Source organism: Candidatus Kinetoplastibacterium sorsogonicusi, from assembly GCF_003072465.1.
GTDB lineage: Bacteria > Pseudomonadota > Gammaproteobacteria > Burkholderiales > Burkholderiaceae_B > Kinetoplastidibacterium > Kinetoplastidibacterium kentomonadis.
Genome location: NZ_CP025628.1, coordinates 652,672 through 710,342, shown reverse-complemented (window position 1 = coordinate 710,342; position 57,671 = coordinate 652,672). Strand labels below are relative to the sequence as shown.

Genomic DNA, 57,671 nt, shown 5'->3' with positions numbered 1-57,671 from the left:
AGAAGGTTATATTGATAATTATAAAGTTAGCAATATAAATTCTAAAAATTATTTAGAATTACAATTAAAATATTATGCAGGTCGTCCAGTTATTGAACGTATAGATCGTGTGTCTCGTCCTGGATTACGTGTGTATAAAAGTAGCGCAAAAATTCCTCAAGTGATGAATGGTTTAGGTGTAGCTATTGTATCAACGTCATTAGGAGTAATGACTGATCGTAAAGCTAGATCTAATAATGTTGGTGGTGAAATTTTGTGTTACGTGTCTTAGGAGAAATTTGAATGTCACGTATCGCTAAATATCCAGTTATCGTGCCTGATGGTGTTACTATAGAATTAAACCAATATCAAATAATTGTTCAGGGAAATAAAGGTTCTTTAAAACAAAATTTGACTAATTTAGTAAATGTAACTTTTGAAAATAATAAAATTTTTGTAAAACCTAAAAATAATTTACAACATGCTATAGCAATGTCTGGTACTTTAAGTGCATTAATTAGTAATATGGTAAAAGGTGTAAGCAAAGGCTTTGAAAGAAAATTATTATTAGTAGGAGTTGGTTTTCGTGCAACTATATTAGGTAATTCTATTAAACTTCAACTTGGTTATTCTCATGATATAAATTATCAACTACCTGTTGGAATAGTTGCTGAATGTCCATCGCAGACAGAAATTATTTTAAAAGGTGCTGATAAACAGGTAGTAGGCCAAGCTGCTGCAAAAATAAGAGCATATCGTCCTCCTGAACAATATAAAGGGAAAGGAGTAAGGTATTCTGATGAACATGTGATTATTAAAGAAACTAAGAAAAAATAAAGAAAATAATGTGATGTTTATTTAGAAGGAAGATTTATGAATAAGAAAGATTCACGTTTACGTCGTTCTGTGCAAACACGTCGCAAGATAGCTGAGCTTAATAATGTTAATCGTTTATCTATATTTCGTTCTAATTTGCACATATATGCAAATATAATTACACCTAAAGGTGATCGTATTTTAGTTAGTGCATCTACTTTAGAATCTAAAGTAAAAGATCAATTAATAGATAAAACTGGTCGAGGTGGTAATAAATATGCTGCTACAATAGTAGGTAAATTAATAGCAGAAAAAGCTATTGCTTTGGGCCTTAGTAGTGTAATATTCGATCGTTCTGGTTTTCGTTATCACGGTCGAATAGAAGCCTTAGCAAATGCAGCTCGTGAAGCTGGTTTAAAGTTTTAAAAGTAAGGAATAAAAAATGGCTAAAATGCAAGGTAAAAATAGTACAGAAAAAGATAACGATGATGGTTTACGTGAAAAAATGATTACTGTAAATCGTGTCAGTAAGGTAGTTAAAGGTGGACGTACTATGAGCTTCGCTGCTTTAACTGTTGTTGGAGATGGAGATGGACGTATTGGCATGGGTAAAGGTAAAGCTAGAGAAGTACCATCTGCAGTTCAGAAAGCAATGGATAAAGCTAGGAGAGATATGTTTAAAGTTTCTTTATTAAATGGTACTTTACATCATACAGTGGTTGGTAAGCATGGTGCATCAAAAGTATTAATTTCTCCTGCTTCTGAAGGTTCAGGAGTAATAGCTGGTGGTCCTATGAGAGCAATTTTTGAAGTTATGGGTATCCGTAATGTTGTAGCTAAAAGTTTAGGTTCTAGTAATCCTTATAATTTAGTCAGAGCTACTTTTAAAGGATTGAAATCATCTATTACTCCAAGCGAAGTAGCTGCTAAACGTGGTAAAAGTATTGAAGATATTTTAGGTTAATGAATATTATGTCTAATGATCAAATTAAAATTAAATTGATACGTTCCCTTATAGGTACAAAAAAATCTCATAGAGAAACTGCTATAAGTTTGGGATTACATCGTTTAAATAGTATTAGTATACTCAAAAATACTCCTGAAACACGTGGTATGATTCGTAAAATTAACTATTTAATTCAAATTTTTTAGATTTATGGATATAATTATATGTCATTATTTAAATTGAATTCTTTATCTCCAGCTTTAGGTAGCAAACATAATAAACGCAGAGTTGGAAGAGGTATTGGTTCTGGTTTAGGAAAAACATCTGGCCGTGGTCATAAAGGACAAACATCTAGGGCTGGTGGATTTCATAAAGTTGGATTTGAAGGTGGACAAATGCCGTTACAAAGAAGATTACCTAAAAGAGGTTTTACTTCTAAAAGTAATAAATTTGTTGATGAAGTTCGTATTTCAGAGTTATTATCTTTAAATAAAGATGAAATAGATATTAATGATTTGAAGCTAGCAGGTATTATTTCTCAAATAATTAAATCTGTTAAAATTATTAATACTGGTGGTAGTACTATAAATCGTAGTTTAAAGATAAAAGGAATGTCTCTTACTGCTGGTGCTCGTGCTTCAATAGAAGCAGCTGGTGGATCGGTAGTTTGAATTTTGGAGTGTAGCTAGTGGTGAAAAAGGCAAAAGCATCTATGGGTAATGGATTATATTCAAATAAAAATAATGATTTAGTTAAAAGAATAATATTTTTACTTTTATCGTTAATTGTTTATAGATTAGGTTCTCATATTCCAGTTCCTGGAATAAATCCTGATGCTTTGGCTAACCTGTTCATAAATAATAGAGATGGCATTCTAGGTTTATTTAATATGTTTTCTGGTGGTGCTTTATCTAGATTTTCTATATTTGCTTTAGGTATTATGCCATATATTTCTGCATCTATTATTGTTCAGCTTATGTCAGTAGTTTTGCCTTCATTGGAAGCTTTAAAAAAAGATGGTGAAATTGGTCGTAAGCAATTAACGCAATACACTAGATATTTTACAGTTATTTTAGCTACTATTCAATCTATAGGTATATCTATAGTGTTAGAATCTCAAAAAGATCTGGTAATAAATCCTGGTTTTCTATTTGAATTAACAACCGTTTTTACATTAGTAGCTGGTACCATGTTTTTAATGTGGCTAGGTGAACAAATAACTGAGAAAGCTATTGGTAATGGAATTTCTGTAATAATATTTGCTGGTATAGTATCTGAATTACCTTCAGCAATAACAGCATTATTAGATATGGTTAGTAGTAGCATGATTTCTATGACTTCATCTTTTTTAATATTATTATTAATTATATCTGTAACTTTATTTGTTGTTTTTGTTGAACTAGCACAAAGAAAAATAAATATAAATTACGCAAAACGTCAAATGGGAAATAAAATTTATGGTGGACAAAGCTCTCATTTGCCTTTAAAGTTAAATATGGCAGGTGTCATACCCCCTATTTTTGCTTCTTCTATAATCTTATTTCCAAGTACAGTGTCCAGTTGGTTTTCTAATGGTAATAATTCAATGTTATCATATTTGGCAACAATATTAGCACCACGTCAACCTATATATCTTTTTCTTTATACTATTGCTATCATATTCTTTTGTTTTTTTTATACTGCTATAGTTTTTAATAGTAAAGAAACTTCTGATAATTTAAAAAAAAGCGGAGCTTTTATCCCTGGTATAAGGCCTGGAGAATATACAGCTAGATATATTGATAAAATTTTAACTAGGCTTACTTTGTCAGGTGCTATTTATATTGCTATAGTATGCTTAATACCAGAATTATTAGTTATGTATTGGCATGTTCCATTCAATTTTAGTGGAACATCATTATTAATTATTGTAGTAGTGACTATGGATTTTATGACTCAAATTCAAACACATATTATGTCAACCCAATATGAATCTTTAATTAAAAAAATAAATAAAGATTCATATTTAACTAAGAAATAATGAAAGTAATATAATGTCTAAAGATGATGTAATACAAATGCAAGGAGAGATTATTGAAAATCTTCCAAATGCGAATTTTCGTGTTAAATTAGAAAATGGCCATATAGTTTTAGGACATATTTCTGGTAAGATGCGTATGCATTATATTAGAATTTTGCCAGGTGATAAGGTTACAGTAGAATTAACACCTTATGATCTTACTAGGGCTCGAATTATATTTAGAGCTAAATAGATAGTATGTTTGGCTATTAATAGGAGTTAATTATGAAAGTTATGGCATCAGTTAAGCGTATATGCCGAAACTGTAAAGTTATTAAACGCAATAGAACTGTACGAATTATTTGTACAGATCCTAGACATAAACAACGTCAAGGTTAATTAGATTATTTATTAAGGAACTAAGGAACAATTATGGCCCGTATTGCAGGCATTAATATTCCGCCACAGCAACATGCTGAGATAGGATTAACATCAATTTTTGGTATAGGTCGAGCACGTGCTCGTCAAATTTGTAATAAAGCAGGTGTATCTTTATCAAAAAAAATACAAGATCTGACTGATATAGAATTAGAAAAAATTCGTGAACAAGTAAATTTATTTACAGTAGAAGGTGATTTACGAAGAGAAGTACAGTTATCAATAAAAAGGTTGATTGATTTAGGTACTTACCGTGGAGTCAGGCATAAACGTGGTTTGCCAGTTCGTGGTCAACGTACACGTACTAATGCTAGAACTCGCAAAGGACCTCGTCGTGCTGCAGCTTCTTTGAAAAAGTAAGCTAAGGAATAAAAAATATGGTTAAAGTTGCTACAAGTGGATCTAAAGTCCGCAAAAAAATAAAAAAAGTTGTATCTGATGGTATAGCGCATATACATGCGTCTTTTAATAATACTATTATTACTATAACAGATAGACAAGGTAATACATTATCATGGGCAACATCAGGTGGTGCAGGATTTAAGGGATCTAGAAAATCTACACCATTTGCAGCTCAAGTTGCTTCTGAATCTGCTGGTCGTATTGCTTTAGAGTTTGGAATGAAAAACCTTGATGTTCGCATAAAAGGACCAGGTCCAGGACGTGAATCTTCAATTAGAGCTCTAAATGCATTAGGTATAAAAATATCTAGTATTTCAGATGTAACTCCAATTCCTCACAATGGTTGTAGGCCACCTAAGCGCCGTCGTATATAAGGAATAATAAAATGGCACGTTATATTGGACCTAAATGTAAATTAGCTAGAAGAGAAGGTACTGATCTTTTTCTTAAAAGCTCTCGTCGTTCTTTTGATTCTAAATGCAAATTAGATTCAAAACCTGGACAACATGGTAGAACATCAGGTACTAGAATTTCAGATTATGGTACACAATTACGAGAAAAACAAAAACTCAAAAGAATGTACGGTATTTTAGAAAAACAGTTTCATAAATACTTTGAAGAATCTGATCGTATCAAAGGTAATACTGGTGAAAATTTAATTAAACTATTAGAATCACGTTTAGATAATGTTGTATATCGAATGGGTTTTGGTTCAACTAGAGCAGAAGCTCGTCAATTAGTAAGCCATAAATCAATAGAATTAAATGGTAAAGTAGTGAATATTGCCTCTATTAATGTGAAACCTGGTGATATAATATCTGTTAGAGAAAAATCTAAAAATCAAACGAGAATAATAGAGTCAATTAATTTATTAAAAAGTATTGGTGTTCCACAATGGATTGATTTGGATATAGATAAACTTAAAGGTATTTTTAAATCTGCACCAGATCGTTCTGATGTTGCACAAGATATTAATGAATCTATGATTGTAGAATTATATTCACGTTAAGTATAAATTAGTTGATTCATTTTAGCCGTATATTTAATATTTACAGCTATATTAAATTAATAAATCATTTAATTTTTTAATATTGAATCTTAATAATAAATTATATAGTGAAATTAAATAGGAATTTTTTACATGTCTAATCATGGATTTTTAAAGCCACGTTTAATAAATATAGAACCCATTGGCTTAAATCATGCAAGAATTATTATGGAACCTTTTGAGCGTGGTTATGGGCATACGTTGGGTAATGTTTTACGTCGTATATTATTATCGTCAATGGATGGTTATGCACCTACCGAAATTCAAATTTCAAATGTTTTACATGAATATTCTACTATCCCAGGAATTAGAGAAGATGTTGTAGATATCATTTTAAATTTAAAAGGTATCGTGTTTAAAATATATAATAAAAATGAAGTTATATTACAAGTTAAAAAAAATAAAATTGGTCCATTATTAGCTAGTGATATAGAATTACCTCATGATGTAGAAATTATTAATCCTAATCATTTAATTTGTAATATAACTCAAAATAATGACTTTAATATGCAAATTAAAGTAGAAAAGGGTAAAGGTTATAAACCTGGTAATATACGTGTATTATCTGAAGATAATAATATTTCTAAAAATGGAATTGGAAAGATATTACTAGATGCTTCTTTTAGTCCAGTACGTCGTGTTAGCTATAAAGTAGAAAGTGCTAGAGTTGAACAACGTACTGACTTAGATAAATTAGTAATGGAAGTAGAAACTAATGGAGCAATATCTCCTGAAGATTGTATACGTAATGCTGCTAGAATTCTTATAGATCAAATTTCTGTTTTTGCAAGTCTACAAGGTACTAATGAAAAAATAGAATCTGAAAATCATATTGGAGCTCCACAAATTGATCCAATTTTATTGCGTCCAGTTGATGATTTAGAATTAACAGTGAGATCAGCTAATTGTCTTAAAACAGAGAATATTCATTATATTGGTGACTTAATACAAAAAACAGATAATGAATTATTAAAAACTCCTAACTTAGGACGTAAATCATTAAATGAAATTAAAGAAGTATTAGCTTCTAGAGGTCTGTCGCTTTCTACAAAATTAGATAATTGGCCTCCTAAAATTATAGATGATTTTTAAATTATTTTATAAAATATATAATATCGGGCCGTGATAATTAATAAATTTATTTATCAATAGAAGATCCGAAACATTCAATAATCTATTTAATAATAGATTAAAGTATAGATTCAAGGAAAGGGATATAATATGCGTCATGGTAAAGGTTTGCGTAAACTAAATCGTACTAGTAGTCATCGTATTGCTATGTTTCGTAATATGGCTGTATCATTAATAACACATGAGATTATAAATACTACATTACCAAAAGCTAAGGAATTGAGGCGCATAATTGAGCCTTTAATTACTTTATCAAAAAATCCTACAGTAGCTAATAAACGATTAGCTTTTGCGAGATTAAGGGATCGTGCAGCAGTATTAAAGCTATTTAATACTATTGGTATTAGATGTTTAAATAGAAGTGGTGGTTATACTAGAGTATTAAAAGCTGGATTTCGTAATGGAGATAATGCTCCAATGGCAATTATTGAGCTAGTGGATAGATAACTTGTAATTAACAATAGTTATATTAATTTTATGTAAAATTAATATAACTAATTAATATAACTTAAAAAAATCAAATTTTATTTAATTTTTTAAGTATAATTTTTTCTAAATATTGATTAGTATTGTCTATACCTATTTTTTTAGTGGAAGAAAACTCTAAAGTATCAAATAAATTTAGTTTTATTAATTGCTGTTTTATATTTTTTATTTTAGAAATTCTTTTTTCATGAGATAATTTATCAATTTTATTTATTAAAACTAATTTAAAACAATTAGAATTATTAATATAATTAATTAATAATTTATCTAAATCTGTTAATCCTCGCCTAATATCTAATATTAATACTATACACAGTATCGAATTTCTATGTATATAACTATTTAATATATTTGTCCAATTTTGTTTTATATTATTTGAAACAGAAGCATAACCATATCCCGGTAAATCTACTAAATAGCATAATGTATAATTTTTTAAATCATTTACTTTAAATAAATTAATTAATCTTGTTCTACCTGGTAATTTACTAGAAAAAGCTAATTTCTTCTTATTAGTTAAAGTATTAATAATAGTTGATTTTCCAACATTAGATCTTCCAACAAAACAAATTTCTGGTAAACAATCTTTTGGTAAATTTTCTATTTTACTTTCTGATTTAAAAAATATAGTATTATTTAATAATGACACTGAAAATGAAACCCATAAAAAAATATTATTTATTCAATAGGGATAAGTAATTCTTTTTGAATTATTTCTTCAATACTTTCACGTTGACGTATTATGTAATATTTATCCTTATCTACAATTATTTCTGCTGCTTTAGGTCTGGAATTATAATTGCTAGCCATAGTCATACAATATGCACCTGCTGACTCTATAGCAATTAAATCACCTTCTTTCAAAGAAGACAATAATCTATTTTTAGCAATCCAATCAGCACTTTCACAGACAGGACCTACTATATCATAGTATTGTTTATTATTATTTTTATTATATACTGGTAAAATACCATGATACGCTTGATACAAAGCAGGTCTCATTATATCATTCATAGCTGCATCAATAATAGCAAAATTTTTTGTTAAAGTAGTTTTAATATACTCTACTTTGCTTAATAATATACCAGAATTACCTACTAATGAACGACCAGGTTCTAATATAATTTGTATATTATGCAAGTTATTTTCTTTGAGCTTAGCAGCAAAAAAAACTAAAAGTTCTTCTATATTAAAAATTTTATCGTTATTATGATATTTAATTCCTAAGCCACCACCCAAATCTATATGTTCAATATTGATATTTATTTTATGTAACTTTTTGGCAAAATTGATTATCTTATTAATTGTATCTATATAAGGAGCTAATTCTGTGATTTGAGATCCAATATGACAGTCTATTCCAACTATTTTAATATTAGGTAATGTACTAGCTAATTTATATAATGCTAAACTTTCTTCTATATCTATACCAAATTTATTTTCTTTTAGACCTGTAGATATATAAGGATGAGTATTAGCATCTACATTTGGATTAATTCTAATAGAAATATTAGCATTTTTATTCAAAATATTTGAAATTTTTGATATTTTTCTAAGTTCACTTTCTGATTCTATATTAAAACATTTAATACCATATTCTAAAGCTATTTTTATTTCCCAAGATTTCTTACCTACACCAGAAAAAACTACTTTATTTGTATTAATTCCAGCAGCTATTACTTTTTTTAATTCACCACCTGATACAATATCAAAACCTGCTCCTAAAAAACCTAGTTCTTTAACTATAGAGATATTAGAATTAGCTTTCATACCATAACATATTAATACATTTTTGTCTTTTATAGCTTTCGCATATTTATTCCAAGATTCCCTAATAGATGCTCTAGAATATACATATAATGGAGTATCTAATTTTTCCGATAATATTTTTAGTGGAATATTTTCTACATATAAGTCTTCATTTATATAATGAAAATGAGGAAATCCAACTGGTGTTATTTTTTGATTTATATTTGTCATAATTAATTGATAAAAATTAGAATGATTGATTTACATTTGAATATTTTTTGTTATACATATAAATTTATTAATAAATCTTTTTTATAACTAAAAAATAGCAAAAAATATAATATAAATATAGATTATATAAATATTCTTCAGCATAACATTATCCATAAAAATAATAGTTAAATAATCTACTTTCCATATATTATCATTATTATAACAATAATAGTTATTCTAATTTTGTAAAATTATCTAAAAAACTACTTAAAATTTCTGTATCATTATTAGATGTAGATTTATCATTAATTTCATTAACTGTAGGTATTTCTGGTAGAAAAAAGTCTCCATCTTCATCTAGTTCTATTCCTTCTGGTACCTCTCTTATATGATCTTCAGGAACTCCTTTCAAAGCTTCTTTCATATAATTAATCCAAATTGGCATAGCAATAGCACCACCAGTTTCCTTATCTCCAAGTGAAACTAAGTTATCAAATCCTACCCAAGTAGTGGCTGATATGCTTTGATTATAACCTGCAAACCATGCATCAAATGAATTATTTGTTGTACCAGTCTTGCCTGCTATATCATGTCTTTTTAATTCAATATTAGTTTTACGAGCTGTACCTTTAGTAGCGACTCCTTTTAACATATCGTCCATTATATAAGCTACTCTTTTATCTATGCTAAGTATATCATTATCTCCAGCTTTTATGGGTTGACATTGCATTAATATATTACCATCATTATCTGTTACTTTATCTATTAAATAAGGAGAAACAAGATACCCTCCATTTGCAAATATAGAAAATGCATTTACTAGCTGCAATGGAGTAACAGAACCAGCACCTAATGCTAACGGTAAAAGAGCAGGATGTTTATTTTTATCAAAACCGAATTTAGCTAAATATTCTTTTGCAAATTCTGGACCTATAAATTCTAATATTCTAATAGATGCCATATTCTTAGACTTATATAAGCTTTGTCGCATTGTAACCTTATCTTCATATTTATTACCATAATTTTTTGGATTCCAAGCTTTAGAACCTGTTTCTTCTGCAGTCATAATAAATGGTTGATCAGATATTCTAGTTGATGGCTTTACACCTTTTTCTAAAGCCGCAGCATAGATAAATGGTTTAATACTCGATCCAGCTTGTCTCCAAGCTTGTGTGACATGATTGAATTTAGATAAATAAAAATCGAAACCACCTACTAATGAAAATATGGCACCATTATTAGGAGACATAGATACTAGAGCTGCTTGTACTTTAGGAAAATTTATAATCTCCCAATTATTTAATATATTTCTATATATATATACTATAGATCCTCTTCTAATACTTTTATTTATTATACAATTTTTAATATAACTTATATTTGATTGATCATTTATATTTATTCTATCTTTCCCATTTTTTGTTAATATAATTTTTTGATCAGATACATATAAAATAATAGCTGGGATAATACCATCCAATTCAACTAAATTTTGAAATTTTTTTGAAATAAGTTGCTGAAAATTTTTTATATCAGATTCAATATTTACTGGTAAGTCTATATAATCTTCTTCACCTAAATATGTTAATTTTTTTGTATAAGAAATAACCCCATCCCTAACTGCTTTATAAGCAGCAATTTGATCTTTAGATTTAATAGTAGTATATACATTTATGCCACTTGAATATAAATCGTTTTTATATATATTAAATAATAGTTGCCTAACTAACTCTGCTGCATATTCTCCATGTAATAAATCTTTATTATAAAAAGAACTTTGATCATCTGTATAGTATTTACTATCTTTTAAACAAATTTTTTCTTGTAGAGCATTATTATATTCATCTTTGTTTATGTAATTTAATAATAACATTCTTCCTAAAATATATTTTTGTCTATTAGTAGATCGTTTATAATTGGAAAAAGGATTAAATATTGATGGTGCTTTTGGTATCCCTGCTAATAAGGCAGCTTCAGCTACATTAATTTCATTTATTGATTTGCCAAAATAAGTAATTGCAGCTGCAGCAAAGCCGTATGAACGGTGACCTAAATATATTTGATTCATATACAATTCTAAAATTTGATCTTTAGTTAATTCTGATTCAATTTTAAATGTCAACATAAATTCATAAAATTTCCTAGAATATGTTTTTTCAGATGACAAATAGAAATTTCTTGCAACTTGCATAGTAATTGTGCTAGCTCCTTGGATTTTAGCCATATGACTAATATTAGCTAAACCAGCTCTAATTACTCCAAACCAATCAATACCTTTATGACTGTAAAAACGATCATCTTCAGCTGCAAGCACTGCTAATTTCATAATATCTGGTATTTCATTATATTTTAATAAATTACGACGTTCTTCACCAAATTCTCCTAATAAAATATGATCAGCAGTATAAATTCTTAACGGCAATCTTGGTTTATAATCAGTTAAGGCATTTAAATTTGGTAGTTTTGACCATGTCATAGTTATAGCAATACTAAGTAATGATATAGCACAAAATATTAATCCTATAAAAAATACTAATAATTTTAGTATTAAAGAAAAAAATTTTTTGTTATTTTTTTCATACAAGTTTTTATTTTTATATTCATTTATATTTCGCATTGTGTAATCTTAAGATATCTTATATAGGTAATAATTTATTAAGTGTAACATTTTATTACATTTATTATTTTGAAACTTATTAAATACATATGAATAGTTCATATTTTAATATAGGAAATAAGGAAAATTAATCTTGAATTGTAATAATTATAAAAATATTCAAAAATTATCATATAATGATCCAATATTTCTTATTGGTATGATGGGATCTGGTAAAACAACTATAGGAAAACATTTAGCAAAAAATTTAAATAGAAAATTTTTAGATTTAGATCATTTAATTGAACTAAAGTCTGGTTTAAATATACCTACAATATTTGAAATTGTAGGAGAGGTTGGATTTAGAGAACAAGAATCTTGTGTTTTAAATGAATGTTTAAATTGTAAAAATACAATTATAGCTACTGGTGGTGGAATAATTTTATCAGAAAAAAATCGTATATCATTAATGAAAAGTGGAATTGTCGTTTATTTTAAAACTAATATAAATGAATTATTTAAAAGAACTTATAAAGATAATAATAGGCCATTATTATCTACTAAAGATCCTTATATTACGATTGAAAAAATGTTGAAATTGCGAGAACCTTTATATTTAAAAACTGCTGATTTAGTAATTGATACATCTATAAATTCTATTGAAAATATTATCAATTCATTATTGATATTATTATACGAACATAAGAGGATAAAATGAATATTGTGAAAGTAAACACTAAAAGTAGTTGTTATAACATAAATATAAGCAGTGGCAGATTAAAACACATAAATGAATCTATCCCAATAGATACAACAAGTATAGCTATTATTACTAATAATACTATAAGTTCTATGTATATAGATATTATTAAATCTTCTTTAAAAAGTATTCATAAACCTATTATCGAAATATGTTTGCCTGAAGGTGAAGAGTATAAAAATTTACATACATTGAATATTATATTTGATAATTTATTAAAAAATAATTTTGACCGTAAATCTTTATTAATTGCTTTTGGCGGTGGAGTTATTGGAGATATTACAGGATTTGCAGCTTCAGTATATATGAGAGGAATTAGATTTATACAAATACCAACAACTTTATTGGCACAAATAGACTCTTCTGTTGGTGGTAAAACTGCTGTTAATCATATTTTAGGAAAAAATATGATAGGTTCTTTTTATCAACCTATTTCTGTAGAAATAGATATAGATGTTTTAAATACCTTGCCAAAAAGAGAAATTTCAGCTGGTTTAGCAGAAATGATTAAATATGGATTAATTATAGATAAAAATTTTTGGGAATGGTGTGAAAATCATATAAAAAATTTAATAAATTTAGATCAAAATCATTTAATATATGCTATAAAAAGATCTTGTGAATTAAAATCTTTTGTTGTAAGCAAGGATGAAAAAGAAAATAATTTAAGAGCAATTTTAAATTTTGGACATACTTTTGGACATGCTATAGAATCTGTTTTAGGATATGGTAAATGGTTGCATGGTGAAGCAGTAGCTTGTGGAATGATACAAGCAGCAGAATTATCATCTAATATTTTAAATTTAAAAAGATCAGACGTAGAACGTATTAGATCTATGATTAAAAATATTAATTGCCCTATATTAGCGCCAAAAATAGATATAGAAAAATGGTTACATGCAATGAAAGTTGACAAAAAAAATACAAATGGTGAAATAAATTTTGTTTTATTACCAGAAATTGGAAGTTCCATTATAAAAAGTGTATCTAATAAAGATATTATAAACACAATTTTAATTACTAGTACTATTTAGATATATATTTTGCAGTATCACTTTGTGATTTTTTTAGTTCTTTAAAAACACCTTGAAACATAATATAACCTCCTTCTGTATTCGCACCAGGTCCTAATTCTATTATCCAATCTGAAACAGTTATAATTGAAATATTATTTTCAATTATAACTATTGTATGGCCTAAATTAATTAATTTCTCAAATATGTTAATTAATTTTTCTATATCTTGAAAATGCAATCCAATAGTTGGTTCATCTATAACATATAAATTTTTACCATTTTCATTTATGTGATATTTTGTGAAACCTATAGTTAGTTTAAGTCTATGTAGTTCTCCCATAGATAAAAAATTTATATCTTGCCCTAATTTTATATGTGATAAACCAATTTCATGCATTATAGAAATTTTTACAAAAATTTCAGGTATATTTTTAAAAATTTCTATAGATTCTGATATAGTTAAATTTAGTATTTCACTTATATTTAACCCTTTATATTTAATTTCTAAAGTTTCTTTATTAAATCTATTACCATTACAGTAATCACAAATTTGATAAATATCTGCTAAAAAATCCATTTTTATTTTTAACTTACCATGTCCAGTACAAAATTCACACCTACCACCTTGTAAATTGAAACTAAATCTACTACTTTTATAACCTCTTTTACGAGATTCATTTGTATTTGCAAATAAATTTCTAACGATATCAAATATCCCAATATAAGTAATAACATTACTATTTGCATTTTTTCCTATATTTTCTTGATTAATTACAATAATATGATTAAAAAATTCTACACCATGTAATTGAGAATAATGTAGAGATTTTTTCGAAGTATTATAAATAATATTTGATATAGCATTAGATAATGTGTCTATAATTAATGATGATTTACCAGATCCAGATATTCCTGTAACACATGTTAAATAACCTATAGGAATCTTAATATCAATATCTTTTAAATTATTACCTGTAGCATTTAATAGTATTAGATTTTGTGTTTTTTTATTTATTATTTTTGATTTTCTATTTTTTTTTAAAGAAGTATTTATATATTTTTTAATAATAGATGCTGGATTTTTGATAATTTCATTATAAGTACCATTTGCTAAAATATTTCCTCCATTTACACCAGCTCCAGGGCCCATTTCTATTATCCAATCTGCATGCATAATTATATCTTTATCATATTCTATTACTATAATAGTATTTCCAAGACTTTTTAAATATTGTATTCCAGATATTAATTTATCTATATCTTGTTTATGTAAACCAATAGATGGTTCATCTAAAATATATGTAATACCACTTAGACCTATGGACATTTGATTTGTTAATTTTATGCGTTGTTGTTCTCCTAAAGATAAGGTATTCATTGGTCTATTTAATGATAAATATCCTAAACCCATATTAATAAGCATAGATAATTTATTAATAATTTTTAATGTAATAGTATCTACAATTTGTTTTTGAGATGGATTAATATTAATCCATTTACACCATTCTAGAAGTTCTTCTATAGAAAGATTTTCTACTGTATTAATACTAAATTTTTGGTTATTAGAAAATATAAATACATCTAAATTTAATGATTTAAATTGATGAGAATTGCAATTGTGACATTTTTGGTTTTCATAAAATTTTTCTAAGTAAATATTATTACCTTCTAATACTTGTCTTTGTAAATTTGGTATTAATCCTTCATATGATTTATATTCCATGTATTGATGCCCATTAATATCTGTATATGTAAAAGATATTTTTTCATTCTTTGAGCCCCAAAAAATTTTATTTTTAATATGATCAGGAATATCTTTATATTTACTATGAATATTAAAACTATAATGTTTAGCTAAACTATTTATTAAATCTTTAATAAATACATTGTTCATATCCCATACTTTTATAGCCCCATTTGCAATACTTAAATCTTCAGATGATATTAATAAATTTGGATTAAATTTTTTAATAAAACCTGATCCATAACATTTAATACATGTACTAAATATTTTTGATTTTATGATTGGTAAATTTAATTGACATTTAGGACACATATATTGTGTAGTAAATACAATTTCTTCTTGTGAATCAAGATCGAACACTTTAACAATATTTTTTGAAATATTAATTGCAATTTCTATACTTTCTGCGATACGTTGCTTATTTTCATATTTATTATATAATCTATCTATAACAATTTCTAAACTAAATTTTTGAGATTTTATATCTTTATCATAACTTTTTTTTAATATATTAAGATCATCAATAATTACACCATTTATCATAAAGCGCATAAACCCTTTAGCAATAAAATCATTACAATGAATATATAAATCATTTATATTAATGTTTTTTGCAAATGGGGCTATTATAGCTATTTTTCTATCATATGGCATTGTCAATATATTATTAGTAATTTGTTCTACATTAAATATTGACAATGATATGTTATGTTTCATACATATCAATATGCCTATCTTAGAATATAGTAATTTTAGGTATTCTTTAATTTCTGTTATAGTAGATACTGTTGATCTAGAATTTTTGAAAAAACCATTTTGTTCAACTGCTATTGCAGGAGATAGTCCTTTTATAGATAAATATTTTGGGTTCGTTAGTAATTTTAAAAATTTTCTTGCATATAATGAAATACTTTCTATATATCTTCTTTGACTTTCTGCATATATTGTATTAAATGCTAGTGATGATTTCCCTGATCCAGATACTCCAGTAATTACTATGAATTTATTTTTAGGTATTTTGATGCTAACATTTTTTAGATTATTTGTACAAACTTCATGTATATCAATTATGTCCATTATCTTTCCTAATATATATATATATTTTAATATATATATTGTGTTCTAATAAAAATTATTTGGTATAATATTAATATTTACATAAATTTATTTATATTTCCACATTGAGGTAAAGATGGCATCAGTTAATAAAGTAATATTATTAGGAAATTTAGGTCGTGATCCAGAACTTAGATATAGTCCAGACGGAATGTCTATATGTAATATTTCTATTGCAACTACTTATCAGTGGAAAGATAAATCAAGCGGTGAACGTAAAGAAGAAACTGAATGGCATAGAATCGTTATGTATAATAGATTAGCAGAAATAGCTGGAGAGTTCCTAAAAAAAGGAAAATCTGTATATATAGAAGGAAGATTAAAAACACGTAAATGGCAAGATAAAGAAAGTGGTATTGATAGGTATAGTACAGAAATAATTGCAGAAAATATGCAAATGTTAGGTAGTCGAGAAGACAATAGCAATTTCAATGAATCTAAAAATAATAAAATTAACAAGCCATTGAATAAATCATTATCCAGTAGTAGTGATATGGGTATTTTAGATATGGATGATGATATTCCTTTTTAACATAAAATTATTCTATAATGAATTTAAAAATAAGAAAAAATAAAGATTTTATAAAAAATTCTAAAGGCATTAGAAGATTAGTAGCTGTATCATCATATACAGCTATAATGGCAAAATTAATAGATGATTATGTTGATGTAATATTAGTAGGAGATTCTCTTGGTATGATATTGTATGGGTACGATAATACTTTATCAGTTACATTAGATATGATGATAAATCATGGTAAAGCTGTAGTTAATAGCTCAAAGAAAGCATTTGTAGTTGTAGATTTACCTTTTGGGTCATATCAATCATCTAAATCTCAAGCTTTTGAATCTGCATCTAAAATAATATCTTTAACAGGTGCTAATGCTGTTAAATTAGAAGGAGGTATAGAGATGTCGAAAACTATACAATTTCTAACTGAGCGTGGTATACCAGTATTTGGTCATATTGGTTTAATGCCTCAATATTTTAATAGTTATGGCGGTTTCAAATGTCAAGGTAATAATCAATATGAAGAAGATAAAATTTTTCAAGATGCTTTGGAATTAGAAAATTCAGGTGCTATTGCACTAATAGTAGAATGCACTTTTGAAAATATAAGTAGACGTATAGCAGAACAATTGAAAATACCTGTAATAGGTATAGGAGCATCTCCTTATTGTGATGGACAGGTACTTGTAGCTGCTGATATTTTAGGATTAAATATGGATTTTAATCCTAAATTTGTACAAAAATATGAAAATTTAAGTATAAAAATTAAAGAAGCAATTTTTAACTTTTCAGAAGATGTTAGAAAAAATAAATTTCCAAAAAATGAACATTGTTTTATAAAAAATTAAAATAATCCTAAATAACTTACTATAGTAACAATTACTCCTATGAGTAAATTAGAACGAAATATTTTTATATTTTTATATTTATCATCATTAAACGTTAAATTTATATTAAAAGAAAAAACTTGCCATATAAAGTGTATAGATATAATTAATATTCCTAAAAAATACAATCTATTATAGGATAACAATATTCCATTTATAGTCCACATGATTATAGTTAATATATAAAAAATACTTATATATTTTTTGCCTGATTCTTTAAATAAAATAGCTGTAGATTTTATTCCTATTTTTAGGTCATCTTTAATATCTGAATAAGCATATATAGTATCATATCCTATTTGCCAAAATATAGATCCTAACCACATAAAAATTGCTGAAAGTGATAAATTGTTTCTAGTATCTATCCAAGCCATCAATATTCCAAAATTAAAACAAATTCCAAGAATCAATTGAGGCCAATATGTAATTCTTTTACATAAAGGATAAAATATTATTAATGGTATTAATAATATAGATAATAAAAGACAATTTTTATTAATAAAAAATATCAAAGGTATACAAAATATACATTGAAGTATTAAAAAATAAATAGCATTTATTACACTTATAGTACTATTAGCTATAGGTCTATTTTTTGTACGTTCTACATTACAATCAAAATTTCTATCAAATATATCATTAATGGTACAACCAATACTTCTTAACATAATTGCACCTAAAGAAAATATAAACAATCTATTTAAATTTGGAATACCATCACTAGCTTGAATCAGTGATGCAATACAAGGTAACAATGCTAGCCATATTCCTATTGGATTATCTAGTCTACATAATTGTATATATTTACCTAAAGTATTTATTTTTAATTTGTTCATAATATAGAAGATAAAAAAATAATACTTTTATTAATTATATATTTACATAATTTATATATTTAAATAATTTTTTATTATATTTCCTAATATATTGATACCTTTTTGAATTTTTTCTTCTGATACAGTTGCAAAACTTAGTCTCATATTATTATATTCAGGATTTTTAGCATAAAAAGAATTTCCAGGAACAAAAGCAATATTATTTTCTATTGCTTTTATTAATAATTCATTACTATTTATATTTTTAGGCAATGTTACCCATAAAAACATGCCACCTTCAGGTCTAGTCCAATTCACAGATTTTGGAAATGATTTTTCCATAGTATCTAACATACATAATCCCTGTTTTTTGTATGTTTCTCTAATTTTAGGTAAATGTCTTTTTAAGAAACCGTTTTTTATAGTTTCATAAACAACCATTTGTGTAATTGTAGATGTATGTAAATCAGTGGCTTGTTTTGCTTGTACTAATTTTTTAATTAAATCTTTGTCTGCGATGATATATCCTATACGTAATCCTGGAGCTAATATTTTAGAAAAAGAACCTAATCTTATAATGTTAGCATTTGTATTTTTAGATAAAGTTAATAAACTAGGTATATCTTTTCCTGAATATCTTAGTTCTCCATAGGGATCATCTTCTATAATAGATAATTTTAAGTCACTAGCAAATTCAATCAATTTTATTCTTCTAGATAAACTTAATGTTCTGCCAGTTGGATTTTGAAAATTTGGCAAAGCATATAAAAAACGAGTATTATTTGTAATGGATGAAGAAATTCTTTCTGGTATCAAACCACCTTCATCCGTTTCTATAGTAATAAAATTTGGATTATATAGACTTAAAGATTGCAATGCACCTAAATATGTAGGACTTTCTACTAAAATATCACTGTTTTCATCAATTAATGTTTTACCTAACAAATCTAAAGCTTGTTGTGATCCTGATACAATCATTACATTATCAATACTAATATTTGAACCAGAATTATTAAAATGATTTACAATCCATTCTCTTAATTTTGAATATCCTTCTGTAGTACCATATTGTAATGCTATTTTACCTTCTTCTGATAAAACTTTATTAAAAGCATATTTTAACTCATCTACAGGGAAACCATGTGGTGATGGTAATCCACCTGCAAATGATATAATTTCTTGTTTTTCTGTGACCTTTAATATTTCACGAATAGCTGAGCTTGTTAAATTTTTAGCTCTTTCTGATATTGTATAATTTGCCATATATAATAATATAAGAAAAAAATAATGTTGAAATTAGTTTAATGAAAATTTAATTTATATATATTTAAATATTTATATTATTAATATTTGAAATATACAATATTTTATTCTATCAGATGTTTTTTAAAAATATAATAAATATTTATATAATAAATTTATTTATTTAGATATATTTGATGTATTAATAATGAAATTACATAAAAATTTATGTTTTTAATATATTATTTTTTAGTGTAAAAATATTTTAGGTATAGTATGTTTTTTAAAAAAAATTTAATTAAAGGTTTATTAGTTTGGATTCCTATATGTATAACAATTTGGATAATCAATATATTAATTAGCATAGTAGAAGATAAAATCACATATTTTATCTCTTCTACAAATGTTATAGGATTTTATATTCCTGGATTTAAAATAATGATTTTATTAACTATAATATATTTGACAGGATTATTAAAAACAAATTTAATTTTTAAAAATTTATATTTTTATTTTGATAAGATATTAAGTTATATACCATTAGTTAATAGTATATATAGTACTACTAAACAAATAAGTAATGCTATTTTATCTCCTAATAGTCAGGCATTTAGAAAAGTGATTTTATTGGAATATCCTCCAAAGAGTCAATATTGGGTTTTAGCTTTTTTAACTGGTAATACATCAGAAAATATATCTAAATTTTTGAATAATAATAAATATATTAACGTATATATTCCAACAACTCCTAATCCAACTTCTGGTTTTTTTGTTATGGTAAAAAGTAGTGATGTTATAGATGTTAATATTAACGTTGATCAAGCATTAAAATACATAATATCAATGGGTACAGTTATACCAAATAAATTTTAAATCTGATAATCTAGTAGAAACTTCTATCTACAATGTATTTTTATATGAAATAAATTAATAAGGGATTTTTTGATGCGTACATTTTATAATGGTCTTATTCGTACTAGTCACATAGGAAAAAATGTTTCTTTATGTGGTTGGGTAAATCGTCGTCGTGATCATGGTGGAGTAATTTTTATAGATTTACGAGATCATACAGGTATTGTACAACTTGTTTTTTCTCCTGAAAATAAATTCATTTTTCAAAAAGCATCTCAATTACGAAATGAATATTGCATAAATGTATTAGGTATAGTAAATTTAAGGCCAATTGAATCTTATAATAAGGAAATTGAATCAGGTGAAGTTGAAATATTATGCCATGAATTAAATATACTAAATGTTTCTATAACACCTCCTTTTAATATAGACGATAATAATATATTAGAAAATACACGTTTATCATATAGATATCTTGATTTACGTAGTAGTAAGATGCAAAAAAATTTAAGAACGAGATATCAAGTTACTATGGAAATTCGCAAATTTTTAGATAAACTAAATTTCATAGATATAGAAACCCCTTTTTTGACAAAGAGCACGCCTGAAGGTGCTAGAGATTATTTAATTCCATCTAGAATAAATATAGGTAATTTTTATGCATTACCACAATCACCTCAATTATTTAAACAACTTTTGATGATTTCAGGATTTGATAGATATTATCAGATAGTAAAATGTTTTAGAGATGAAGATCTTAGAGCAGATAGACAGCCTGAATTTACACAGATCGATTGTGAAATGTCATTTATTAATGAAGAAGAAATACGTAATTTATTTGAAAATATGATTATTCATATTTTCAAAACTATTATTAATGTAAATTTACCTAATAAATTTCCTACTATTACATGGAAAGAGTCTATAGATAAATATGGTACTGATAAACCTGATTTAAGAATTAATCTTGAATTAATAAATATTACAGAAATCACAAAGACATCATCATTAAAAATTTTTTCAGATATAGCATTAAACAATGGTAAAGTAGTTGCTTTGAAAGTTCCACAAGGGGCTATTTTTTCAAGAAAAGAAATTGAATTTTATACTAATTATGTGATGTCTTATGGAGCTAAAGGTTTAGCTTATATTAAAATTAACGATATTAAAAAGGGCTATGAAGGTCTTCAGTCTCCTATAGTAAAAAATCTCTCAATTGAAGAATTAAATCAAATTTTTACAAAAATTGATGCTAAAAATAATGATATAGTATTTTTTGGTGCTGATAAAGAAAGTATTGTAAACTCTTATATGGGTGCATTAAGATTAAAAATAGGTATTAGTGATTTTAGTAAAAGAAATAATATTTTCAAAGATCAATTTTGTCCTCTTTGGGTAATTGATTTTCCTATGTTTGAATTTGATGAAAACAAAAATAAATATACATCAATACATCACCCTTTTACTAGTCCTAAACAGAGTATAGATGAATTAAGAGATATTAAACCAGATAGTATTTTATCTAAATCTTATGATCTAGTTATTAATGGTTGGGAAATTGGAGGTGGCTCTATACGTATTCATCATGAAGAAATGCAAAGAAAAATATTCAATATATTAGGTATTAGTAATGAAGAAGCTCATTATAAATTTGGTTTTTTACTAGAAGCATTAAAATATGGTGCTCCACCACATGGAGGTATAGCATTTGGTTTGGATAGATTAGTATCTATTATGGTAAATGCAGAATCAATAAGAGAAGTCATAGCATTTCCTAAAACACAAAGAGCTCAATGTTTATTAACACAAGCACCATCAGAAGTTGAAAAAGAACAGCTTATAGATTTACATATTAATATATCTAAAAATATATAGATTTTGCACTTAATTACATAATAAAAATTGAGAATAAAAATACCTTCTGAAGAAGGTATTTTTATTATTAATTTTATATAATTAAGTGTAAATTTAAATAAAATTAGTAAAATTTTTATAAAAAATTTACACTACGGAGAATATAGTATAACTAAATACCTAGCAAAAATTGCAATATTGCATGTTTTTTATGTCATTTATTTAGCTGATATAATATTAAATTATGCAAAATATTCACATTTAATAAAAAATAAGTCACACAAATTAAATGTCAAAGCTACTAAAAAATATTTAAATTGATAAAATCATATAAATCATTATTTATATATATTTCTCTGCAATGATATATAACCCATCTAGCACAGCTCTTTCTTTATAAATAATTTTAATGTTTTTATTAAATAATTTATTAATAATTTTAAATTGAGTAATTAATTCTTTTTTAATTTCTGGCCATAGACCACCAGTAACATATATAGTAGGTGGTTCATGAAACTGCTCTATCATATTTATCCATTGCCTAATTATAGTACCTGAATGTGAAAAAATTATTCCAGAACTGATAGCTTGATTTGTATTTTTAGGAAAATTGAGAATATTAGATTGACAAATAATAGGTAAATTAGTTGCCTTATTTAAACTTATTTTCATTGTATTTATACCAGGTATAATTAATCCTCCAATAAAATTATTAATAGCATCAATACTATCTATTGTAGTTGCTGTTCCAAAACTTATTATCAATAAAGGTGGATGAGGTACTGATAATTTATTTACTATGCCCAACATACTACACCATCTATCTGTTCCTAACTGTGATGGTGTTAAATATTTATTTAGCAATTTATATTTTTTATAACTAGGAACTAACCAATGAATATTACAACCAATTTTTTTAAATTCATTATTAATAATTTTACCAATAGCATTACCTGCAACATTGGAGCCAAATATATGTGTAGGTTTTTTTGTTAAGGAAAATATCCATTTTCTTATAGATAAATAATCGTTATTATTAAATATAATAACTTCTTTTTCACGATATATTTTTTTATTGTTTTTAACAATCCATCCAATTTTTATTCTAGTGTTTCCTAAATCTAAAAGTATAATCATATTTCAAGAATAACTATATTGTTATCAAAATTTGTTAATATTATGTTTTTGTATTAATTTATAAAACTTTATCTATAGTGGTACTATTATTTTTCTTAAATCAATTAAGGTGATTAAATATTTGATAGAGATCTTTAAAGATATTATACAAATAATGTGATTATTGTATTTTTTTTATATTTTAACCAAAAAATCTAATTAAAATTTATTAAGATTATTTTTAAAATAATAATAAAAGATAGATTGGAATATTGCATTTAATGATATATATTTTATATATATAGTTTAAGATGTATATTATAATAAGAATATTAAACTTTTTAAATTTAAATTTCATATGTATTATAATAAATAATATCAATGTGCTTTATAATATAATAATAAATTATTAGAATATTCATATTGCATCAAGAAATTTACTTATGATTGAGTTTTAAATGCCTAATATTATTGAAAATAAAAAATTTTATGGAAAAGCAGGTTACATTGATACCTTGATAGAAATGCCTAAGAATGCACCTATTGGATATACTGTATTATTACATCCACATCCTATGCATGGTGGTACAAGAGATAATAAAGTAATATCAACAATGTCAAGAGTTTGTTTAAATTACGATTTAGCAGTATTTCGTCCAAATTTTCGTGGAGTAGGATTTTCTGAAGGTAAATTTGATAATGGCTTAGGTGAAGTTGAAGATATGATTGATTTGATTTGTCAAATTATTGAGTATTATCCAAATTTAAAAAAAATACCAATTATTTTAGGAGGATTTTCTTTTGGAGCTTCAATTGCAGCGCAACTTTATTCATATATAAAAAACAAAGATATTCAATGTAATGGTTTGGTTTTAGTAAGTTCAGCTGCTACTCGTTATGTACACAAAGAAATTATTTTACCTGAGAAAACTTTTTTAATACATGGTTATAATGATAATATTGTACCATTTGATGAAATATTAAATTGGGCAAAAATACATGATATATCTATTAATTTAATTCCTAATGCTTCACATTTTTTTCATGGAAAATTAATTACATTAAAAAATATATTTATAAATATTTTAATTTCAATATTGAATATTAAATAAATTCTGTTAAATAATCTTTAAATTTTATATCTATAATGAAAAATATAACCATTAATAAATCTATTTATCTATTTGTATCTTATTTTTTTATATTACTTTTAAGTAATACAAGTAATGTTTATGCAACTTCATTTTTAGATATAGAAAATTTAAATAATATCCCAGTCTCAAAAACTGCTATATATCCTGTTCCTAAAGTATCAGCAAAATCTTGGATTGCTATAGATGTAAATAGTGGACAAGTTTTAGCAGAATCAAATTCTAATGTAAAAATGGAGCCAGCCTCTTTAACAAAAATAATGACTGCGTATTTAATATTTCATGCATTAGAGGATAAAAGAATTAAACTAGATCAATTAATTAATATTTCAGAAACAGCTTGGCGTACAGGTGGTTCTCGAATGTTTATTGAACCAAATACAAATGTAAGGGTTAATGATTTATTACAAGGTATGATTGTACAATCAGGTAATGATGCTACAGTTGCTTTAACAGAAGCTATTTGTGGAGATGAAGCATCATTTATTGCATTAATGAATAAAGAAGCTGAAAATATTGGAATGATAAATACCAATTTTGCTAATTCTACAGGATTACCTGATAAAAAACATATTTCTACTGCACAAGATTTAGCTAAATTATCAGTTTTATTAATAAAAAAATATCCACATTTTTTTCATTATTATAATCAAAAAAGTTTTACTTATAATAACATTACACAGTTAAATAGAAATAGATTATTATGGGCTGATAATTCTATAGATGGTATGAAAACTGGACATACTGATTCTGCTGGATATTGTATGATTTCTACTGCTTTAAAAGATAATCGCAGAATTTTAGTAGTTTTATTAGGTGCTAGTAGTGAATCTACTAGAGCAGAAGAAAGTTTAAAGATATTAAATTGGAGTTTTCAAAATTTTGATACTGCTTTAATTTTTGAAAAAAATCAAGAAATAGTAAAGATAAATGTTTGGGATGGAAATAATAGTAAATTATCTGTTGGAAGTAATGATGCTTTATGGATTTCTGTACCTAGAGCTAAGTTATATGATATTAAATCTACAATAGAATATATAGATCCTATATTAAGTCCTATAAATAAAGGAGATATAGTTGGACAAATTAAATTTTCTTTAAATAATAAAAATTTGCTTACTATGCCACTGGTATCATTACATCATGTTGAAAAAGCTGGCTTATTAGATAAAATCTTAGTTTTACTAAAAAAAAATTTTCCATTTAATCGACTAATTACTTTATAAAATTAAATGAATATTCATAATATAAATAATAATTCTTTAATTGTGTATCCTTGTAATTTTCCTTTAAAAATAATTGGAAAAAATTGTGAACAATTTAAGAAAGAAATATATTCTATAATTAAAAATTATGATCCAAAATTTGATTTATCTAATATAGATTTTCAATTAAGTAAATCTGCTAAATATATAGGATTAACTGTTACAATATTTGCTACATCTCGTACACAATTAGATAATATATATAAAGATTTATGTGCCAATTCTTTAGTATCTTTTGTATTATAATATTTATTTAATAATAAATTAAGTACAGTTTACAATTATTGTACTTAATTTATCTAAAATTAATTATAGAATATAATTTTTTAAATCATCAAAAATTGGTATATTGACTAATTGTGAATCTACATATTTTTTGTCTATATTAATAGAAAAACCTTTTTTATTAATAGAATTGAATGATATATCTTCTAATAAAGTTTCCATTATTGAATATAATCTACGCGCACCAATATTTTCTGTATTTTCATTCATTAAAAAAGCAATTTCTGCTAATCTGTTAATTCCATCTTCAGTAAAAATTAATTTTATTTCTTCAGTAGCTAATAGAGCAGAATATTGTTTAATTAATGATGCACTAGTAGAAGATAAAATATCATAAAAATCTTTTACTGATAGATGTTCTAATTTAACTTTTATTGGAAATCTACCTTGTAATTCAGGGATTAAATCTGTTGGTTTAGATAAATGAAAAGCTCCAGATGCTATAAATAGGATATTATCAGTTTTTACAGAACCATATTTCGTATTAACCGTTGTACCTTCTATCAAAGGTAATAAATCTCTTTGTACTCCTTGCCTAGATACATCTACACCAGAATATTCATTTTTGGTTGCTATTTTATCTATTTCATCTAAAAAAACTATACCATTTTGTTCTACATTTTTAATAGCTATAATTCTAATATTTTCTTCATTAATATTTTTTAATGATTCTTCTTCTATAAGAATTTTAATAGCATCTTTAATTTTTAGTTTCCTTGCTTTCTTCTTATTAGAACTTAAATTAGAAAATAGACCTTTTAATTGTTCTGCCATTTCTTCCATTCCAGGTGCAGCCATTATATCAAAATTTGGTGCTGGCATAGAAAGTTCTATATCAATTTCTAAATTATCTATTTTACCTTCTCTTAACCTTTTTCTAAAAGTTTGTCTTGCTGAATTTTCTTTATTTTCTTCTGATTCTAGATTTTTAGGTGGAGGAACTAAAATATCAAGAATTCTTTCTTCTGCTGCTAATTTAGCAATATTTTTGACTTTTTCTATTTCTATATTTCTTGTTTGCTTGATTGAAAAGTCTGTTAAATCTCTAATTATGCTATCTACATCTTTTCCAACATAACCTACTTCTGTAAATTTTGTAGCTTCTACTTTTATAAATGGAGCCGCTACTAATTTTGCTAATCTTCTTGCTATTTCTGTTTTACCAACACCTGTAGGTCCTATCATTAATATATTTCTTGGATAAATTTCATTTTTTATATCATCTTTAATCATTTGACGACGCCAACGATTACGTAAAGCAATTGCTACAGCTTTCTTAGCTTTATCTTGTCCAATAATATATTTATTTAATTCAGAAACTATTTCTTCTGGAGACATATTTATGCCATACATGATTTGATATCCTAAATTTTTATATAATTCATAAAAATAATATAATAATTTGATTATAAAGTTTCTATAATATGATTATGATTTGTATATATGCAAATATCACCTGCTATTTTTAAAGATTTAGATACTATTTCTTTAGCTGATAATTTTGTATATTTTAATAAACCTATTGCTGCAGCTTGAGCATATGGACCACCAGATCCTATAGCAGCAATACCATTTTCAGGTTCTAACACATCACCATTACCTGTTAATATTAAAGTTTGTTCAATATTAGCTACAATTAACATTGCTTCTAATCTTCTTAATACTTTATCTTTACGCCATTCTTTGCTCATATCTACAGCAGATTTCATTAAATGGCCTAAATTTTTTTCTAACTTACTTTCAAATATTTCTTGTAATGTAAATGCATCAGATGTTGCTCCAGCAAAACCAGTTAAAACTTGATTATTATAAATACGTCTGATTTTACAGGCTGTACTTTTAATAATCATATTTCCAAGTGTCACCTGTCCATCACCACCTAATGCTATGTTATTATTTCGCCTTACACATATAATAGTAGTTGCATGAAACTGTTCCAATTCCATATATTTATTCCATATTATAATTAATATTAATTGCCATATAATTTTTGGCGCATTTCTCGTCGTTCTTTTGCTTCTAAAGATAAAGTAGCTGTTGGTCTTGCTAATAACCTTGGTATACCAATTGGATCACCAGTTTCTTCACACCATCCATAATCTTTACTATCTATTCTTGCAATAGAGCTTTGAATTTGTTTCAGTAATTTATTTTCTCTATCTCTATTTCTTAATTCTAAAGCATGTTCTTCTTCTATAGATGCTCTATCAACTGGATCTGGCACAAATTGTGTTTCTCTAAGTTTTTTACCATTTTTTTCAACATTAGATAAAATTTCTTGCTCTAATTTTTTTAATTTATTTTTAAAAAAATTTAGTTGTAATTCATTCATATAATCAGATTCTGGCATATTAAGAATATCTTCATCTGTCAGAGATTCTATTATAGAAAGATCTTGATTAGTCATTATTTTAGATGATTTATTAATCATAAAACCTTTTAATTTTATTCAATTTAAAATTATTTTTATTAAAATTAACATAATATGTTGAAAGAATTTTATATTAAGGTTAATTATTATAATATAATTTCACTCTTGATATTTTCAAGATATATTCATAAAAGGAACTTTCATGAAAATTAATTATTAAAATTAACTTCTATTTTACCTTCAAATACCGTTTCCGCTGGTCCTTCCATTTCTAATTTTAGTCCATCCCAATGAATTATTAATTGACCTCCATGCGTATGTACTGTAACAGGTGATAATAAAAGACCTCGACGAATACCTGATAAAGCTGCAGCACAAGCTCCAGTACCACATGCTAATGTTTCTCCAACCCCTCTTTCATATACTCTTAATTTAATATTATGCTTATTTAATATTTCCATAAATCCAACATTTACATGATTAGGAAATCTTTCATGAGATTCTATCATTCTACCTATAAAATTAACATCTATATTTTGAATATTATCTACAATTGTAACAGCATGTGGATTAGAAATTTGCGCTATAGATATTTTTATATGCTCGATTTTATCATTATTTAATAAATCAATTGTCCATAGTCTCTCATCTGCTTGTTTTTCAGATAATAATTTATGATAATGAAAAGGTAACAAATGCGGATCAAACGCGATTTTACCCATATCTACTTTTACCATATTATTTTCTAAACTTTCAATTTTAATTAGACCATTTCTTATTTCTGCATATATTGGATTTTTATTTGATAATTTTTTTTGGTGTATAAATTTAATGAAACATCTTGCTCCATTGCCACAATTCTCTACTTCAGATCCATCAGAATTAAATATCCTATATTTAAAATCAGCCTGCAAATTGCTGCTTTTTTCTACAAGTAATACTTGATCAGCACCTATACCAAATTTTCTATTAGATAAAAATTGAATAATTTCTTTATTAAATTTCAAATTTTTATCTATATTATTGATTACGATAAAATCATTACCTATACCTTGCATTTTTGTGAAATTTAATTTCATATTAAACCTTTTTGAATAATCATTTTTATATTTTTTTTTAAAATCTAAGACAAAAATAATAGTACTATGACACATGTATTTTATCCATTTTTTATTTTTTTATTATATCTATAGATTTTTTTTTAAAAGAATAATAATTTAATATAAATAGATTAAAAAATTTCTAATTTGAAAAATATGATTATAATATGCTACTATGGTTGCTCCCCATGATATATATAAAAAAAGGATGAAATACGAATTTTAGTGCCCAAAATTTTATATTAAGAGCATAAAAAATATAGATAGTAAAATTTTTTATTTTGATAAATTGCTAAATTAATAAAATTTAAAGCAAAAATTTTATTAATTTATCCAGTAAATATTTTTAATATATTTACTATTTGTTTCAATAATTTCCAATAATTTATAGATTAAGCATTTAATCCTTTTCAAGATTTCAATCTTGTTGTTATTTTTATTTTTGGTATAATCAAAAGATTATATTTAAAAATTTTATATTCATTGTAAATTAATTATTTGTAATAATTTTACATTTAAAAATAAAAATTTATATTTAAATATTATTATTCATAATATCAATACACAAATAAATAATAAGATATTATATAAGTATATTTTATATTAAAGCATATTATTCATATAAAAAATATACAAATCTAATTTTGCTATAAACATAATAAATTTATTTAGTTTTAAGGATTATAAGTGTTAAATAATAAATTTTTATTTACTTCAGAATCAGTTTCTGAAGGACATCCTGATAAAATAGCTGATCAAATATCAGATGCTATATTAGATGCTATAATTGAAAAAGATATCAAATCTAGAGTTGCTGCAGAAACTTTGTGTAATAATGAATTTATTGTTCTAGCTGGAGAAATAACTACTAATACAAATATTGATTATGAACAAATTGTTCGTAATACTATAAAAAATATAGGTTATGAAGATTCAGAAAACAGCATAGATTATAAATCTTGTAAAATAGTTATTTCTTATATAAAACAATCTATAGATATTGCTATTGGTATTGATAATAATGATCATGATATATTATCTCAAGGAGCTGGAGACCAAGGCATTATGTTTGGATATGCTTGCAATGAAACAATAGATTTGATGCCTGCACCTATATATTATGCACATAAATTAATGCAAAAACATAGTTTGGTTCGTAAAAGTAATCAAATTAGTTGGCTAAGACCTGATGCTAAATCGCAAGTAACATTTCAATACATAAATAATATTCCTTCATATATTGATACAATAGTACTATCTACACAACATTCACCAAATATAAAGTACGATAATATTAAAGAAGCAGTAATTGAAGAAATAATACTTCCGGTAATACCAAAAAATTTAATTAATTATAAAACTAAATTCATAATTAATCCTACTGGTAGATTTGTTATAGGTGGACCTAAAGGTGATTGTGGATTAACTGGCCGTAAAATCATAGTAGATACTTATGGAGGTTCTTGTCCCCATGGTGGCGGAGCTTTTTCAGGTAAAGATCCGTCTAAGGTAGATAGATCAGCTGCATATTTTGCACGCTATATTGCTAAAAATATTGTTGCTTCTGGTATAGCCACTAGATGTCAAGTACAACTTAGTTATGCTATAGGAATTTCAAATCCTATAAACATTACTATTAATACTCAAAATACTGGATTGGTACCTGATAGTGTTTTATCTGAATATGTAAAAAATAACTTTGATTTACGTCCAGGAGCTATTATTAAAACATTGAATCTATTAAAACCTATATATTACAAAACTGCATCATATGGTCATTTTGGACGAAATGATAAAGATTTTACATGGGAATATACTGATAAAGTAGATATATTCAAAAAATTGTAATATTATTCATATGAAAATAAAAATACAAAATAAATTGATTAAAAAAGATTCACCTTGTAAAGGTATTTGTTCTAATTTATTTGATGATGTCTGCAGAGGATGTGGTAGAACTAATTTAGAAATTTCAAACTGGGTTTGTCTTTCTAAATTAGAAAAAGAAAAAATTTGGAAAAGAATTATAGATCAAGGTTACATTAAAATAGATTTTTAGGTTCTTTAGGAATCCATCCATTTGGTGTTAAAATAACATCTAAAACATAATCATATTTTTCTTTTTTGTAATATTTATTAATAAATCCACAGTTCCATGATATACCAATGGTAGTTATATTATGATTGGATATAGATGATAATGATCTAAGTGTTTTATCATAATATCCTCCACCATAACCAATTCTATCACAGTTAATAGTATATCCTAAAGTAGGTACAATAATAATATTAGGATCAACTAATTGATTATTTGTTGGTTCTAATATTTTATAATAACCTTCTTGCATATTAGATAGATTATCCCATTTCATAAAAATTAATTTTTCATCTTTTTTCTTTATAATAGGTAAACACACTGTAACATTTTTTTCAAATAATCTATATAATACTGGTGTAATATCTGGTTCATATTTTATAGGCCAAAAAAATGCAACTACTAGGTTATTATATAAAATATATTTGAGATTTTTGTCAAACCAATGATTTAATTTTTTTTTAATTAAATCATTATATTTTTCTTTATTATGTAAATTTATTAATTTTCTTTTTTTTAATAAAAACTCACGTATTTTTATTTTTTCCATGTTTATCAAAAATATAATTGAAATTTGTAAATTATAATCATTTTTATAAAAAAGGGATAGAGATGTTTAAAGAAGATAAGTTTACAAAAAATTTACAAATTTATATGGTTGGTGGTGCTGTTAGAGATTTTTTATTAGGTTTAAAAATTAAAGATAAAGATTGGGTAGTAGTAGGTACTAGTCCAGAAGAAATGTTAAAAAGAGGTTTTATTCCAATTGGCAAAAATTTTCCTATATTTTTACATCCTAGTACAAAAGAAGAGTATGCATTAGCAAGAACAGAGCGTAAATATGGTATCGGCTATAAAGGTTTCAAATTTTACTATGGAAAAGATATTTCTTTATCAGATGATTTAAAAAGAAGAGATTTAACAATCAATGCAATAGCTTGTGATAAGTATGGAAATATATTTGACCCTTTTTTTGGTATGAAAGATTTATCTGCTAAAATTTTAAAACATGTAAGTAGTTCTTTTTATGAAGATCCATTAAGAATTTTGCGCTTAGCAAGATTTCAATCAAAATTGAGTGATTTCTCTATTCATCCAGATACCAAAAAAATTTGTTCTAATATATCTTTTTTAAATGAATTAAAAACTCTTTCAATAGAAAGAGTTTGGAAAGAAATATCTATAGGTTTATGTGAAAAAAAACCATATTTAATGTTAGATTTTTTAGATTCTGTAGGTGCATTAAAAGTTATTTTACCTGAAATATCAATTTTCGAAAATTTTAAACTATATTTTGATAATATCACAGAAAATTTTTCATTAGCTCAAAGATATGCTTTAATGTGTATAAATGTAAAAAATCAAAAAAATTTTCATGAAAAATTAAAGGTTTCAAAAGAATGTTCTAATTATGCAATAGCATTACATAGAATACTTAATGTAATTAACAAAGATAATTATAACCAATTATCAGCAAATGATATTTTAAATATTTTTGAAATATGTGATGCTTTTCGTAAACCTAAACAATTTTTTGATTTATTATATATACTGAAAATTATTATGGATGACTTAAATATTCATATATTAGAAAATTGTTTTTATAAAATAAAAAAAATCAATTATAGATTATTATTAAGTAACTTAATAAATATTCATCCAATACAAATTAAAAATATAATTAGAAATAAACAATTATTAGAAATAGAATCAAATATTTTGATAAAAAAATCAAAATAAAGAATATTTTCTATTACCATTAGCAAATCCAATAAGATCTAGTTCAATATCTTTTCCTATTGCTATTACTTTAAAAAGTTCACCCATATCAGTTTCTGATAGAAATTTTTTTACTGCATTTGTTTTTTTTAAATATAATTTATGATCATTTATATCGGTTTTTGATAAAATATTCAGTATGCCAGAATTTATTAGAAAATGTGATTGTGTTGTATAACCCATAATTTGTAAATTAGTACTTATAGCATTTTCTGCTATGGCTGTGAAATCTATATGAGCAGTTATATCTTGTTCTCCAGGTGCGATTAATGGATTAGTATGTGCATAATGTTTAATGTGACACATTAAAGTACCATTTAATCTTTCAGGATGATAATATTCTTTTCTAGGAAATCCATAATCGATTAAGATTACTACACCTTTACGTAACCATTTTACAATATTTTTAATCCAATTCTCTGCTCTAAAATTTATTTCATATATATACTGATTTATTGGTGATAATCTTTTTTGAATTTTTTGAGATAATTTTATATTTACTTTTTCTTCTGCCCATATGAACTCTTCTTCATTATTTAAAGTTACTCCTAATTGCATGATATTATTATTAGAGCTTTTAAATATAGAAATAGGCATGGCATCAAGTAATTCATTAGCAATAACACATCCAACAAAATCTTTAGGAGGATTTATAAGCCATTCTATTTGATTCGAAAAATTATTTAATAATTTTTTTTGTTGTTTTATTAAAGAATTTGATATATCTATTATAAAGTATCTTACTAAGATATTTTTATTTTGAAAAAACTTGATTATTTCATAAGCTAGTGAACCATTTCCAGCACCAATTTCTAATATATTAAATGTTTTACACTCCTGTAAAATTTGTTCTATTTGTATAGATAATGTTTGAGCAAATATATTATCTATTTCAGGTGCAGTAATATAATCACTTAAGTAATTTTTGTCATTTAAATAATTATGTATCCTTAAATTTTTTGAATCATAATATCCTAAATTCGGAGTATATAATACTTTATCCATCCATTCTTCGAATGAAATGAAATAATTTTTTGATTTTATATACTTTTGTAAGTATTTAGAAAATTTGTCAATATGTAATTTAGCATCTTCATCTAATAATGATAAATAAGATAAATTTGCTTCTAAATTTGAATTTAAATTTTTATAATGCATAAATATTAAAAAAATAATGAATTAGATATATTAAGGAAATTAATTACTGAATTAATTTCCTTAATATTATGATTTTTATTCTTTAATATAATTAGAAGAATTAATATTTCTTTTAAATATTTTAGGTGATGTTTTGGATTTATATCCTACAAAATTCTTAAAAAATTTGCCATTTTTAACATTAGATTTTAAATTATTATTTTTAGAAAAATCTTTTTCTTTAAAAATTGATGAATCATTGGTTTTAGTATTATTGAATTTAAAATGTTTCGTATGGTTCATTTTAAGAGAATTTTCTTTATCTTTAAAATAATCTATTTTTGAAATATGCTCTTTAGGATTTTTTTTGTAAATACTATTATTTTTTTTATTGTTAAATGTTTTAGATTTTTGATTTTTTTTAAAAACTGGTCTTTCTTTTGGTTCTAATCCAGTTATAGTTTCTGAATTAATTTGTTTTCCTATATGATGTTCTATATCTTTTATTTTATGATATTCATTGTGAATTGCAATTGTTAAAGCTATTCCTTTTTTACCAGCTCTACCAGTGCGTCCTATTCTATGGATATAATCATCTACTTGCATAGGAACATCAAAATTGATTGCATGGCTAATATTTTCTATATCAATGCCACGAGCTGCAACATCTGTTGCTACTAAAATTTTTATTTTTCCTCTTTGTAATTGAGAAATAGTATTTGTTCTTTGTTTTTGATTCATATCTCCATGTAAAGATTTAGAAGAAAATCCATTACTAAATAATAAATTAGATAATATATCTGCACCTTTTTTTGTAGATGTAAATATAATAGCTTGATCAACATTAGAGTTATTTAGTATATATTCTAAAATTTTAATTTTATGAGATTCATTATCTGCATACATTAATTTTTGTGTAATATTATTATGCTGATGTTTATTGTTAGTTAAAGATATTTTAACAGGATTATTTAACATTTTAGCAGATAAACGTTCTACATCTCTACCTAAAGTAGCAGAAAAAAATAAGGTTTGATGATTTTTTGGTATACAATTTATAATATGATTTATATCATCTATAAAACCCATATCTAACATACGATCAGCTTCATCTAATATTAAAAGTTGTATAGAATCTAATTTCAATTTACCATTTTGAATTTGATCAATTAATCTACCAGGAGTAGCTATTATAATATCAACTTTTTTAGAAAGTGTTTTTGTTTGAATTTTATAAGATACCCCACCTACAATGGTAGCTATTTTTATATTTGGAAGAAAATGTGCATATATAGCTGTCATTTTAGCTATTTGTACAGCTAATTCTCGTGTAGGAGTTAATACTAGTATTTTGGCATTATTAATAATATTAGTACCTGGTTGTGTTGCTAGCATATGTAATGATGGTAATATGAATGCTGCTGTTTTACCACTTCCAGTTTCTGCTGAAGCAATAATATCTTTACCAGATATAGCAAATGGTATTGTTTCTTTTTGTATTGCAGTAGGTTCATTAAAACCAATTTTTTGTAATGCTGATAATATATCTTTGTGCAATCCTAGACTTTTGAAAGCCATAATTTTCCTTGATTTTTAGTGTTATAAATAAATTATTAGATCAATATTTTTAAATTTCATTTATATTATTTTTGATCTGACATAAAGTTTGGCACTTGAAAATAAAACTAACAGTCTAAAATTTAGGATGAGATATATTGGCCTTATCATCTGTAATGTGCCTAATTTAATTTTTATGCAGGATACAGAATAACTTAAAATTAAAATCTAATCTACTTATTTTTTTATATATTCCATTTTATTGGAGTAATATTATGGTTATATAACCATTGATTGGATTTTTTAAAATGATTACAACCTATGAATGGATTAGGTTTTTTATAAGCTGACAATGGGGAAGGATGATTTGAAGTCAAAATTAAATGATTAGTATATTTTTCGATAAGATATTTTTTAGATTGGGCAAATTTACCCCATAATATAAAAATTTTTGGTTTGTTATCTTTAGCTAAATATTCAATTATATTATTAGTAAAATATTCCCAACCATAATTAGCATGAGAACCTGGTTTTTTATCTTCAACAGTTAATATAGAATTAAGTAATAGTACCCCTTGGTGTACCCAACTAATTAGATCATTACTCTTATTGGTAAAACCGTATTCTAAATAAAGTTCTTTAAATATATTTTTTAAACTTTGAGGAGTTTTTAAAATATTAGATGCAGAAAAAGCTAATCCATCCGCATAGCCAAAAGAATGATAAGGATCTTGACCTATAATAATAATTTTTATATTTTTAATTGATGGTATTTCAAAAAATATACGTAATGGGTTTTTAGGATAAATAATTATTTTTTTTGACAATCTATATTCTATTTTATCTATAATTGCATAAATTATTTCTGAAGAATATTTATTAATAACATTTGTCCATTCTTTTGGTAAATTATTTAAGTATTGTTTTAAAGCATATTGTTTTAACAAATTTTCCATTACTTTAAATATAAAAATTGCTATTATTAGAAAAATTTTTAAATACTATAGTTATAACTAACTGTCAGTGGTGCATGGTCACTAAATTTTTGATCCTTATATATGTTACATGATAAAGCTAGTTTTGCAATATTAGGTGTTGCTATTTGGTAATCTATTCTCCATCCAACATTGTTTGCCCATGCATTACCTCTATTACTCCACCATGTATAATTATTTGGATTTGGATTTAATAATCTAAAAACATCTACTAATCCTATATGAGAAAAAATATCATCTAACCATTTTCTTTCTTCTGGTAAAAAACCAGGATGATTTTTATTTTGTTTCCAGTTTTTTATATCTATTTCTTTATGAGCTATATTGAAATCACCGCATATGATAAATTCTTGACCAGTTTGATAATTTTCTTTTTTAATATTATTAAAAAAAATTTTTAATTCATTTAATATTTGAAATTTAATTTTTTGTCTTAATATATTATAAGAACCAGATGGTAAATATAAATTTATAATTGATAATTTTCCTATGTCTAATCTCATTACTCTACCTTCATCATTCATATAGATATTATCTATACATGTTTTTGATAATATTGCATGTATATTTTTTTTTATATATATATTTACTCCACTATAACCATTTTTCTTAGCATGAAAAAAATATCCTAAATAATTATTAGGATTATAAATCTTTTCACACATAGATTCCTTTGATATTTTAATTTCTTGTGTACATACAATATCAATATTATTGGTTTCTAACCAATCTAATAATCCTTTATTAAATGCTGAACGTATTCCATTTAAATTAATAGAAGTAATTTTTAACAAAAATTTTCTCCACGTATGTAATATAACTAGTAAATTGTTTTTGATTTTGTTTATAATAGTCTTTAATATATTTAATAACAATATATGATATTAAGGAATATATGAAAAATATATCTTCAAATAAATTTTTAAATTTTATACTTGAGTCTAATATTATCAAGTTTGGTTCTTTTATAACAAAATCTGGCAGAGTAAGTCCATATTTTTTTAATACTGGCTTATTTAATAATGGTTTTTTAATAAAAAAATTATCTGAATTTTATTCAGATAAAATCTTATCATCAAAAATTAACTTTGATATGTTATTTGGTTCAGCATACAAAGGAATTCCTTTAGTTACATCTATAGCAATATCTTTATCTAATTCTAATAATTCATTAAAAAATAATATTCCTTTTGCTTTTAATAGAAAAGAAATAAAAGATCATGGTGAAGGAGGAATTATTATAGGTGCTAATCTTACAGGTAACGTACTAATTATTGATGATGTCATTACATCAGGATTATCTATATATGAATCTATAAATATAGTTAAAAGCTTAGGAGCTAATCCAGCTGGTATTATTGTAGCTATGGATAGAATGGAACAATCGAAAAATGATAATTCATCAATATATTGTTCTGCATCAGAAGAAATAAAAAATACTTATGATCTTCCTGTTATAAGTTTAATATCTGTAAAAGATATTCTTAGACATATAACAGGTAAAAAAGAATTTCAAAAAAATTACTATGATTTAAAAAATTATATAGATCAATATTGTATTGTTTAATATTTTTTATAAATTTTTTCTTTAATAAAAGATAAAACTTTTTGTGGATTTATTTTTCCTTTAGTAATCTTCATAATTTTACCAACCAAAGAATTTAATGCTTTTTCTTTTCCAGACAAAAATTCTTTAACAATATCATCATTATTCTGAATTATATCATCTATAATTTTTTCAAATTCAATCATATCATCTATTTGCTTCAAACCATTAGTAAAAATAATTTCATCTATTTCACCAATAAATTTGTTATTCCATATACCTTCTATTATTTCTTTTGCAATTTTATATGATATTGTATTATCTCCTATTCTTTTTACTATATTAGCAAGATTTATGTGTGATATTTTTGAGAAAAATACATCTTTAGATTCTTTATTACTAAAATATGTAATATCACCTAATATTAAATTAGCAGCTATTTTGTATAATGACTTTGAATTTAATAAATTAATAGTTTTATCAAAATAATTAGCTATTTCTCTATTAGCAGTTAATTTTTTAGCATCAGTTAATGATATTTCACAAATATTTTGAAATCTTTTACAACAAATTTGTGGTAATTCAGGTATCTTATTTTTTATTTTTTTTATAAAATCATCTGAAATATTTAATGGCAATATATCAGGATCATTAAAATATCTATATCCATGAGAATTTTCTTTGTTTCTCATACATACAGTGATATTTTTTATTGGATCATATAATCTAGTTTCTTGTGTAATTATGCCACCATTTTCTAAAATATTAATCTGTCTATTACATTCAAATTTTATAGCCTGTTCCATAAATTTAAAAGAATTAAGATTTTTAATTTCAGTCCTTGTTCCTAATTTTTGATCTCCATATTTTCTAACTGATATATTTATATCACAACGAAAGGATCCGTCTTGCATATTACCATCACATATTCCTAACCATTTTACTAAATGATGTAATGTTTTAGCATATGCAACAGTATCTTCTACTGATCTTAGTTCAGGTTCAGTGACAATTTCTAATAATGTAGAACCTGCCCTATTTAAATCTATACCTGTAGATGGATTTCCATTAGACAGCATTAATTCTCCATGTATAGATTTACCTGCATCTTCTTCTAAATGAGCTCGAGTAATGTTTATATTTTTTTCTATTTCATTATTTTTATAAAAAATCTTTCCACCTGAAGTTATAGGCATATCTAGCTGACTAATTTGATACCCTTTAGGTAAATCAGGATAAAAATAATTTTTTCTTGCAAACATTGTTTTATTTGAAATTTTTGAATTTGTAGCTAAACCAAAAATTATTGCATACTCTACTGCTTTTTCATTTAAAATAGGTAAAGTACCAGGTAAAGCAACATCAACTGCGTTAATATTTTTATTTGGAATTGATCCCATATGATTACTACTATCAGAAAATAGCTTTGAATTAGTTAGTAATCTTATATGAGTTTCTAATCCTATTACAATTTCCCATTTCATTATAATGTATCCAGCCAGTTTGGTTGTTGTTTATGCCAATTGGTAATTTGTTGATATGTATCACCTATCGCTAAAGCAAAACCTTCAGAAAATGGCTTACCTATTATTTGCATACCAATTGGTAAACTTTTTCTATTTTCATTTTTGCTACTAAACCCACATGGTATAGACAAAGCTGGTAAACCAGCTAAACTAGCTCCTAATGTGTACATATCACTTAACCAATCATCTGAATTATTTGTATTATATTTAAAAGGTCGAGCTAATTTTTCATTTACAGGACATATGATAATATCACATTTTGAATCAAATACTGTTTTAAAATCTTGACTAATGATATTACGTATTTTTTGAGACTTTAAAAAATATTTTTCAAAATTTTGATCCGATAAAATATATGTACCTAAAATGATACGTTTTTTTACTTCTAATCCAAAACCTTCAGAACGACTTTTAGAAATCATATCATCTAAATTATTAAAATCTTTACTTCTATAGCCAAATTTAACACCATCATATCTAGCTAAATTACTAGATGCTTCTGAACATGTAATAGCATAATAAGTTGGAACTGAAAGATTAATATTAGGTAAAGAAACATCAACAATAATTGCTCCTAATTTTTCAAATTCATTTATTGCATTTTTAATGGCATGATTAATATCAAGATCAATATTTTTATTGAATAATTCTATAGGAATACCAATCTTTAAATTTTTTAATGGTAGACTGCTATATTTTTGAAAATTAATAATTGAATTATTAAAATCTTCAATTATTCTGCCTTTTACATTTAATTTGTTGTTACATTTTAACAAACTAGTATAATCATTTTTATCAAATCCACTTATATTATCTATAACACTTAAAAGATCTTTACAGCTTCTTGCCATAACACCAGCTTGATCAAAACTAGATGAAAATGCTATCATACCAAACCTAGAAACAGTGCCATAAGTAGGTTTTATTCCACTTATACCACAAATAGATGATGGTTGTCTTATAGAACCTCCTGTATCAGATGCAGTAGCTGCTAGCACTAAACCAGCTGCAATAGCAGATGCTGCTCCACCAGAAGATCCTCCTGGAATTATTTCATAATCCCAAGGATTTTTTACTGATCCATATGCAGAATTTTCATTGCTCGAACCCATAGCAAACTCATCACAATTTAGTTTTCCAAGAGATACTGCTCCTTCATTTGCTAATCTCGCAACAACAGTAGCATCAAATGGGCTAATATAATTTTTTAACATTTTACTTGCTGCAGTAGTATACCAATCTTTAGTAACAAAAATATCTTTATGAGCTATTGGTATACCAGTTAATGTATTATTTTTATTTTCGTGTATTAATTTATCTGCTATTTTTGCTTGTTGCATAGTAGAATCATAATTAATATCTAAAAAACAATTTAAATCAGATTTTTGTTCTATAAGTTTTAAATAATGTTTTGCAATTTCAACTGCACTAATTTGTTTTTTATTTAATGCATTTTTTAGTGCATCAATGCTATCATAATTACAATTATTAATCATTTTTTTACTCTATTACTATAGGTACTAGGAACAAATTATTATTTATTTCTGGAGCATTTTTCAATATTGTTTTATTAGATTCTTGATCAAAATTAACTTCATCTTTTCTAAGAAATAATGTTTCATCTTGATAAGATAATATTGGATTAATTAATTCTTCAACTTTATCAGTATTAATTAAATCAATTTTGCTAATTATTTTTAGTAAATTATTAATTTCATGTGTCATTAATTCTAATTGCTTATCTTGTAAATCTATTTTTGCTATATTAGCAATATTTTTTATATTTTTTTGATTTAGTATCATAATCTTTAAAGCCAAATATATATATTAAAATTATTTATATTTTTTAATAATAGATCAATTATTAAAAAATATAAATTATTATTATTTATTATAGATGATAATAAGTTATCATAGTTACTTGAGGGTTGTATAAGCATACAATATAATTAAACTTTATTCTTATACAATGTTGTTCTAAAAATTTTTATTATTGAATTCAATTATGTTTGGTTTCTTAAGAAGTTATTTTTCTAGTGATATGGCAATAGATCTTGGCACTGCCAATACACTTATTTATGTTAAAGGAAAGGGAATTTTACTGGATGAACCTTCTGTAGTAGCTATTAGACATGAAGGAGGTACTCATGGTAAAAAAATCATACAAGCTGTTGGTCATGATGCAAAACAAATGTTAGGTAGAGTACCTGGAAATATTGAAGCAATTAGACCAATGAAAGATGGTGTAATTGCCGATTTTACTGTTACAGAGCAAATGCTTAAACAATTCATTAGAATGGTACATCCACGGAATATGCTTGCTCCAAGTCCTAGAATGATTGTATGTGTACCATGTGGTTCTACTCAAGTAGAACGTAGAGCAATTAGGGAATCTGCATTAGGTGCAGGAGCTTCTAATGTTTATCTAATAGAAGAACCAATGGCAGCTGCGATTGGGGCCGGTTTGTCAGTTTCAGATGCCAGTGGATCTATGGTAGTGGATATAGGTGGTGGTACTACTGAAGTAGCAGTAATATCATTAGGAGGTATGGTATATAAAGGTTCTGTTAGAGTAGGTGGAGATAAATTTGATGAATCTATAGTCAATTATATTAGACGCAATTATGGTATGTTAATAGGGGAACCTACAGCTGAACTTATTAAAAAAGAAATAGGTTCTGCATTTCCTGGATCAGAAGTAAGAGAAATTGAAGTAAAAGGTCGTAACTTAGCAGAGGGGGTTCCTCGCAGTTTTACTGTGTCTTCAAATGAAATTTTAGAATCATTAACTGATCCTATTAATCAAATAGTATCTGCTGTAAAAATTGCATTAGAACAAACTCCTCCTGAATTAGGTGCTGATATTACTGATAAAGGTATAGCATTAACTGGAGGAGGTGCATTATTACGTGACTTAGATAAACTTTTACAAGAAGAAACTGGATTACCTGTAGTAGTTGCTAATGATCCTTTAACTTGTGTAGTAAGAGGATGTGGAGAATCATTAGAACATTTGGATAAATTAGCAACAGTATTTATTAATGATTAAAATATGAAAAATTTATATATTAATATATAAGTATATATATTAACTATTATAATCATGCAAATACAAAGAACACCAATTTTATTTAGACGTAGTATTTCTAATGAATTTAAACTATTATTTTTAGCTTTTTTATCTGTGTTAATGATGATAACAGATGCTGGTTATAATGATGGTTATGTAATACCTAAATTACGAGAATATATATCTTTAATTATATACCCGTTTCAACGTACTGCATTTGCTCCTATAGATATGGTTAAAAAAGCTAATGATTGGTTAGATGCTGCTAATCTTAGCAGAAAAGAAAATGAAATACTTCAAAAACAGCGTATTGAATTAGCTCAAGTTCTTACTCATGCTAGTCAATTAGAATCTGAAAATGCTCAATTACGTCGTTTATTGGGTATTGTAGATTCTACTAGTGAAACAGCCATAGTTGTTGAGGTTTTATATGAGCCTAAAAATTTATCTAGTAAACATTTAGTTTTTAATAAAGGGCGTAATGCAAAAATAATACCTGGTATGCCAGTAATTGACGAGAGTGGTATTGTTGGTCAAATTATAAGGGTAACTAACAAAACATCAGAAGCAGCATTAGTTAGTGATAACAAAATTTCTATTCCAGTACAAATTTTAAGAAATGGTTTAAGGTTGATAGTATCGGGAAGTGGTTTTGTAAATAATATGGAAGTAAAATATATGGCAGCTGATGCTGACATAGAAATAGGAGATATTTTAGTTACTAGTGGTATTGGTGGAATATATCCGGCTGGATTATCTGTAGCCAAAATTACTAGTGTAGAACGAAATAATTCTTCTGGGTTTTTAAAAGCTATAGCAAGTCCTCTTTCAAATTCTAATAGATATAGACATTTTCTTGTATTATGTGTTGAACAATAAATAATTATGAAGTCATATAATTCAAATATATTTTATAAATCTAAAAATAATAAACTTAAAAAAAATATTGAGCCAGAACGTTTAAGTAGACCATCAGATCCTTATTTTATAGCTTTGACTATTTTTTCTGCATGGATACTTTCTTTATCAGGTTATGAAAAATTATTTTTTAATATAGATATTTTGCTTTTAATTTTAGTATTTTGGTGTATTTATGAAAGATTTCAAATTGGTTTATGTTTATCTTTTGTTTTTGGTATTTTAGTAGATGTTCATAGCACTGAAATTTTAGGTAAAAATGCTATATTTTATATATTCACTATTTATTTTATAACTTCTTTAAAAAGTAGAATACTTCGTTTTGATTTATATGGCCAAACTTTTCATATGGTATCCATTTTTTTGATTGCTAAATTTATTTCTCAATCAGTAGAAGCATGGCTATATGGTTATTGGTTAGGTTGGAAATGGTCAATAGGTCCAATTTTGACAGCATTATTATGGCCTGTAATATGTTGGTTTTTATTATTATTACAAAAATATACAAATAATAAGCATGTAAATTAGGATATTATTAATTTATTTTTTTAAATTGATTAAAATGTTAGAGCTCAAAAAAAATGCTCAAATACAAAAGAAATACTTCCGTGACAGAGCTTTTGTAGGAGTGTTATTTGTTTTATTTTGTTTTTTTATATTGATTACAAGATTATGGTATTTACAAGTTAATAGATATGAGGGTTTATCTGCAAAAGCAGAGCAAAATCGTATAGCAGTAAACCCAATATTACCTAAACGTGGTGAAATTCTTGATCGTAATGGATTTGTGCTTGCTAGTAATAGATTAGCTTATACAATAGAATTAGTTATATCAGAAATTGAAGAAATAGATAATTTATTAAACAAATTATCTATTGGTATTAAATTTAATGAAAAAGAAAAATTTATAATTAAGAAAAAAATTTCAGAATCCAATAAATATGCAAGATTAACAATAAAAAATAATCTTACAGAAATAGAAGTAGCTTGGTTAGCATCTAGATCTTTTCAATTTCCTGGTGTTAAAATAAAAACACGTTGGGTTAGAGAATATCCTTATGGTGCTTTAGCTGCTCATGTAATTGGACATATTGGAAAAATCTCTGATACAGATATCGATGTATTAGAATCTTTAGGAGTATTAGGTGATTATCGTGGAACAGAATTTATAGGAAAGCGAGGTATTGAGAAGACTTATGAAGATGTATTACATGGTAGTACAGGTATAGAAGAAATAGAAGTTACTTCAAAAGGTAGACCAGTACGTTTATTAAATAGAATAAACCCAATTTCAGGATCAGATATAGTATTATCAATAGATATAGAATTACAAAAGATTGCTGAGAAAGCTTTAGAAAAATATCGAGGGGCATTAGTAGCTATAGATAATGAATCAGGAGAAATATTAGCGCTTGTTTCAATGCCTTCTTTTGATCCAAATCTATTTGTAGATGGTATAGATATAGAAAATTGGAAGTTATTAAGTAAATCACCTAATAATCCATTAATTAACAGACCGATATATGGTACTTATCCAATTGGATCAGTTTATAAACCATTTGTTGCATTAGCAGCTTTAGAATTAGGTAAAAGAGGAGCACATGATCTTGTAGCTGATCCAGGATATTTCGAATTTTGTGGACAAAAATTTCGTAATGCTAAAAATATTTCACATGGCCCAGCAGACATGCATAGAGCTATTGTAATTTCTTCTGATATTTATTTTTATTCTTTAGGTCCAGAAATAGGTGTAAATGCTTTACATGATTTTTCAAAAAAATTTGGATTTGGTCAAATTACAGGCATTGATTTAGATGGAGAACGTGCTGGAATATTACCTTCTACAGAATGGAAAAGGAAAGCATATAAAAATAAAAATCAACAAAGATGGTATACAGGTGAAACTATTTCAGTAATGGTAGGTCAAGGTTACAATTCATTTACATTATTGCAACTAGCACAAGCTACAGCTACTTTAGCAAATGGCGGAAATTATATAAAACCACGTGTTGCTAATTTTATTAGAGATCACGTAGGGAGAGTAATAAAATTAAATAACAAAGATATTTTATATAAAATTCCTTTAAATATAGATAATATAAACATTATAAAAAATGCTATGAAGGAAGTTACTACTAGTGGTACAGCTAAACGTGCTTTTATTGGAGCAAATTATTCTACTGCAGGTAAAACAGGTACTGCACAAGTTTATAGTTTAAAAGGTAAAAATTATTCTTCCAATGAAATTGATGAACGTATGCGTGATCATTCTTTATTTATTGGATTTGCTCCTGCTGAGAATCCGAAAATCACTGTTGCTGTTATAGCAGAAAATGCTGGATGGGGTTCAGCAGTAGCTGCTCCAATTGCTAGAAAAGTTTTTGACTATTGGTTATCATCCAAAAATCAAATTTCAAAAAATTGATATATCAATATAAATCAGGAATATCCATGGAATATATTAGATCTTTTTTCATAAAAGCATTCAATTTGATAGATACACCTATTATAATAATATTGTCTATATTGTTTATTATTGGTATGGTATCTATGTATTCAGCTGCAGGCAGTGGTATAGATGCCAAATTTATTGAACAATTCAGAAACTTTATCATTGCATTAGTTGCTATATTTATTATAGCTAATATTCCATCTTCATTTTTAATAAAAATATCATTCCCTATGTATATAATAGGATTATTATCATTGATAGGTGTAGAATATTTTGGTGAAACAATAAAAGGTGCTACTAGATGGTTAAATTTAGGATTTATTAGAATACAACCATCTGAAATAATGAAAATATCTGTTCCTATGGCTTTATCATGGTATTTTCATAATTATAGTGAAGATATAAGATATAAAGATTTTATTATAGCAACAATAATTTTATTATTGCCATTTATATTGATTATGTGGCAGCCAGACTTAGGTACAGCATTATTAATATTTGGAGCTGGTATATTTGTAATTTATTTTGCAGGATTACCTTTTAAATTAATTATTCCAACATTTATAATAATCAGTGTAGGAATTTTTATTTTTTTATATAATAAAGAATTTTTATGTGACTCTTCATGTCATTGGTATATTTTACATGAATATCAAAAAAATCGTATATGTACTTTATTAAATCCTAATTCTGATCCTTTAGGTAAAGGTTTTCATATTATACAATCTATGGTTGCTATTGGATCTGGAGGATTATATGGAAAGGGATATATGCATGGTACACAAACTCATTTAGATTTTATACCAGAAAGAACAACTGATTTTATTTTTGCTGTATTTGCAGAAGAATTTGGTTTTTATGGATGCTGTTTTCTAATTTTTATGTATTGTTTGCTAATAATTAGATGTATAGAATTATCGACTAGAGCAGATTCTCAATTTGGAAGATTATTATCTGGTTCAATTAGTATGATGATTTTTTTATATGTATTAGTAAATATTGGTATGGTTACTGGTCTTTTTCCTGTAGTTGGTATACCTTTGCCATTTATGAGTTATGGAGGTACATCTTTATCTACTTTAGGTATAGCATTAGGTTTAATTATGAATATAAGTAATAGAAAAAAATTACTATAAATATAAAAAAAGCAGTTCTAAAAAATAGAACTGCTTTTTTATTTTGATAAATTATTTTATAACCAACCTAACCAATGCCAATAAGTCATACCAAATAATATCATTAATAAGTAACCTGCTATTGTTATAATAATACCAATTTTAGCAAATTGCTTAGCATTGAATGTATCTGTACTGATACAAACCATATTTTGTGGAGAATTAATAGGTAATATAAAACCAAAACTTACAGCAAAACCCATAAACATTGTAATACCTAAACGACTAAAATCTCCTGGCATACTAGCTAATACTGATATTAAAATTGGCAACATGGAAGATACTAATGCAGTAGCACTAGCAAAACCTATATGTATGATAATTAAAAATGCTGTAACTATAGCAAATACATTAAAAGGGGCAACTTTATCTAAGCCAGTATAAGCAACAACTTGTCTACCAAGCCACTGTCCAGCTTCTGTTGTTAAAAGAGCTGTACCTATACTAACACCTATTCCAAAAACAATTACTGTTCCCCAAGGAATACGACTTTGAACATCTTTCCAAGACATAACTCCTATCTTAGGTAAAATTAAAACCACTAAACCTAAAAAAGTAGTAGATGTAGTATCAAAATTATGTAAAGAACCTTCTGTAGCCCAGAAAAATAATAAAAATAGAGATATTATCATTAATTTTTTTTGAGCTGTAGACATTGGTCCAAGGTCATTTAAAGACTTAATAACAGATTCTTTTCCTGTATTTATATTATTTTCTGGTGGTAATAATTTTAAAACGGTAATTATTAAAATTACTGACATTAAAAGTGACCAAGGGGCACCAGCTAAAAACCAATCTGACCAAGATACACTTTCACCTAATAATTTTGTCATAAAACTAGAAGTTAATATATTTTGTGCTGCTGCTGTTTTAATACCTATGTTCCAAATACCAGTAGCTTGAGCAACTATAATCATAATTCCAGCAGCTAAATTAGATTTTTTATCTATACCAAAAGAATTAATCACTCCCATCATAATAGGTACTACTGCCGCACTTCTAGCAGTAGAACTTGGAACTGCTAAGCTTAACAATATTGTAACAGCAATACATCCTATCATAATTCTTATTGGACTAGTGCCTATTTTTGAAAGTGTTAACAATGCTATTCTTTTATCTAATCCAGTAAAAGTCATAGCTGCAGCAAGAAATAGAGCAGCCCAAACTAATGCAAGCGCTGAATTAGAAAATCCAGATAAAGCCATTCCTATTGCCGCAGAAGTTCCATATAAAACGTCTGGATTTTTTATTGTAGGTGCGGTACCTAATAAAAAAGCCATTAAAGTAGTAATAATTATAGCACTTGCTTCATATGATACTGCTTCTGTCAACCAAACTACTACAGCAAATGCTAAAATTGCTAACATTCTATGCCCAGCTATAGGTAAATCAGCCGGTGTTGGTAATAATAATGCTACTACAAGAGTGAGCACACCCAAAATCAATCCAACAGGTATTGTTGTTTTTTGTTTTTGGGCTGAGGGAACTGCACTTGATACAGTCATATCAATTCTCCAATTCAGCTAAATATAAACAATTATTATATAAAATATAATACTTAAAAACACTAGTATAGTATACTATTTACTAGTCTAGAATACTCTTATTTTTATTAAATTTTTGTCAATTATGTTTGATTTAAGTTTAAAAGTTAAGAATAAATCATAGTACCTATCCCTTCGTCAGTTAACATTTCTAATATTAAACAATGCTTAATTGTTCCATTTATAATATGTACAGAGTTAGTTCCTTTTTTGATAGCTTCTATAGAAGAATATATTTTTGGCATCATTCCACCTGTAATTGTTCCATTAGCAAATAATTCTTCTAATGAATTAATATGTATTTCACTAATTAATGATTTGTTTTTATCTAATAAACCATCAGTATTAGTCATCATAATTAGTTTTTCAGCTTTTAATGATTCTGCTATTTTTCCAGCAACAGTATCTGCATTTATATTATATGAATTACCGTCTTCACCGTATCCAATAGGTGAAATTACTGGAACAAATCCTCCATCCTGTAAAGTTCTTATTATTTGTATATCTATAGATAAAATATCACCTACATATCCGATATCAATTGGTTTATTGTTAGTACTCGTGATAAATTTTTTTTGAGCTTTAATTAAGCAACCATCTTTTCCAGATACCCCAACTGCTTTTGCACCAGAATTATTTATCATAGCTACTATTTTTTGTTGTATTTGTCCACACAAAATCCATTCAACTATTTCCATAGTTTCACTATCTGTAATTCTAATACCATCTATAAAATTACCTCTTTTACCTACTTTTTGCAAAGTATCATTAATTTGTGGGCCTCCACCATGTACTATAACTGGTTTTATGCCTATTAATTTTAATAGTACTATATCTCTAGCTACAGAATTCTGTAATGCTATATCAGTCATAGCATTACCACCATATTTTATTACTATGGTTTTACCATGAAATTTCTGTATATATGGTAATGATTGTGATATTACGTCGACTTTATTTTTATAAGATATTTCATTCATAATATTTTCTTATTATATAGTTGAAAAATTTTAAGTATATAAATTAAAAATTAATATACAATCAATATAGAAAAAATAGAATATAAATATTATTTATATTCAAAATTTTTAATTACTCTATTAACACCATGTATTTTAGAAGTTATACTAGAAACTTTATTACCTTCTTTTTTAGTAACTAAACCCATTAAAAATACAGAACCTTGATCTACAGTAATGGATATATTTTTTGATGGTATATCTTTAGTTGTTAAGAATATTAATTTTAATTTATATAAAATAATTTTATCATTTAAGCGATTTTCTATATTTAAAGCTGGCCGTATTTTTAAATAATTTTTTACATTAGTAATGCCATCAATATTAGCTACCATTTTGGTTATATGTTTTTTAATATCATCTGAATTAACTTCTCCTGTTATTAATACTTGCCTATTATAGATAGTAAATTTTATTCTATTTATCTCTTTTTTATATGGTGAATTAAATAATTTTTTTTTAATTTTTAGATAAATATTGCTATCTTCTATTTGAGATCCAGCAGTTCTTCTATCACTTACTATGTTAGCAGTAAGCACTGTACCTCCAACTAATATAGGTGTAGTAAAACTACATCCAGTAATCTGTAAAGTTATTATTGATATAAGCATTAAAGTAAAGTAGCGCTGTAATATATTTAAAACATCTTTAATCATAAATTTGTAATCACTATAAAATAATAATATGTTGTATATATTATTATATTAATTTAATATGCTGAAATAATATATTTCAGCATATTATTTTTTATAATAAATAAATTCTATTCTCATGATAAATTCTCTAGAAAATATATATAACAAAGTAAAAAGTCAATCTTGGATTGATGGAGCTTTATATGTTGTTTCTACACCTATTGGTAATTTAGGTGATATTAGTTTCAGGGCTTTATATACTTTATCAATTGTTGATACCATTGCTGTAGAAGATACTCGTTTAAGTGGCATTTTATTAAAACAGTTATCAATAAAAAAACCTTTAATTTTAGCTAATAAATATAAAGAAGAATATGCTTCGCATGAAATATGTAAATTATTATCTTTGGGTAAAAAAGTTGCTTTAATATCTGATGCAGGATCTCCTGCTATTAGTGATCCTGGAGCAATCATTGTAAAAAATATATTATTAAATGGTTATAGAGTAATACCAATTCCTGGAGCAAGTTCTGTAATTGCAGCAATTATGTCTAGTGGAATTATATCAGAAAATAATTCTGCTTATTTATTTGCTGGTTTTATTCCTTCAAAAAAATCTGCTAAATTAAATTGGTTAAAGAATTTTCAATATGTAAATTATCCTGTAATAATGTTTGAAGTAATACATAGGATTAATATTAGTATTAATGATTTTTTAAATATATATAATCCATCTAGAATTGTTACTATTGCTAAAGAATTAACAAAAATACACGAAGAAATAATTACAGATAGCATTGATAATTTGTATAATAAATTTGTTATAAATGAAAAATTCAAATTTGGAGAATATGTAATTATTTTACATCCTGATGAAATATCTTTTGATAAAGATATTAAATTAAAGTCTAAAATAGATTATGCATTATCTCAGTTGATGAAGAAACAAACATTAAAAGAGTCTGTAAATATAATTGTAAATTTAACAGGAGCTAAAAATAATTATGTATATAGTAGAGCGTTATTACAGTTAAATAATAATAAAGAATAGTTAACATTAATTATTCTTTTAATATATGAGTACTTATGCCTAATTGATTTTTAATATTATTCATATCGCTTATAGCAATTTCTTTATCATTATAAGGACCTATTTTTACACGAAAACATTGATCTGAATTTTCAACATTTATATTTTTACTTGATAAATTTTTTAGTTTAGTTTCTAACTGCATTTTGCAATTTATAGCATTTTCTTTCATTTTAAAAGCGCCTATTTGCAAAAAATATAAATTATTTTTTATAGATTTATTATTTTGTTGTAAGTTACAATTTTTTGTATTGATTTTTTCAATCAATACTTTTCCAACGCCTTTTTCAATTAAATCTAATTTATATGCTGCTGTATAAGATAAATCTATTATTCTATCTTTATAAAATGGTCCTCTATCATTTATTCTTACAATAATATGTTTATTATTATTAATATTTGTAACTTTTACATAACATGGTATTGGTAATGTTTTATGAGCTGCTGTCATTGCATACATATCATAAATTTCACCATTAGATGTTTTACGACCATGAAATTTAGGACCATACCAAGAAGCCATACCTATATTTTTATAAGGATTATCACTAATATCAGGAACATATTTTTTTCCTTTAATTTTATATGGCCTATTACATCCTTTAGATAATGGTTCTGCTATAGGAATAGCATTTTTAATAGAAGTTAAATTTTTATGTTCTATTTGTACAGATTTATAATTAGATGCATATACATTTTGTGTAATTATATTAAAAGTTAAGAAAAGAAATATTAATTTATATATAAAAATTACTTTATTCATGTTACTTAAATTTTTTCCTGTGCTCTATGTCTTATTAAAAGTGGTTTATATTGTGAAAATATAATAGCTAATTTTTCTACTATATATACAGAACGGTGTTGACCTCCAGTACAACCAATAGCTACTGTTAAATAGTTTTTAGTTTCTTGTATATATTTTGGCAACCAGTTAGATAAAAAATAAGTAATATCATTTAACATATTATTTACTATATCAAATTTTTCTAACCATATCTCTACAGATTTATCTTTACCATTTAATTCTCTTAAGTCCATATTATAATATGGATTAGGAAGACAACGAACATCAAAAACTAAATCTGCATCATTAGGAATACCATTTTTATAAGCAAATGATTCAAATGTCAAAACTAATTTATTGATATCTTCAATATTGACTAAAGACTTTATATAATTTCTCAGTTGTCCTGGAGTTAAATTTGATGTATCAATGATATATTCTTGATTTCTCAAATCTGATAATAACTTTCTTTCTGCATTTATACAAATCTCCAATGGTGCAGGGAAATTATTTTTTATTTTATCAGTCAATGGATGTCTTCTTCTAGATTCTGTATAACGTTTGATGATAATATCATCTTTAGCATCTAAAAATATTATTTTTATATTTCTAATATATGTTTTTATTTTTTGTATAAAAATAGGTAAATGTTGTAATTCACCTATAGATCTAGAGTCAATTGATATAGCTATTTTAGTAAGATTATTATCTTTAGCATAATCAATAAAATCATTTAAAAATTTTATAGGAAAGTTATCTATACATATAAATCCTATATCTTCTAACATACGTAAAGCTATTGTTTTTCCAGATCCTGATATACCAGTAATTAGAATAATTTTTAACATAATACATGTATACTTAGTAAATATAAATAATATAAATTATTAATGACTTAAAAATGAATTGTAAATTACAAGCTAAAATTTTCTGAAAGATAAATATTTCTTAAATTTTTGCTATTTATTTTATATCATGCTATTTTTTATCGACTTAATTTATTTTTATAAAAATATTTAAATCATAATTGAATAATATATTACAATTAGCAAAATTATAAATAATGTTATTTATAATTTTGGTAAATCAAAATCTTTATTAAAAATAATAAAAATTACTTATATATATAATTTTTTAATTATTTATAATATTTTTCAATAAATTTTTAGAATCTAAAATGAGGTCACAACATTCTCGTACAGCACCTTTACCTCCGTTATTTTTAGAAACCCATAAAGCAATATTTTTAACATATTCAGGAGAATTAGGAACAGTTGCAGAAAATGCAACTTTTTTCATGGCAACAATATCTATAATATCATCTCCCATAAAACCAAATTTATCTAAATTAATATTCATATTGTTGGATAAAAAATCTAGATATTCTGCTTTATTATTAATACCTTGCTCTAATATTTTAACTCCTAATTCATTTGCACGTTTTGATACAGCTTTGCTATTTCTTCCAGAAATAAAACCTACGTGAATACCATGTTTAATTAAATTGATAATACCATAGCCATCTAATACATTAAATATTTTATATTTTTCTCCTGTATAATCATATATCAAATCACCGCTAGTTAATATACCATCTACATCAAATAGCATAACTTCTATGTTTGCACACTTATTTTTTATATTTTCTGATATTGAATATCTAATATGATTTTTTAAAATATTGAAAAAATTCTTCATACTTTATTTTATTTTTTTAATTATAGGATCATCTGTATGGATTTTCCCTAGCAAGTTAGCATAATATACTGTTGTATATTTATATTTTTACATAAATTTAAATTTATTATAAAACTGAAAATTTTCTTCAATATCTATAAATAAATATATAATAATTATAACTATATTTATAATTATATATTTATAATTTTAAAAAAAGTTACTTTTAAAGTTTTTAATATACTATTATTAAATTTATGATTTCGAATAAAAATATATTTTATTATTATTTTTTTTCATAATTTTTTATATTATTTTTGATGTTTTAATACTAAAGACAAATTGGCAAAAATAGCTATTTATATAATTTTCAACAGTTTAAAATCTTAATACATCAACTATATATTAAGAATTTTATAAATTAGATAATAATATATAATAAATATAAATTAATAATAAATATTATTAATTATATAATTATATTTATACAAAAATTTTTAATTATTATAAATATTTCAATTCTTAGGTATAGTTTTTTAAACATTTCATTAGGAAAGGTATTTATATGTTTAATATCGATATAGTTGATATTTCAAGGCTACAATTTGCAGCTACAGCTCTTTATCATTTTTTATTTGTGCCATTAACTTTAGGCTTATCTATAATTCTTGCTATCATGGAGAGTATTTATGTTATAACAAATAGGCCTATTTGGAAACAAATGACTATATTTTGGGGATTATTATTTGGAATAAATTTTGCTTTAGGTGTAGCTACTGGTATAGTAATGGAATTCCAATTTGGAATGAATTGGTCTTATTATAGTCATTATGTTGGAGATATATTTGGTGCTCCATTAGCTATAGAAGGTATAATGGCTTTCTTTTTAGAAGCAACCTTTATAGGTCTATTTTTTTTCGGATGGGATCGCTTATCAAAAAAAGGACATCTTTTTGTTACATGGTTAGTAGCTCTTGGTAGTAACTTGTCTGCTTTATGGATTTTAATAGCAAATGCATGGATGCAAAATCCAACTGGTGCAATATTTAATCCAGATACTATGCGAATGGAAATGGTAAATTTTTTAGCTGTATTATTAAATCCTGTTGCTCAAGCAAAATTTATTCATACAGTTAGTGCTGGATATGTCACTGCATCTGTTTTTGTGGTTGGTATAAGTTCTTGGTATTTATTGAAAGGTAAAAATATTGATATAGCTAAAAAATCTATTATTGTAGCTACTAGTTTTGGATTAGCAGCTTCATTATCAGTTGTTATATTAGGGGATGAAAGTGGTTATTTAATGACAGAACATCAACATATGAAATTAGCAGCAATTGAAAGTAGTTGGGAAACTGAACCAGCACCAGCTGGATTAAATTTAATTGCAATACCTAATTTTAAAGAAAGAAAAAATGATTTTGAATTGAAAATCCCTTATCTAATGGGCATTTTAACTACTAGATCTTTTGATAAAACTATTCCTGGTATAAATGATCTAATTGAGCAAGCTAAAATACATATTAAAAATGGGGTCAATTCTTATAGAGCTCTTAATGAAATTAGAATAAATCCTGACAATGAATATGCTAGAAAAATATTCGATAATTCTTGGAAAGATCTTGGTTATGCTTTATTATTGAAAAAATATAATACAGACCTTAATAATGTTACAGAAGAAGAAATATCCCAAGCAGCAATAGATACTATTCCAAATGTCTTAGTGCTATTTTATTGTTTTAGAATCATGGTTGCAATAGGTTTTTATTTAATATTATTGTTTGCTATTTTGTCTTGGAAATTAATAAAAAATACTTTATTTAAAAATAATAAATTTTTATTAAAAATGGCTTTATTTAGTTTACCTTTACCTTGGATAGCTGCTGAATGCGGTTGGATTATCGCAGAATATGGTAGACAACCATGGGTCATAGAAGGAATATTACCAACTTATTATGCTGCATCAGATTTGACCATGTTAGATTTATCTATCAGTTTAGGTATATTTCTATTAATATATTCAGCTTTATTTATTGTAGGATTGAAACTTATGTTAAAAACTATCAAAAATGGCCCTGATTATTATATAGAATAGCATTTTAATTAATTTTATATGAATGAAATTTATAATAAATAAGGATCTATTATGTTTTTAGATTATGATACTTTACGCTTAATTTGGTGGGCATTACTTGGTGTCCTTTTGATAGGTTTTGCTGTAATGGACGGATTTGATTTAGGTGCTGCTTTTTTATTACCTTTTGTAGCAAAAAATGATAATGAACGTAGAATTGTTATAAATATTGTTGGTCCTGTATGGGAAGGAAATCAGGTTTGGCTTATAACAGCTGGAGGAGCAATTTTTGCTGCATGGCCTTTATTATACGCGGCTTCTTTTTCAGGTTTTTATTTAGCTATGATATTAGCTTTAATAGCTTTAATTATAAGACCAGTTGGATTTAAATATAGAAGTAAAATTAATACAATTATTTGGCGTAATACATGGGATTATTTACTATCCATTTCAGGTTTTATAGCATCTTTAGTTTTTGGTGTAGCCATAGGTAATGTCATGGTAGGAGTACCATTCAAGTTTGATCCAATAACATTACGTCCTTTGTATGAAGGTAATTTATTTCAATTATTTACCCCTTTTACATTATTATGTGGGTTGTTAAGTGTATTTATGCTAAGTATGCATGGAGCAGTTCTATTATCTTGGAAAACTAATGATGAAATATCAAAAAGGTCTAGAAAATATAGTATGATATTTGCTATGTTATC

The 57,671-nt window shown here is 25.3% G+C and carries 60 protein-coding genes (2 of these 60 only partly in view); 35 read left to right on the top strand and 25 right to left on the bottom strand.

Annotation, left to right across the window (positions count from 1 at the left end; all coding sequences use genetic code 11):
• From rpsH to rplQ, 14 genes are all read left to right on the top strand, one after another.
• Window positions 1–271 carry the 3' portion of a 30S ribosomal protein S8 gene (gene rpsH / locus CKSOR_RS03410; protein WP_108674172.1) on the top strand. The gene continues 125 nt to the left of window position 1, outside the view, so only the last 271 of its 396 coding nucleotides appear in the window; its start codon lies off the left edge, out of view; its stop codon occupies window positions 269–271.
• Between the two features lie 11 nt (window positions 272–282).
• Window positions 283–816: a 50S ribosomal protein L6 gene (gene rplF / locus CKSOR_RS03405; RefSeq protein WP_108674171.1), complete on the top strand. Its 534-nt coding sequence runs from the start codon at window positions 283–285 to the stop codon at window positions 814–816.
• A 36-nt stretch (window positions 817–852) separates the two neighbouring features.
• Complete coding sequence (gene rplR / locus CKSOR_RS03400; RefSeq protein ID WP_108674170.1) at window positions 853–1,221, top strand: 50S ribosomal protein L18; 369 nt, start codon at window positions 853–855, stop codon at window positions 1,219–1,221.
• Between the two features lie 16 nt (window positions 1,222–1,237).
• The gene (gene rpsE / locus CKSOR_RS03395; protein ID WP_108674169.1) at window positions 1,238–1,759 is read left to right on the top strand and encodes a 30S ribosomal protein S5; all 522 of its coding nucleotides are present in this window, start codon (window positions 1,238–1,240) and stop codon (window positions 1,757–1,759) included.
• An 8-nt stretch (window positions 1,760–1,767) separates the two neighbouring features.
• On the top strand, window positions 1,768–1,947 hold the full coding sequence (gene rpmD, locus CKSOR_RS03390) for a 50S ribosomal protein L30 (protein ID WP_108674238.1): 180 nt from the start codon (window positions 1,768–1,770) through the stop codon (window positions 1,945–1,947).
• Window positions 1,948–1,965: 18 nt separating this feature from the next.
• A complete protein-coding gene (gene rplO, locus CKSOR_RS03385) occupies window positions 1,966–2,412 on the top strand; it encodes a 50S ribosomal protein L15 (RefSeq protein WP_108674168.1) in 447 nt (148 codons plus the stop codon).
• A 20-nt stretch (window positions 2,413–2,432) separates the two neighbouring features.
• On the top strand, window positions 2,433–3,761 hold the full coding sequence (secY, locus tag CKSOR_RS03380) for a preprotein translocase subunit SecY (protein WP_422666643.1): 1,329 nt from the start codon (window positions 2,433–2,435) through the stop codon (window positions 3,759–3,761).
• Between the two features lie 13 nt (window positions 3,762–3,774).
• Window positions 3,775–3,993, top strand: coding sequence for a translation initiation factor IF-1 (infA, locus tag CKSOR_RS03375; protein ID WP_108674167.1), 219 nt, complete (start codon window positions 3,775–3,777; stop codon window positions 3,991–3,993).
• Window positions 3,994–4,025: 32 nt separating this feature from the next.
• Entirely contained in the window at window positions 4,026–4,139 is a 114-nt protein-coding gene (gene rpmJ, locus CKSOR_RS03370; RefSeq protein ID WP_108674166.1) for a 50S ribosomal protein L36, read from the top strand.
• 33 nt (window positions 4,140–4,172) lie between these two features.
• Window positions 4,173–4,538, top strand: a complete 366-nt coding sequence (gene rpsM, locus CKSOR_RS03365) for a 30S ribosomal protein S13 (protein WP_108674165.1) — start codon at window positions 4,173–4,175, stop codon at window positions 4,536–4,538.
• Window positions 4,539–4,555: 17 nt separating this feature from the next.
• Window positions 4,556–4,954, top strand: a complete 399-nt coding sequence (gene rpsK / locus CKSOR_RS03360) for a 30S ribosomal protein S11 (RefSeq protein ID WP_108674164.1) — start codon at window positions 4,556–4,558, stop codon at window positions 4,952–4,954.
• A gap of 11 nt (window positions 4,955–4,965) precedes the next feature.
• On the top strand, window positions 4,966–5,589 hold the full coding sequence (gene rpsD, locus CKSOR_RS03355; RefSeq protein WP_108674163.1) for a 30S ribosomal protein S4: 624 nt from the start codon (window positions 4,966–4,968) through the stop codon (window positions 5,587–5,589).
• A 132-nt stretch (window positions 5,590–5,721) separates the two neighbouring features.
• Window positions 5,722–6,720, top strand: coding sequence for a DNA-directed RNA polymerase subunit alpha (locus tag CKSOR_RS03350; RefSeq protein ID WP_108674162.1), 999 nt, complete (start codon window positions 5,722–5,724; stop codon window positions 6,718–6,720).
• A 129-nt stretch (window positions 6,721–6,849) separates the two neighbouring features.
• Window positions 6,850–7,206, top strand: coding sequence for a 50S ribosomal protein L17 (gene rplQ / locus CKSOR_RS03345; RefSeq protein ID WP_108674161.1), 357 nt, complete (start codon window positions 6,850–6,852; stop codon window positions 7,204–7,206).
• 70 nt (window positions 7,207–7,276) lie between these two features.
• On the opposite strand, the gene yihA is transcribed toward rplQ, so the two are convergent.
• The 3 genes from yihA to CKSOR_RS03330 all read right to left on the bottom strand — a co-directional run bounded on the left by yihA (window position 7,277) and on the right by CKSOR_RS03330 (window position 11,824).
• Window positions 7,277–7,894, bottom strand: coding sequence for a ribosome biogenesis GTP-binding protein YihA/YsxC (gene yihA, locus CKSOR_RS03340; protein WP_108674160.1), 618 nt, complete (start codon window positions 7,892–7,894; stop codon window positions 7,277–7,279).
• A gap of 29 nt (window positions 7,895–7,923) precedes the next feature.
• On the bottom strand, window positions 7,924–9,225 hold the full coding sequence (lysA, locus tag CKSOR_RS03335; protein ID WP_108674159.1) for a diaminopimelate decarboxylase: 1,302 nt from the start codon (window positions 9,223–9,225) through the stop codon (window positions 7,924–7,926).
• Window positions 9,226–9,439: 214 nt separating this feature from the next.
• Window positions 9,440–11,824 carry a penicillin-binding protein 1A gene (locus CKSOR_RS03330; RefSeq protein ID WP_108674158.1) on the bottom strand — a complete coding sequence of 795 codons (2,385 nt, stop codon included), beginning with the start codon at window positions 11,822–11,824 and terminating at the stop codon, window positions 9,440–9,442.
• A gap of 133 nt (window positions 11,825–11,957) precedes the next feature.
• Here CKSOR_RS03330 and CKSOR_RS03325 point away from each other — a divergent pair, with 133 nt between their 5' ends.
• A complete protein-coding gene (locus tag CKSOR_RS03325) occupies window positions 11,958–12,521 on the top strand; it encodes a shikimate kinase (protein WP_108674157.1) in 564 nt (187 codons plus the stop codon).
• Complete coding sequence (aroB, locus tag CKSOR_RS03320) at window positions 12,518–13,597, top strand: 3-dehydroquinate synthase (RefSeq protein ID WP_108674156.1); 1,080 nt, start codon at window positions 12,518–12,520, stop codon at window positions 13,595–13,597. The genes CKSOR_RS03325 and aroB overlap by 4 nt, the downstream gene beginning before the upstream one ends.
• Here aroB and uvrA read toward each other — a convergent pair.
• Window positions 13,590–16,400 (bottom strand): excinuclease ABC subunit UvrA, encoded by a 2,811-nt coding sequence (gene uvrA, locus CKSOR_RS03315; RefSeq protein WP_108674155.1) that lies wholly within the window; start codon window positions 16,398–16,400, stop codon window positions 13,590–13,592. The genes aroB and uvrA overlap by 8 nt on opposite strands.
• A gap of 115 nt (window positions 16,401–16,515) precedes the next feature.
• On the opposite strand from uvrA, the gene ssb reads away from it, so the two are divergent.
• Both ssb and panB read left to right on the top strand, forming a co-directional pair.
• A complete protein-coding gene (gene ssb, locus CKSOR_RS03310; protein ID WP_108674154.1) occupies window positions 16,516–16,971 on the top strand; it encodes a single-stranded DNA-binding protein in 456 nt (151 codons plus the stop codon).
• A gap of 17 nt (window positions 16,972–16,988) precedes the next feature.
• The gene (gene panB, locus CKSOR_RS03305; protein WP_108674153.1) at window positions 16,989–17,798 is read left to right on the top strand and encodes a 3-methyl-2-oxobutanoate hydroxymethyltransferase; all 810 of its coding nucleotides are present in this window, start codon (window positions 16,989–16,991) and stop codon (window positions 17,796–17,798) included.
• Here the strand turns inward: panB and ubiA are convergent.
• Window positions 17,795–18,673 carry a 4-hydroxybenzoate octaprenyltransferase gene (gene ubiA, locus CKSOR_RS03300; RefSeq protein WP_108674152.1) on the bottom strand — a complete coding sequence of 293 codons (879 nt, stop codon included), beginning with the start codon at window positions 18,671–18,673 and terminating at the stop codon, window positions 17,795–17,797. The genes panB and ubiA overlap by 4 nt on opposite strands.
• A 51-nt stretch (window positions 18,674–18,724) precedes the next feature.
• Entirely contained in the window at window positions 18,725–19,915 is a 1,191-nt protein-coding gene (locus tag CKSOR_RS03295; protein ID WP_108674151.1) for an aminotransferase-like domain-containing protein, read from the bottom strand.
• 255 nt (window positions 19,916–20,170) lie between these two features.
• Between CKSOR_RS03295 and CKSOR_RS03290 the strand changes: the two genes are divergently transcribed.
• On the top strand, window positions 20,171–20,767 hold the full coding sequence (locus CKSOR_RS03290; protein WP_108674150.1) for a DUF502 domain-containing protein: 597 nt from the start codon (window positions 20,171–20,173) through the stop codon (window positions 20,765–20,767).
• 72 nt (window positions 20,768–20,839) lie between these two features.
• The gene (gene aspS, locus CKSOR_RS03285) at window positions 20,840–22,621 is read left to right on the top strand and encodes an aspartate--tRNA ligase (protein ID WP_108674149.1); all 1,782 of its coding nucleotides are present in this window, start codon (window positions 20,840–20,842) and stop codon (window positions 22,619–22,621) included.
• 321 nt (window positions 22,622–22,942) lie between these two features.
• Here aspS and CKSOR_RS03280 read toward each other — a convergent pair whose 3' ends face one another.
• The gene (locus tag CKSOR_RS03280; RefSeq protein ID WP_108674148.1) at window positions 22,943–23,737 is read right to left on the bottom strand and encodes a type III pantothenate kinase; all 795 of its coding nucleotides are present in this window, start codon (window positions 23,735–23,737) and stop codon (window positions 22,943–22,945) included.
• 437 nt (window positions 23,738–24,174) lie between these two features.
• Between CKSOR_RS03280 and CKSOR_RS03275 the strand changes: the two genes are divergently transcribed.
• Genes CKSOR_RS03275 through CKSOR_RS03265 form a run of 3 tightly spaced genes read left to right on the top strand, consistent with a single transcriptional unit; the run spans window position 24,175 to window position 26,378 of the window.
• Window positions 24,175–24,828, top strand: a complete 654-nt coding sequence (locus CKSOR_RS03275; protein WP_108674147.1) for an alpha/beta hydrolase — start codon at window positions 24,175–24,177, stop codon at window positions 24,826–24,828.
• Between the two features lie 35 nt (window positions 24,829–24,863).
• A complete protein-coding gene (locus tag CKSOR_RS03270; RefSeq protein ID WP_108674146.1) occupies window positions 24,864–26,093 on the top strand; it encodes a D-alanyl-D-alanine carboxypeptidase family protein in 1,230 nt (409 codons plus the stop codon).
• A 6-nt stretch (window positions 26,094–26,099) separates the two neighbouring features.
• Entirely contained in the window at window positions 26,100–26,378 is a 279-nt protein-coding gene (locus tag CKSOR_RS03265) for an HP0495 family protein (RefSeq protein WP_108674145.1), read from the top strand.
• Window positions 26,379–26,441: 63 nt separating this feature from the next.
• On the opposite strand, the gene hslU is transcribed toward CKSOR_RS03265, so the two are convergent.
• From hslU to dapF, 4 genes are all read right to left on the bottom strand, one after another.
• Entirely contained in the window at window positions 26,442–27,770 is a 1,329-nt protein-coding gene (gene hslU / locus CKSOR_RS03260) for an ATP-dependent protease ATPase subunit HslU (protein ID WP_108674144.1), read from the bottom strand.
• Window positions 27,771–27,823: 53 nt separating this feature from the next.
• On the bottom strand, window positions 27,824–28,357 hold the full coding sequence (gene hslV / locus CKSOR_RS03255; protein WP_108674236.1) for an ATP-dependent protease subunit HslV: 534 nt from the start codon (window positions 28,355–28,357) through the stop codon (window positions 27,824–27,826).
• A gap of 32 nt (window positions 28,358–28,389) precedes the next feature.
• Window positions 28,390–28,848 carry an RNA polymerase-binding protein DksA gene (gene dksA / locus CKSOR_RS03250; protein ID WP_108674143.1) on the bottom strand — a complete coding sequence of 153 codons (459 nt, stop codon included), beginning with the start codon at window positions 28,846–28,848 and terminating at the stop codon, window positions 28,390–28,392.
• Between the two features lie 149 nt (window positions 28,849–28,997).
• Entirely contained in the window at window positions 28,998–29,867 is an 870-nt protein-coding gene (gene dapF, locus CKSOR_RS03245; protein ID WP_108674235.1) for a diaminopimelate epimerase, read from the bottom strand.
• A 708-nt stretch (window positions 29,868–30,575) separates the two neighbouring features.
• On the opposite strand from dapF, the gene metK reads away from it, so the two are divergent.
• Window positions 30,576–31,736 (top strand): methionine adenosyltransferase, encoded by a 1,161-nt coding sequence (gene metK / locus CKSOR_RS03240; protein ID WP_108674142.1) that lies wholly within the window; start codon window positions 30,576–30,578, stop codon window positions 31,734–31,736.
• A 10-nt stretch (window positions 31,737–31,746) separates the two neighbouring features.
• Window positions 31,747–31,947 (top strand): DUF1289 domain-containing protein, encoded by a 201-nt coding sequence (locus tag CKSOR_RS03235; protein WP_108674141.1) that lies wholly within the window; start codon window positions 31,747–31,749, stop codon window positions 31,945–31,947.
• On the opposite strand, the gene CKSOR_RS03230 is transcribed toward CKSOR_RS03235, so the two are convergent.
• Window positions 31,931–32,533: a 5-formyltetrahydrofolate cyclo-ligase gene (locus CKSOR_RS03230; RefSeq protein ID WP_108674140.1), complete on the bottom strand. Its 603-nt coding sequence runs from the start codon at window positions 32,531–32,533 to the stop codon at window positions 31,931–31,933. The genes CKSOR_RS03235 and CKSOR_RS03230 overlap by 17 nt on opposite strands.
• A 62-nt stretch (window positions 32,534–32,595) precedes the next feature.
• On the opposite strand from CKSOR_RS03230, the gene CKSOR_RS03225 reads away from it, so the two are divergent.
• Window positions 32,596–33,723: a tRNA nucleotidyltransferase/poly(A) polymerase-related protein gene (locus CKSOR_RS03225; RefSeq protein WP_108674139.1), complete on the top strand. Its 1,128-nt coding sequence runs from the start codon at window positions 32,596–32,598 to the stop codon at window positions 33,721–33,723.
• On the opposite strand, the gene CKSOR_RS03220 is transcribed toward CKSOR_RS03225, so the two are convergent.
• From CKSOR_RS03220 to CKSOR_RS03205, 4 genes are all read right to left on the bottom strand, one after another.
• The gene (locus CKSOR_RS03220; RefSeq protein ID WP_108674138.1) at window positions 33,715–34,920 is read right to left on the bottom strand and encodes a class I SAM-dependent methyltransferase; all 1,206 of its coding nucleotides are present in this window, start codon (window positions 34,918–34,920) and stop codon (window positions 33,715–33,717) included. The two genes, CKSOR_RS03225 and CKSOR_RS03220, sit on opposite strands and share 9 nt — an antisense overlap.
• Window positions 34,921–34,995: 75 nt before the next feature.
• Window positions 34,996–36,477: a DEAD/DEAH box helicase gene (locus CKSOR_RS03215; RefSeq protein ID WP_108674137.1), complete on the bottom strand. Its 1,482-nt coding sequence runs from the start codon at window positions 36,475–36,477 to the stop codon at window positions 34,996–34,998.
• Window positions 36,478–36,701: 224 nt separating this feature from the next.
• Window positions 36,702–37,412 (bottom strand): uracil-DNA glycosylase, encoded by a 711-nt coding sequence (gene ung / locus CKSOR_RS03210; protein WP_108674136.1) that lies wholly within the window; start codon window positions 37,410–37,412, stop codon window positions 36,702–36,704.
• Window positions 37,413–37,450: 38 nt separating this feature from the next.
• On the bottom strand, window positions 37,451–38,245 hold the full coding sequence (locus CKSOR_RS03205) for an exodeoxyribonuclease III (RefSeq protein ID WP_108674135.1): 795 nt from the start codon (window positions 38,243–38,245) through the stop codon (window positions 37,451–37,453).
• 101 nt (window positions 38,246–38,346) lie between these two features.
• Here CKSOR_RS03205 and pyrE point away from each other — a divergent pair, with 101 nt between their 5' ends.
• Entirely contained in the window at window positions 38,347–39,018 is a 672-nt protein-coding gene (gene pyrE / locus CKSOR_RS03200; protein WP_199919609.1) for an orotate phosphoribosyltransferase, read from the top strand.
• Here pyrE and gatB read toward each other — a convergent pair.
• The 3 genes from gatB to gatC are packed head-to-tail and all read right to left on the bottom strand — an operon-like array spanning window position 39,015 to window position 42,326.
• Window positions 39,015–40,481: an Asp-tRNA(Asn)/Glu-tRNA(Gln) amidotransferase subunit GatB gene (gatB, locus tag CKSOR_RS03195; RefSeq protein WP_108674134.1), complete on the bottom strand. Its 1,467-nt coding sequence runs from the start codon at window positions 40,479–40,481 to the stop codon at window positions 39,015–39,017. The genes pyrE and gatB overlap by 4 nt on opposite strands.
• The gene (gatA, locus tag CKSOR_RS03190; protein ID WP_108674133.1) at window positions 40,481–42,019 is read right to left on the bottom strand and encodes an Asp-tRNA(Asn)/Glu-tRNA(Gln) amidotransferase subunit GatA; all 1,539 of its coding nucleotides are present in this window, start codon (window positions 42,017–42,019) and stop codon (window positions 40,481–40,483) included. The genes gatB and gatA overlap by 1 nt, the downstream gene beginning before the upstream one ends.
• Window positions 42,020–42,023: 4 nt before the next feature.
• Complete coding sequence (gene gatC / locus CKSOR_RS03185; protein ID WP_108674132.1) at window positions 42,024–42,326, bottom strand: Asp-tRNA(Asn)/Glu-tRNA(Gln) amidotransferase subunit GatC; 303 nt, start codon at window positions 42,324–42,326, stop codon at window positions 42,024–42,026.
• 202 nt (window positions 42,327–42,528) lie between these two features.
• Here gatC and CKSOR_RS03180 point away from each other — a divergent pair, with 202 nt between their 5' ends.
• From CKSOR_RS03180 to rodA, 5 genes are read left to right on the top strand one after another with little or no spacing between them, the layout of a single operon-like run.
• Window positions 42,529–43,572, top strand: coding sequence for a rod shape-determining protein (locus tag CKSOR_RS03180; RefSeq protein WP_108674131.1), 1,044 nt, complete (start codon window positions 42,529–42,531; stop codon window positions 43,570–43,572).
• Window positions 43,573–43,626: 54 nt separating this feature from the next.
• On the top strand, window positions 43,627–44,472 hold the full coding sequence (gene mreC / locus CKSOR_RS03175) for a rod shape-determining protein MreC (RefSeq protein WP_108674130.1): 846 nt from the start codon (window positions 43,627–43,629) through the stop codon (window positions 44,470–44,472).
• A 6-nt stretch (window positions 44,473–44,478) separates the two neighbouring features.
• Window positions 44,479–45,039, top strand: coding sequence for a rod shape-determining protein MreD (gene mreD / locus CKSOR_RS03170; RefSeq protein WP_108674129.1), 561 nt, complete (start codon window positions 44,479–44,481; stop codon window positions 45,037–45,039).
• 34 nt (window positions 45,040–45,073) lie between these two features.
• Window positions 45,074–46,936 carry a penicillin-binding protein 2 gene (gene mrdA / locus CKSOR_RS03165; protein ID WP_108674128.1) on the top strand — a complete coding sequence of 621 codons (1,863 nt, stop codon included), beginning with the start codon at window positions 45,074–45,076 and terminating at the stop codon, window positions 46,934–46,936.
• 26 nt (window positions 46,937–46,962) lie between these two features.
• Window positions 46,963–48,099, top strand: coding sequence for a rod shape-determining protein RodA (gene rodA / locus CKSOR_RS03160; protein WP_108674127.1), 1,137 nt, complete (start codon window positions 46,963–46,965; stop codon window positions 48,097–48,099).
• A 56-nt stretch (window positions 48,100–48,155) separates the two neighbouring features.
• Here the strand turns inward: rodA and CKSOR_RS03155 are convergent, their stop codons facing one another.
• The 3 genes from CKSOR_RS03155 to CKSOR_RS03145 all read right to left on the bottom strand — a co-directional run bounded on the left by CKSOR_RS03155 (window position 48,156) and on the right by CKSOR_RS03145 (window position 51,357).
• On the bottom strand, window positions 48,156–49,643 hold the full coding sequence (locus CKSOR_RS03155; protein ID WP_108674126.1) for a DASS family sodium-coupled anion symporter: 1,488 nt from the start codon (window positions 49,641–49,643) through the stop codon (window positions 48,156–48,158).
• A 146-nt stretch (window positions 49,644–49,789) separates the two neighbouring features.
• Window positions 49,790–50,662, bottom strand: coding sequence for an acetylglutamate kinase (argB, locus tag CKSOR_RS03150; protein WP_108674125.1), 873 nt, complete (start codon window positions 50,660–50,662; stop codon window positions 49,790–49,792).
• Window positions 50,663–50,751: 89 nt separating this feature from the next.
• Window positions 50,752–51,357, bottom strand: a complete 606-nt coding sequence (locus CKSOR_RS03145; RefSeq protein ID WP_108674124.1) for a BON domain-containing protein — start codon at window positions 51,355–51,357, stop codon at window positions 50,752–50,754.
• 115 nt (window positions 51,358–51,472) lie between these two features.
• Between CKSOR_RS03145 and rsmI the strand changes: the two genes are divergently transcribed.
• Window positions 51,473–52,387: a 16S rRNA (cytidine(1402)-2'-O)-methyltransferase gene (rsmI, locus tag CKSOR_RS03140; protein ID WP_108674123.1), complete on the top strand. Its 915-nt coding sequence runs from the start codon at window positions 51,473–51,475 to the stop codon at window positions 52,385–52,387.
• Between the two features lie 10 nt (window positions 52,388–52,397).
• Here rsmI and CKSOR_RS03135 read toward each other — a convergent pair whose 3' ends face one another.
• The 3 genes from CKSOR_RS03135 to CKSOR_RS03125 form a co-directional block, all read right to left on the bottom strand.
• The gene (locus CKSOR_RS03135) at window positions 52,398–53,189 is read right to left on the bottom strand and encodes a septal ring lytic transglycosylase RlpA family protein (protein ID WP_108674122.1); all 792 of its coding nucleotides are present in this window, start codon (window positions 53,187–53,189) and stop codon (window positions 52,398–52,400) included.
• A 5-nt stretch (window positions 53,190–53,194) separates the two neighbouring features.
• Complete coding sequence (gene rapZ / locus CKSOR_RS03130; RefSeq protein WP_108674121.1) at window positions 53,195–54,058, bottom strand: RNase adapter RapZ; 864 nt, start codon at window positions 54,056–54,058, stop codon at window positions 53,195–53,197.
• A gap of 286 nt (window positions 54,059–54,344) precedes the next feature.
• A complete protein-coding gene (locus tag CKSOR_RS03125; RefSeq protein ID WP_108674120.1) occupies window positions 54,345–54,908 on the bottom strand; it encodes a KdsC family phosphatase in 564 nt (187 codons plus the stop codon).
• Window positions 54,909–55,452: 544 nt separating this feature from the next.
• Here CKSOR_RS03125 and CKSOR_RS03120 point away from each other — a divergent pair.
• Both CKSOR_RS03120 and cydB read left to right on the top strand, forming a co-directional pair.
• Window positions 55,453–56,982 carry a cytochrome ubiquinol oxidase subunit I gene (locus CKSOR_RS03120; protein WP_108674119.1) on the top strand — a complete coding sequence of 510 codons (1,530 nt, stop codon included), beginning with the start codon at window positions 55,453–55,455 and terminating at the stop codon, window positions 56,980–56,982.
• A 51-nt stretch (window positions 56,983–57,033) separates the two neighbouring features.
• Window positions 57,034–57,671, top strand: partial view of a cytochrome d ubiquinol oxidase subunit II gene (gene cydB / locus CKSOR_RS03115; RefSeq protein WP_108674118.1) — the 5' portion only. 502 nt of this gene lie beyond the right edge of the window; the window shows 638 of its 1,140 coding nt (coding positions 1–638); its start codon is at window positions 57,034–57,036; its stop codon lies off the right edge, out of view.

Coding starts and splice junctions, on each gene's coding strand:
- rplF (WP_108674171.1), top strand. CDS start 283: ATGTCACGTATCGCTAAATATCCAGTTATCGTGCCTGATGGTGTTACT.
- rplR (WP_108674170.1), top strand. CDS start 853: ATGAATAAGAAAGATTCACGTTTACGTCGTTCTGTGCAAACACGTCGC.
- rpsE (WP_108674169.1), top strand. CDS start 1,238: ATGGCTAAAATGCAAGGTAAAAATAGTACAGAAAAAGATAACGATGAT.
- rpmD (WP_108674238.1), top strand. CDS start 1,768: ATGTCTAATGATCAAATTAAAATTAAATTGATACGTTCCCTTATAGGT.
- rplO (WP_108674168.1), top strand. CDS start 1,966: ATGTCATTATTTAAATTGAATTCTTTATCTCCAGCTTTAGGTAGCAAA.
- infA (WP_108674167.1), top strand. CDS start 3,775: ATGTCTAAAGATGATGTAATACAAATGCAAGGAGAGATTATTGAAAAT.
- rpmJ (WP_108674166.1), top strand. CDS start 4,026: ATGAAAGTTATGGCATCAGTTAAGCGTATATGCCGAAACTGTAAAGTT.
- rpsM (WP_108674165.1), top strand. CDS start 4,173: ATGGCCCGTATTGCAGGCATTAATATTCCGCCACAGCAACATGCTGAG.
- rpsK (WP_108674164.1), top strand. CDS start 4,556: ATGGTTAAAGTTGCTACAAGTGGATCTAAAGTCCGCAAAAAAATAAAA.
- rpsD (WP_108674163.1), top strand. CDS start 4,966: ATGGCACGTTATATTGGACCTAAATGTAAATTAGCTAGAAGAGAAGGT.
- CKSOR_RS03350 (WP_108674162.1), top strand. CDS start 5,722: ATGTCTAATCATGGATTTTTAAAGCCACGTTTAATAAATATAGAACCC.
- rplQ (WP_108674161.1), top strand. CDS start 6,850: ATGCGTCATGGTAAAGGTTTGCGTAAACTAAATCGTACTAGTAGTCAT.
- lysA (WP_108674159.1), bottom strand. CDS start 9,225: ATGACAAATATAAATCAAAAAATAACACCAGTTGGATTTCCTCATTTT.
- CKSOR_RS03330 (WP_108674158.1), bottom strand. CDS start 11,824: ATGCGAAATATAAATGAATATAAAAATAAAAACTTGTATGAAAAAAAT.
- aroB (WP_108674156.1), top strand. CDS start 12,518: ATGAATATTGTGAAAGTAAACACTAAAAGTAGTTGTTATAACATAAAT.
- uvrA (WP_108674155.1), bottom strand. CDS start 16,400: ATGGACATAATTGATATACATGAAGTTTGTACAAATAATCTAAAAAAT.
- ssb (WP_108674154.1), top strand. CDS start 16,516: ATGGCATCAGTTAATAAAGTAATATTATTAGGAAATTTAGGTCGTGAT.
- panB (WP_108674153.1), top strand. CDS start 16,989: ATGAATTTAAAAATAAGAAAAAATAAAGATTTTATAAAAAATTCTAAA.
- ubiA (WP_108674152.1), bottom strand. CDS start 18,673: ATGAACAAATTAAAAATAAATACTTTAGGTAAATATATACAATTATGT.
- CKSOR_RS03295 (WP_108674151.1), bottom strand. CDS start 19,915: ATGGCAAATTATACAATATCAGAAAGAGCTAAAAATTTAACAAGCTCA.
- CKSOR_RS03290 (WP_108674150.1), top strand. CDS start 20,171: ATGTTTTTTAAAAAAAATTTAATTAAAGGTTTATTAGTTTGGATTCCT.
- aspS (WP_108674149.1), top strand. CDS start 20,840: ATGCGTACATTTTATAATGGTCTTATTCGTACTAGTCACATAGGAAAA.
- CKSOR_RS03280 (WP_108674148.1), bottom strand. CDS start 23,737: ATGATTATACTTTTAGATTTAGGAAACACTAGAATAAAAATTGGATGG.
- CKSOR_RS03275 (WP_108674147.1), top strand. CDS start 24,175: ATGCCTAATATTATTGAAAATAAAAAATTTTATGGAAAAGCAGGTTAC.
- CKSOR_RS03270 (WP_108674146.1), top strand. CDS start 24,864: ATGAAAAATATAACCATTAATAAATCTATTTATCTATTTGTATCTTAT.
- CKSOR_RS03265 (WP_108674145.1), top strand. CDS start 26,100: ATGAATATTCATAATATAAATAATAATTCTTTAATTGTGTATCCTTGT.
- hslU (WP_108674144.1), bottom strand. CDS start 27,770: ATGTATGGCATAAATATGTCTCCAGAAGAAATAGTTTCTGAATTAAAT.
- dksA (WP_108674143.1), bottom strand. CDS start 28,848: ATGATTAATAAATCATCTAAAATAATGACTAATCAAGATCTTTCTATA.
- dapF (WP_108674235.1), bottom strand. CDS start 29,867: ATGAAATTAAATTTCACAAAAATGCAAGGTATAGGTAATGATTTTATC.
- CKSOR_RS03235 (WP_108674141.1), top strand. CDS start 31,747: ATGAAAATAAAAATACAAAATAAATTGATTAAAAAAGATTCACCTTGT.
- CKSOR_RS03230 (WP_108674140.1), bottom strand. CDS start 32,533: ATGGAAAAAATAAAAATACGTGAGTTTTTATTAAAAAAAAGAAAATTA.
- CKSOR_RS03225 (WP_108674139.1), top strand. CDS start 32,596: ATGTTTAAAGAAGATAAGTTTACAAAAAATTTACAAATTTATATGGTT.
- CKSOR_RS03220 (WP_108674138.1), bottom strand. CDS start 34,920: ATGCATTATAAAAATTTAAATTCAAATTTAGAAGCAAATTTATCTTAT.
- CKSOR_RS03215 (WP_108674137.1), bottom strand. CDS start 36,477: ATGGCTTTCAAAAGTCTAGGATTGCACAAAGATATATTATCAGCATTA.
- ung (WP_108674136.1), bottom strand. CDS start 37,412: ATGGAAAATTTGTTAAAACAATATGCTTTAAAACAATACTTAAATAAT.
- pyrE (WP_199919609.1), top strand. CDS start 38,347: ATGAAAAATATATCTTCAAATAAATTTTTAAATTTTATACTTGAGTCT.
- gatB (WP_108674134.1), bottom strand. CDS start 40,481: ATGAAATGGGAAATTGTAATAGGATTAGAAACTCATATAAGATTACTA.
- gatA (WP_108674133.1), bottom strand. CDS start 42,019: ATGATTAATAATTGTAATTATGATAGCATTGATGCACTAAAAAATGCA.
- gatC (WP_108674132.1), bottom strand. CDS start 42,326: ATGATACTAAATCAAAAAAATATAAAAAATATTGCTAATATAGCAAAA.
- CKSOR_RS03180 (WP_108674131.1), top strand. CDS start 42,529: ATGTTTGGTTTCTTAAGAAGTTATTTTTCTAGTGATATGGCAATAGAT.
- mreC (WP_108674130.1), top strand. CDS start 43,627: ATGCAAATACAAAGAACACCAATTTTATTTAGACGTAGTATTTCTAAT.
- mreD (WP_108674129.1), top strand. CDS start 44,479: ATGAAGTCATATAATTCAAATATATTTTATAAATCTAAAAATAATAAA.
- mrdA (WP_108674128.1), top strand. CDS start 45,074: ATGTTAGAGCTCAAAAAAAATGCTCAAATACAAAAGAAATACTTCCGT.
- rodA (WP_108674127.1), top strand. CDS start 46,963: ATGGAATATATTAGATCTTTTTTCATAAAAGCATTCAATTTGATAGAT.
- CKSOR_RS03155 (WP_108674126.1), bottom strand. CDS start 49,643: ATGACTGTATCAAGTGCAGTTCCCTCAGCCCAAAAACAAAAAACAACA.
- argB (WP_108674125.1), bottom strand. CDS start 50,662: ATGAATGAAATATCTTATAAAAATAAAGTCGACGTAATATCACAATCA.
- CKSOR_RS03145 (WP_108674124.1), bottom strand. CDS start 51,357: ATGATTAAAGATGTTTTAAATATATTACAGCGCTACTTTACTTTAATG.
- rsmI (WP_108674123.1), top strand. CDS start 51,473: ATGATAAATTCTCTAGAAAATATATATAACAAAGTAAAAAGTCAATCT.
- CKSOR_RS03135 (WP_108674122.1), bottom strand. CDS start 53,189: ATGAATAAAGTAATTTTTATATATAAATTAATATTTCTTTTCTTAACT.
- rapZ (WP_108674121.1), bottom strand. CDS start 54,058: ATGTTAAAAATTATTCTAATTACTGGTATATCAGGATCTGGAAAAACA.
- CKSOR_RS03125 (WP_108674120.1), bottom strand. CDS start 54,908: ATGAAGAATTTTTTCAATATTTTAAAAAATCATATTAGATATTCAATA.
- CKSOR_RS03120 (WP_108674119.1), top strand. CDS start 55,453: ATGTTTAATATCGATATAGTTGATATTTCAAGGCTACAATTTGCAGCT.